The following is a 42,784-nucleotide window of genomic DNA, read 5'->3' on the forward strand; positions in this document are numbered from 1 at the left end:
CCCGCCGCCCCGCCCCCCCCCCCCCCCCCCCCGGCCCCAGCGCCGCGAACGCCCCCGCCCAGCGGCCCACCGCACGGGGCATGCTGCCCCGGCCCGCTCCGCGGCGCCCCCAGCCCCGGGCACCGCACGGCGCACGCGCCTCGGCCGCAGGCCCCCCGACACCGCCAACCGCCCCCCGGACGAGGGCTGTCCCAACCTCGCGGCATCGCCTGGCTGCGCCCAGCACCGCCAACCACCCGCCACCAGGCGCACGTGTCTCGGCCGCGGGCCGGCACGAGCCTGTGGGCGCAAGCAGTCCGCGCTAGCAACGCGCTGGCCGCTCCCGGCGGGCGCTGCCCCTGCCGCAAGCCAGGCGCGGCCCCACAGCGCCGCCTCTTCGCGCCCCAACACCGGGCACCGCCCGCCGCACGCGCCCCGGCCCCAGGCAAACCGCACCACCAACCACCCGCCGCACCACGCGACAGCTGCAGACCGACACGGCCCCACCGCGCCACCCCACCACCGGGCACCGCCCGCCGCGCGGCGGGGTCAGGCGGGGTGGAGGGTGAGGTCGGGTGGGGGGAGTTCGTCGATGTCGAGGAGGCTGTAGCCGTAGGCGTTGGCGCGGGCCTCGTAGCGCTCGCAGAGGCGGCGGAAGCGGCGCCGGTTCACCGGGTCGGTCGCCTGGGCCAGCCGCAGCCAGCGCGATCGGTAGGCGTTGCTGCGGTCCCGCACCGAGTCGGCGGGGATGTCGCCCGGCAGGTCGAGGAAGTCACGCACGCCGTCCAGGGTCTCCCGCGGGCTGGTCACCAGCCGCTCGTAGCTGAGCACGTGCAGCCGCGTCACGTGGCGGGCGTCGGCACGCAGCGTGTCGTGCGCGCGGAACCAGTTCTCGAACAGCGTGGAAAGTCGGGTACGCGGCGCCCACTTCTTGGTGGAAAGTGTGACGATCACGGGGTGGCGCATGATGACCAGGAAACGGGCCTCGGGGAACAGCCGTTGCAGGAACCGCGTCATGACGAGGTTGGCCGGGGACTTCTCCACCAGGAACGGGCGTTCCAGGTCCCAGTATTTCCCCCATTCCGCGAACAGCCGGTCGCCGTTGCCCGGTTCGGCCAGCGGGGAATTCTCGGTCATGTGCGCCGCGGGCGAGAGGGCGAACCGGCCCGGTCCGGAACGTGTACGCCGCGCGGCCGTCGGATAGACCGTCTGGAGATATTGGCCCTCGTCCTCCATCACCCCGGTGTCGTGAAAGCCGCTCACCTGGGGATGGGCGGCCAGCGCCCGGGTCAATGGGGTCGTGCCGCTGCGGTGTAGACCGCCGACAAACACGATCCGCTGGTCGGCTCTGGGCATCGGCCTGGCCACTGAAGCTGTCACGGAACAGTTCCTTCCCGCGCATTACCGAATCATCCGCCGAACCTGTGGCCGTAATCATATGAGTTATTGGCGGGTTGGCGCGGCCCCCGCGTCGTCGTCCGCCGCGTCGGCCGCCGGGGCGACGAGCTTGCCGCCCTCCGCGGCGACGCGCTCCAGATGCCGGCGGGCGGCGACGCGGGCCGCGTCCGCGTCCCGGTCGGCGACGGCTGCCACGATGGCGCCGTGTTCGTCGAGGGTCCGCGGGAGGCTGGCGAGGTAGGCGAGCGAGTCCCGGTAGGACGCGCGCAGACAGGCGTTGACCGGGTCGACGAACCAGGAGAAGAAGGGGTTGCCGCTGGCCCGGGTGACGACCTCGTGGAACTCGATGTCCGCCTCCAGGCAGGTGGCGAAGTCGCCCGCGGCCCGCTCGGCGCGCGCCACCGAGGCGCGCAGGTCCCGCAGGTCGACCTCGGTGCGGCGCTCGGCCGCCAGCGCCGCCACCTCGACCTCGATGATCAGCCGGGTCTCCATGAGCTGCGGGAAGGTGGCCGCGTGCATGCCGAGCATCAGCGTGTAGTGCCGGGCGACGGCCGAGCCGTCCGGCTGGGCGACCACCATGCCCCGGCCGGGACGGATGTCCACCAGGCCGCGCTGGTCCAGGATCCGCCCGGCCTCCCTGATGACCGTCCGGCTCACCCCGTAGCGCTCGACCAGCTGCGGTTCGGTCGGCAGCCGGTCGCCGGGACGCCGGCCCTGGGTGAGCAGGTCGTGCTGGATCTGCTCGGCCACCAGCTCCGAGAGCCGCGGTGGCCGGGCGGGCACCCCGCCTCGCGCCCGGGTGCCACCGCGCCGGAAACCCTCGGGGTCTTGCGATGCGTCCATGGGCGTCCTATCGTCCGATCATCATACGAAGAAGCACCATCGTACGGAAGGGCCCGCTGAGTCGCATGGCCGCTGTCAGCCAGATCTCCTCGTCCCCCGCCGACGTCCTGCCCAGGGACACCGACGCGCTTCTGGTCGGGCGCCTCCTCGACCCCGAGGCGGGCGGCCCGAGCCTGGTCCTCGTGCGCGGCGACGCGCTGGTCGACGTCACCGACCTCGGCCCCACCATGGCGGACCTGCTGGAGCGCCCGGACGCGGTGACGCTGCTCCGGGACGCCGCGGAACGCCGCAGCTGGCCGCTGGCCGAGGTGCTGGAGGCCACCGCCGCGCACCGCGTCGAGCAGCCCAGGCTGCTGGCCCCGGTGGACCTCCAGGTGATCAAGGCCGCCGGCGTCACGTTCGCCAACAGCATGCTGGAGCGGGTCATCGAGGAGCGCGCCGGCGGAGTCGCCGAGGACGCGGAGGAGATCAGGCGCCGGGTCACGTCCCGCGTCGGGGAGCGCCTGGAGTCGGTGCGGGCCGGCAGCCCGGAGGCCATCGAGCTGCTGCTGTGGCTGCGCGAGCAGGGCATGTGGTCGCAGTACCTGGAGGTCGGGCTCGGCCCGGACGCCGAGATCTTCACCAAGGGTCCGGTGCTCTCCGCGGTCGGCTACGGCGCGCCGGTCGGCGTGGCCGCCGTCTCCGAGTGGAACAACCCCGAGCCCGAGCTGGTGCTCGCCGTCACCTCCGACGCGCGGATCGTCGGCGCCACCCTCGGCAACGACGTCAACCTCCGCGACGTCGAGGGCCGCAGCGCGCTGCTGCTGCCGCAGGCGAAGGACAACAACGCCGCCACCGCGCTCGGCCCGTTCCTCCGGCTGTTCGACGAGGGCTTCGGCATCGACGACGTGCGCGACGCCCGGATCACGCTGACGGTGCTCGGCCGGGACGGTTTCGAGCTGCGCGACGCGTCGGACATGGGCCAGATCAGCCGCCCGTTGGAGTCCCTGGTGGCTCAGGCGGTGAACCGGCGCCACCCCTATCCCGACGGCGTGGTGCTGTTCACCGGCACGCTCTTCGCGCCGACCGCCGACCGCGGCGAGCCGGGCAGCGGCTTCACCCACCACGAGGGCGATCTGGTGGAGATCGCCACCCCGCGGCTGGGGGCGCTGCGCAACGTCGTCACCACCAGCGAGCAGGCCCCCGAGTGGGACACCGGCATACGCGCGCTGTACGCCAGTCTCATGCGACGCGGGCTGCTCCGGGCGGCCACATGACCGGCGCCCGCCCCGCTCGGCCCGCCCGACCCGAAGGCGAACGTCCCACCGGCCGGCGCCTGGTGGTGACCGACATGACCTTCCCCGACGACGCGGCGGAGCGGCGGGCGGCCGCCGCCGCGGGCGCCCACTACCGGCTGTGTCGCTGCACCGACGAGGCCGAGACGGCCCGCGCGGTGCGCGGGGCCGACGTCGTGCTGGTCAACTTCGCGCCGGTCACGGAGGCCGTGCTGGCCGCGATGGCCCCAGGCGCCACCGTCGTGCGCTACGGCATCGGGGTGGACAACGTCGACCTCGACGCCGCCGCGCGGCGCGGCGTCCGGGTGGCCAACGTGCCCGACTACGGTTCGGACACCGTCGCCGACCACGCCGCCGCGCTCTTGCTGTCCCTGCTGCGCCGGCTGCCCGAGTACCACGGGGTCATCGCCGGCGGCGGCTGGGGAGCGCCGTCCGACCTGGCCCCGGTGCGCGCGCTGTCCGCGACCACCGTCGGGCTGGTCGGCACCGGCCGCATCGGGCGCGCGCTCGCCGCCCGGCTGATCCCGTTCGGCGTCACCGTGCTGGGCCACGATCCGTACGCGGACCCGGCCGAGCTGGCCGCGGCCGGCATCCGGGTCCGCCCGCTGGACGAGGTGCTGCGGCGCTCCCACGCGATATCGCTGCACGCGCCCGCCACACCGGAGACCCATCACCTGATCGACCGGGACGCCCTGGCCCGGCTGCCGTGGGGCGCCGTGCTGGTGAACACGGCGCGCGGCTCCCTGGTGGAGACCGCGGCGGTGGTCGAGGCGCTGCGCGAGGGACGGCTCGCCGGCGCGGGTCTCGACGTGGTGGAGGAGGAGCCGCTGCCCGCCGACAGCGAGCTGCGCACCCTGCCGAACGTCCAGCTCACCCCGCACGCGGCGTTCTACTCGGAGCAGTCGGTCCGGCGCCTCCAGGAACTGGCCGCCGACGAGGCGCGCCGGGCGCTGCTCGGCGAGCCGCTGCGCTCCCCGGTCGCGCTGCCGGAGCCGGGCCCGGGGGACCGACCACCGGCCGGGACCCGGACCCGGCCACCGACCCGGCCACCGGCCTAGCCACCACCGACCGGCCACCGATCCGCCCATCGACCCGGTCACCCTGCGACGTGGCGACGTGGACGACGACGCACGGAAGCGGAGCATCGACCGCATGGCACATCCCCTCCCCCTCAGCTGCCGCACCTTCGTCGGCGGCGACTGGCACGACACCGCCGGCGAACCGGTCCCGCGGCACAACCCCGCGACCGGAGAGCTGGTCGCCCTCGCCCCCCGGAACACCGCCGAGGACGTGGACCGCGCCGTGCGCGCCGCCGTCGACGCGTTCCCCGCCTGGAGCCGGGCGCTGCCCGCCGAACGCTCCCGGCTGCTGCACCGGCTGGCCGACGCCTGCGCCGAGCGGGTGCCCGACCTGGCCGCCGCGATCACCCGGGAACAGGGCAAGCCCCTGGACGAGGCCACGGGCGAGGTGCGGAAGTTCGTCACCGCGCTGCACTACTACGCCGAGGAGGCGGTGCGGGTCTTCGGCCGCACCGTGCCCAACGACGCGCACGGCTTCACCAGCATCGTCGAGCAGGAGCCCGTCGGCCCGGTGGCCGGCATCGTCCCGTGGAACTACCCGATCGAGCTGATCGGCTGGAAGCTGGCCGGCGCCACCGCGGCCGGCTGCACCATCGTCATCAAGCCCTCCGAATACACCCCCGGCTGCGCCCAGGTGCTCTCCGAATGCGTGGCCGCCGTGCTGCCGCCCGGCGTGGTGAACCTCGTCTACGGCGACGGCGAGACCGGCCGGGCGCTGGCCGCCCACCCGGCGGTCGCCAAGGTCGCGTTCACCGGCTCGATGCGCACCGGGCAGGCGCTGCTGCGCACCGTCACCGGCGTCACCGGGCTGTCCCTGGAGCTCGGCGGCAGCTGCCCGATGGTCGTCACGGACCGGGCCGACCTCGACGCGGCGGTGGCCGGCGCGACCCGGCGCTCGTTCCGCAACGCCGGCCAGATCTGCATCGCCATCAACCGGATCTACGCCCAGCGCGGGGTGTACCGGGAGTTCGTCGAGCGGCTCGGCGCCGCGGCCGACGCGCTGCGGGTCGCCGACGGCATGGCGGTGCCGGACGCCGACGTCGGCGCGCTCACCATGGACGAGACCCACCGGCGCACCCTCGACCACATCGCGGACGCCCGGGACCGCGGCGCGTCCGTGGTGGCCGGCGGCGGCCCGGTCGCCGACCTGGCGCCCGGCCTCTTCCTGCGCCCCACGGTGGTCGCCGACGCACCGGACGAGGCCCTGGTGATGCACGAGGAGACCTTCGGCCCGCTGGTCGGCGTCGCCCCCTTCACCGACCTCGACGAGGCCGTGACCCGCGCCAACGGCGCGCCCGGCGGCCTCGCCGCCTACGCGTACACGGACGACACCCGGGAGACCTTCACGCTGGCCCGCGGCCTCGACTTCGGCAACGTCGCCGTCAACAACGTCGACGCCGGAATCATGAACGCCCCCTACGGCGGGCGCCGGGAGAGCGGCTTCGGCTCCGAGCACGGCCACGAGGGCCTGACCTCGTTCCTCCAGCTGAAGCACATCAGGCTCCGGCACGGAGCGACCTGACCCGGGCGGGCGGCCGGGGCGGGACCAGCGGGGGGCACGAGCACGACGCGACGACGGAGACGCGGAAGGAGACGAGCCATGCTGATCGGCATCGACCTGGGGACCTCGGCCTGCAAGGTCATCGCGGTGGACGCCGCGGGCGACGTGGTGGCCCGCGAGTTGCGCGGGTACCCGATGACCAACCTGCGGCAGGGCTGGGCGGAACAGGATCCCGACGACTGGTGGGCCGCCACCGACGAGGCGGTCCGCGCGCTCACGGCCGGCCTGCCCCGCGGCGGCCGGGAGGTCACCGGCATCGGGCTGTGCGGCCAGATGCACGGCCTGACCGCCCTGGACGCCGCCGGCAACCCGCTGCGCCGGGCGATCCTGTGGAACGACCAGCGGTCCGCCCCGCAGTGCGACTGGATCACCGAACGGGCGGGCGGCCTCGACGGCCTGCTGCGGATGACGCAGAACCGGATGCTGCCCGGTTTCACCGGCGGCAAGATCGTCTGGCTGCGGGAGAACGAGCCCGAGGTGTACCAGCGGACCGCGCGGATCCTGAACCCGAAGGACTACCTGCGGCTGCTGATGACCGGCGAGTACCTGACCGACGTCTCGGACGCCTCGGGCACCGGCCTGTTCCACGTCGCGGCCCGCGAGTGGTCGGTGGAGCTGCTGGCGCTGCTCGGCATCGACCGGACGCTGCTGCCCGACGTGGTGGAGTCCGGCGAGCCCACCGGCGCGCTGCGCCCCGAACTCGCCGAGCGCTGGCGGCTGCCGGCCGACGTCCAGGTCTACGGGGGCGGCGGCGACGCTGTGCTGCAGACCACGGCGATGGGGCTGGTCGACCCCGGGCCCGTCGGCTTCACCATCGGCACCGCCGGCATCGTCGCCGGCGGCACCTCCCAATGCCCGGACAACCCCGACGGGCGGGTCCAGGTGTCCTGCGGCAACGCCCCGGGCCGCTGGCACATCATGGGCGTCTCGCTCGCCGCCGGCGGCGCGCTCCAGTGGTTCCGGGACGCCCTCGGCCCGGCCGACCCGGACGAGCCGATCCGCTACCAGCGGCTCATCGAACTCGCGAGGGACGTCGAACCCGGCGCCCAGGGGCTGCGCTTCCTGCCGTACCTGCTGGGCGAGCGCTCCCCGCACCTGGCGCCGGACGCCACCGCCGCCTGGCTCGGGCTCACCCCGCTGCACCATCTGGGGCATCTGACGAGAAGCGTGATGGAGGGCGTGCTGCTGAACCTGCGGGAGATCCTGGAGGTCTGCCGGCAGGCCGGCGTGCCCTGCGACCGGGTGGTCGCCTCGGGCGGCGCCGCCAACGAGCCGCTCTGGCTGCAGATGCTCGCCGACGTGCTCGGCCGGGAGACCGTCACCGTCACCGGCGCGGCGGAGGGCGGCGCGTACGGCGCGGCGCTGGTCGCCGGCGTCGGCTCCGGGCAGTGGCGGGACCTGGAGGAGTCGCTGGCCGCCGTGCGGGTGGAGCACACCTTCACCCCGGACGCCGGCGCGGCCGACGCGTACGACACGATCTTCTCCGAGCACCGCGCCCTCTACCCGAGGCTGCGGCAGGCCGACCTGACCGCCCCCACGCCCACACCCCCCACCGAGACCAACCAGGAGTGAGTCATGCCGCCCACCCAGCCGTCCACGGAGCCGAGCACGGAGCAGGACCGGGCCAAATGGGCCGCCGGCACCGCCGCGATCGACGCCTACGTCCGCGACGGCATGCGGCTCGGCCTGGGCTCGGGCACCACCTCGCACTGGTTCGTGCGGGCGCTCGGCGAGGCCGTGGCCGGTGGCCTGGACGTGGTCGGCGTGCCGACCTCGACCGGCACCCGGGACCTCGCCCTCGAGGTGGGCGTGCCGCTGACCACGCTGGCCGACGTGGAGCGGCTCGACCTGACCGTGGACGGGGCCGACGAGATCGACCGCGAGGGCGCCATGATCAAGGGCGGCGGCGCCTGCCTGCTGTGGGAACGGATCGTCGCCGACGCCTCCGACCGGATGGTGGCCGTGGTCGACGACGGCAAGGTGGTGGACGTGCTGGGCGCGTTCCCGCTGCCCGTCGAGGTGGTGCCCTACGCCTGGGAGTCCACGCGCCGCTCGATCGCCCGGCTGCTGCGGCGGCTCGGCTACGACGAGCCCGAACTGGTGCTGCGCGAGCGGGACGGCGAGCCGGTGCGCACCGACAGCGGCAACGTGCTGATCGACGCCCGGCTGGGCGCCATCCACGACCCGTTGGCGTTGGACGGACAGCTCAACTGGATCCCCGGCGTGGTCGAGAACGGCCTGTTCACCGGGATCGCCGACGAGATGGTGATCGGCCGCGCCGACGGCGGGCACGAGATCCGCGACGTCTCCGCCGCCCCCACCGCCCGCCCGGCCACCACCCGGCGCGGCGGCGCCTGAGCCCGCCCGGCGGGGCGCGTCGCACGCTCCGTTAGGCTGCCCCGATGTCCAGATCGAGGCCCGCCATGAGGTCCGGAGCACCGGGGCCCAGCCTGCGGGAGCTCGCGGTCCAGGCGCTCTCGTCCGTGGAGCGCGGCTACGACCTGCTCGCGCCCAAGTTCGACCACACGCCGTTCCGCACCCCGGACCGGGTGCTCGACGCCACGGCCGAGGCGCTGCGCGACCTCGGCCCGTTCGACGCGGGGCTCGACCTGTGCACCGGCACCGGGGCCGGCGTCGAGGTGCTCCGGCGGGTCTGCGCCCGGCGGGTGGTCGGCGTCGACGTCAGCGCGGGCATGCTCGCGGTGGCGCGCGGCGCGCTCCCCGCCGGGCCGGACGCGGCGCCCGGGGCCGACCGGGCGCCCGAGGTGCGGTGGGTGCGGGCCGACGCCCGGGCGCTGCCGTTCGCCGCGGCCTTCGACCTGGTCGTCAGCTTCGGCGCGTTCGGCCACTTCCTGCCGGCCGAGCGGCCCGCGCTGTTCGCCCAGGCCCATGCCGCGCTGCGGCCGGGCGGCCGCTTCGCCTTCCCCGTCGCCGCGCCGCCGCCGGTCGGCTCCCGGCTGTACTGGGCGCTGTGGGGCTTCGACGCCGCGATGCGGGTGCGCAACGCGGTGTGGCGCCCCCCGTTCGTCATGTACTACCGCACCTTCCCGCTCTCCGGAGTCCGCGCGGACCTGATCCGGGCCGGCTTCTCGGTCCGGACGCTGCCGCTCGCCGAGTTCGGCCGACGGCCCGACGGGGCGCCGCGGGCCCGCCTGGTGGTGGCGCGCCGGGACTGAGCGGGGACCTCGTTTTCGACGCCTCCCTCCTTCGGATGAACCGACCGCGTCCGGCCTTGGGCCGGCACCGAACGCGCCGATGGATTCACCGGAGCGCGCGTGTGCCCCACGTCCTGAGGTCCCGGAGGGAGATCGGTGGTAGCCGGTACGTCTCACCCGTTCGAACTTCCCGACGCGGACCGTCCGCCTCCCCCCGCGTCCGGGGACGCGGCGGGCCCGGCCGTGTACCCCGGCGTGCCGGCCGCGCCGCCGCGCACGCTGCTCGACGTGCTGCGCGCCACCGTCTCCGGCGTCCCCGACGCCCTCGCCCTGGACGACGGCCGGGTCGTCCTCAGCTACCGGGAGCTCGACCGCGAGGTGACGCGGCTGGCCGGTGCGCTGCGCGCCGCGGGCGTCGGTGTCGGCGACCGGGTCGGGGTGCGCCTGCCGTCGGGGACCGCGGGACTGTACCTGGGGATCCTCGCCGTGCTGGCCGTGGGCGCCGCCTACGTGCCGGCGGACGCCGACGATCCGGACGAGCGCGCCGCGTTGGTGTTCGACGACGCGGGCGTCTGCGCGGTGCTCGGCACCGGCGCGGACCCGGAGGACCGGCGGATCCGGCCGGTCGCCGGGGTGCCGCCGGCCGGGCGCCCGGGCGCGCCGGGGCCGGACGACGACGCCTGGGTCATCTTCACCTCGGGATCCACCGGGCGCCCCAAGGGGGTCGCCGTCACCCACCGCGCCGCGGCGGCCTTCGTGGACGCGGAGGCCCGGCTGTTCGTCCCCGACGCCCCGATCGGCCCGGGGGACCGGGTGCTGGCCGGCCTCTCGGTGGCGTTCGACGCGTCCTGCGAGGAGATGTGGCTGGCCTGGCGGCACGGCGCCTGCCTGGTGCCGGCGCCGCGGGCCCTGGTGCGGGGCGGCGCGGAGCTCGGCCCGTGGCTGCGCGACCAGCGGATCACGGTGGTCTCGACGGTGCCGACGCTGGCCGCCTGCTGGTCGCCCGACCTGCTGGCCGGGGTCCGGCTGCTGGTCGTCGGCGGCGAGGCGTGCCCGCCCGAGGTGGTGCGGCGCTTCGCCCGCGACGGCCGGGAGGTGTGGAACACCTACGGGCCCACCGAGACGACGGTGGTGGCCTGCGCGTCGCGGCTGCGGGCCGGCGAGCCGGTGCGGATCGGGCTGCCGCTGGCCGGCTGGCGGCTGGCCGTGGTGGACGGCGACGGCTGCCCGGTGCGGTTCGGCGAGGTCGGCGAGCTGGTGGTCGGCGGGGTGGGCCTCGGCCGCTACCTCGACCCGACCAGGGACGCGGAACGGTACGCGGCGCTGCCCGCCGTCGGCTGGGCGCGCGCCTACCGGACCGGCGACCTGGTGCGCGCGGATCCGGAGGGTCTGACGTTCCTGGGGCGCGGCGACGACCAGGTGAAGATCGGCGGCCGGCGGGTGGAGCTCGGCGAGATCGAGGCCGCGCTGCTGGCGCTGCCCGGGGTCGCCGCGGCCGTGGCGGCGGTGCGCCGGACGCCGGCCGGCGGCGAGGTGCTGGCCGGCTACCTGGTGCCGGTGGACGGCGATCCGGCGCGCTTCGACCGGGGCGCCGCGCTGCGGCGGCTGCGGGACCGGCTGCCCGCCGCGCTGGTGCCCCGGCTCGTGGTGCTCCCCGACCTCCCCGCCGCCCCGTCGGGCAAGGTCGATCGCCGCGCCCTGCCCTGGCCGCCGCGCGGGCACCCCGCGGGCCCGCGGCTCCCCGGTGCGGAGCGGCCCGACCAGGACCGCGGCGACGAGACGGTCCGCTGGCTGCGCGGCCTCTGGGCGGACCTGTTGGGCTATGGGGGCACCTCCCAGGCCGGCAGGGCCTGGGGGAGGGTGGGCCCCGGCGACGACTTCTTCGACCTGGGCGGCACCAGCATCGCCGCCGCCCGCCTGGTGTCCGCGGTGCGCGCGCGCCATCCGGAGGCGTCGGTCGCGGACCTCTACCGCCACCCCACGCCGGCGGCGCTGGCCGAGCGGCTGCGGGCGATGGCCACCGCCGGCACCGCCCGCCCGGCGGCCGGCGGCGGCCGGCCGCGGTGGACCGGCTGGGTGCAGACCGCCGCCCAGCCGCTGCTGCACGGCGTCGCGGGGCTGCGCTGGCTGCTCGCGCTCGCCCTGGCCGGGCACGCCCTGGCCGCGTTCGGGGTCGGGTTCCCCGACGGGAGCCGGCCCTGGTTGCCGACCCCGTCCCTGTGGGTGCTGCTGCCCGCCGCGCTGGCGCTCTTCACGTTGCCGGGTCGGGTGCTGCTGGCCGCCGGCGGCGCCCGGCTGCTGCGCGGCCCGCTGACCCCCGGCGAGCACCGGCACGGCGGCGTCGCGCATCTGCGGCTGTGGGCGGCCGAGCGCCTGGTCGCCGCGCTCGACGTCGCGGCCGTCACCGGGACGCCGCTGGCCGCCTGGTACGCCCGGCTGCTGGGCTGCCGGGTCGGCCGCGGCGTCGACCTGCGGGCGTTGCCGCCGGTCACCGGCCTCGCCGCGTTCGGCGACGGCTGCGCCGTGGAGCCGGAGGCGGACCTGGCCGGATGGTGGCTCGACGGCGACACGCTGCACCTCGGCCCGGTGCACGTTGGCGCGGGCTCCCGGATCGGGGCGCGCGGCGTGCTGCTGCCCGGCGCGGACGTCGGGGACGGCGCGGAGCTGCTGCCCGGCGCCTGCGTGGCCGGCGCGGTGCCGGCGGGCGAGTGCTGGGGCGGCTCCCCCGCCGCCCGGCAGCCCGCGCCGGCGCGCTGGCCGGGCACGCCGGCGCCCAGGTCCCGCCGCTGGGACCTGGTCTACCTGTGCACCCCGGCCGCCGGCGCGCTGCTGCCCTGGGTCACCGTGCTGCCGGCCGCGCTGCTGCTGCTCGCGGTGCCGTTCGAGGGCGGCTCCCCCACCCTGTCCGCGATGGCGACGCGCATCGTCGCGCTGGTGCTGCTCGGCACGGCCGGGCACGCGCTGCTCGTCGCCGGCCTGGTCCGGCTGGTCGGGCGGGCGCTGCGGCCCGGCACGCATCCCGCGCACAGCCTGCCCGGCTGGTCCGCGTGGGTGGTCCAGGACCTGCTGCACACCAGCCACCGGACGCTCTTCCCGCTGTACGCGAGCATCTTCACGCCGGTGTGGCTGCGCTGGCTCGGCGCCCGGGTGGGCCGCGCGGCCGAGGTCTCCACGGTGCTGGCGCTGCCGGGACTGTTGGAGGTCGCCGACTCCGCCTTCCTCGCCGACCATGTGCTGGCCGCGCCGTACGAACTACGCGGCGGCTGGCTGCGGATCGGCCCGTCCCGGGTCGGCGTCACGGCGTTCGTGGGCAACTCGGGGATCGTCGGCCCCGACCGCGCGGTGGGCGACCGGGCGCTGATCGGCGTGCTCACCGACGCCCCGCCGGTGGTGCCCGAGGGCTCCTCCTGGCTGGGCAATCCGCCGGTGCGGCTGCGCCGGGTGGCGGAACGGCACGACCAGGCCCGCACCTTCCGTCCGTCCCGGCGGCTGCGGGCCGCCCGCGGCGCGGTGGAGCTGTGCCGCGCCGTGCCGGTGCTGCTCAGCGGGCTGCTGCGGTGGGGCGTGGTGTTCGCGCTGGCCGTGCTGTGGCACACCTTCGGCGGCTGGATCGCCCTGCTGCTGTGCGGTCCGGTGCTGTGCCTGGCCGGCCTGGTCGCCGCCGGGCTCGCCACCGCCGCGAAATGGCTGCTGGTGGGCCGGTTCACGACGGGACGGCATCCGCTGTGGTGCGCGTTCGTGTGGCGCAACGAGCTCTACGACACGTTCGTCGAGGTGCTGGCCGCGCCGTGGCTGCTCGGGACGGCGACCGGCACGCCGGTGCTCACCTGGTGGCTGCGCAGCCTCGGCGCCCGGGTCGGTCCCGGCGTGTGGTGCGAGACGTACTGGCTGCCGGAGCCGGACCTGATCAGCGTGGCCGAGGGCTCCTGCGTGAACCGCGGCTGCGTGTTGCAGACGCATCTCTTCCACGACCGGGTGATGCGCCTGGGCCCGGTGAGCCTCGGTCCTGGCGCGGTGCTCGGCCCGCACAGCATCGCCCTGCCGGGCAGCCGGATCGGGGCGGGCAGCAGCGTCGGGGCCGGCTCACTGGTGATGGCCGCCGAGACGGTCCCGGACCACGGCCGGTGGCAGGGCGCCCCGTTGCGCCGGATGCCGCCGCCCGCGGGCCGCGGCCGGGGGCCGGCCGGGTCGCGAACGACCCGTGACCCGGCCCCCGAGGCGCCGGACGTGACCGGTCAGGGCCGCTGGGCCGGCACGCTCTGAGCGGTCAGCTGCGGGTCGGTGACGGCCACCTCGGCGGTGATCTCGTCGATCCGCCGCATCAGCTCCGGGTCCAGCCGCACGCCCGCGGCCTTGACGTTCTCCTCGACCTGTTCGGGACGGGAGGCGCCGATGATGGCCGCGGACACGTTGGGGTTCTGCAGCACCCAGGCGATCGCCAGCTGCGCCAGGCTCAGCCCGGCCTCGTCGGCCAGCGGACGGAGCTTCTGCACCGCGTCCAGCACCTCGTCCCGCATGAAGCGGCTGATCATGTTCGCGCCGCCCTTCTCGTCCGTGGCGCGCGAGCCGGCCGGCGGCTGCTCCCCCGGCCGGTACTTGCCCGTGAGCACGCCCTGGGCGATCGGGGACCAGACGATCTGGCCGAGGCCCAGCTCCTCGCAGGTAGGGACGACCTCGCCCTCGATGATCCGCCACAGGATGGAGTACTGCGGCTGGCTGGACACCAGCGGGACGCGCAGCTCGCGGGCCAGCGAGTGCGCGCGCCGGATCTGGTCGGCGGTCCACTCGGAGACGCCGATGTAGTGCGCCTTGCCGGAGTGCACGATGTCGGCGAACGCCTCCATCGTCTCCTCCAGCGGGGTGAACCGGTCGAAGCGGTGCGCCTGGTAGAGGTCCACGTAGTCGGTCTGCAGCCGGCGCAGCGAGCCGTCGATGGACTCCATGACGTGCTTGCGGGACAGCCCGCGGTCGTTGCGTCCCTCCCCGGTCGGCCAGAAGACCTTGGTGAAGATCTCCAGGCCCTCCCGGCGCTGCCCCTTGAGGGCGCGGCCGAGAACGGACTCGGCGCGGGTTCCGGCGTAGACGTCGGCGGTGTCGAAGGTGGTGATCCCCTGGTCGAGTGCCGCGCGCACGCACGCGAGCGCCGCTTCCTCCTCGACCTGGGATCCGTGGGTGAGCCAGTTGCCGTAGGCGATCTCGCTGATCAGCAGGCCGCTGCGGCCCAGGTGACGGTGCTCCATAGAGATCAGAGCCTAGCTCCTCCGCTTCCGCCGGCCGCTTCCGGTGACCGCTTCCGGCGGATTCCCAGCGGTCCTCGACCGGCGGCTGGCACGCTCCGGGAGCCGGTCGACGATCCCCAGGAGGGCCCGTGAGCACGCATCCGACGACAGCCCTTCCGCCCCGCCTGACCGAGGTCGCGGAGAACGTCTTCGCGCACGTCCAGCCGCCGGGTGGCTGGTGCCTGAGCAACGCCGGGATCGTCGTGGACGACGGGGCCCGCGGGAACGGCGGGAACGGCGGGGACACCGTCCTGGTGGACACCGCGGCCACCGAGGGGCGGGCCCGGCGGCTGCGCGAGGCGGTGCTCCGGGTGGCCGGCGGGCCACCGCGGACGGTGGTCAACACCCACTTCCACGGCGACCACACCTTCGGCAACTTCGTCTTCCCCGAGGCGGTGGTCGTCGGGCACGAGAACACCAGGACCCTGGTGGCCGCCACCGGGCTGCACCTGACGACGCTGTGGCCCGAGGTGGAGTGGGGCGAGCTGTGCCTGCGCCCGCCCACCGTCACCTACGCCGACCGGCTGACGCTGCACGCCGGCTCGCTCCGCGTCGAGCTGCTGCACGTCGGCCCGGCGCACGGCACGGACGACACGGTGGTGTGGTTGCCGGAGCGCTCCGTGCTGTTCACCGGCGACCTGACCATGGCCGGAGTGACGCCGTTCGTGCCGATGGGCTCGGTGTCCGGATCGCTGGCCGCGGTGGCCCGGCTGCGGAAGCTGGGCGCGCGGACGGTGGTGCCGGGCCACGGCCCGGTGGCGGGCCCGGAACTGCTCGACGCCACCGAGGCGTACCTGCGCTGGCTGCGGGAGTTGGCGGCCCAGGGCCTGGCGGCCGGCCTGACCCCGCTGGAGCTGGCGGCCGAGGCGGACCTCGGCGAGTACGCCGAACTGCTGGACGCGGAGCGGCTGGTGCCCAACCTGCACCGCGCCTACGCCGAGGAGCGGGGCCTGGCCGCCGGCGAACCGCTGGACATGCGGCTGATGTTCGGGGAGATGGTCACCCACCACGGCGGCCTGCCGGCCTGTCACGCCTGAGCCCGTTGTCCGCCGCTCGGCCACCAGTCTCCTTCGACCGGACTTCGAGCGCCCCGGCCCAACCTGGGGGACATCCCTTGGTCCGGCGAGAGGACAAGAACAATGACGCGATCCGAGCAGCGCGTGGCGATCGTCACCGGCGCCACCAGCGGAATGGGCCTGACCATCACCGAGCGGCTCGCCGAGGGCGGCGCCCGGGTGTACGTGTGCGCCCGGGACGAGACGGTGCTCGCCGAGACGGTGAAGTCCCTGCAGGAGCGGGGCCTCGACGTGGACGGCACGCCGTGCGACGTCACCTCGCCCGAGCGGGTGCGGGACTTCGTGCGGGCGGCCGTGGACCGCTACGGGCCGATCGACATCCTGGTGAACAACGCCGGCCGGCCCGGCGGCGGCACCACGGCGGAGATCCCGGACGAGCTCTGGTACGACGTCATCAACACGAACCTCAACAGCGTGTTCCTGATGACCAAGGCCGTGCTGACCGACGGTCGGATGAGCGAGCTGCCCTGGGGCCGGATCATCAACATCGCGTCCACCGGCGGCAAGCAGGGCGTGATCCACGCGGTGCCGTACTCGGCGTCCAAGCACGGGGTGGTGGGCCTGAGCAAGGCGCTCGGCCTGGAGCTGGCGACGACGGGCATCACCGTGAACGCCGTCTGCCCCGGGTTCGTGGAGACGCCGATGGCGGAGCGGGTCCGCGAGCACTACGCCGACATCTGGGGCGTCTCGACGCAGGAGGCGTTCGACCGGATCACCACCCGGGTGCCGATCAAGCGGTACGTGGAGTCGGACGAGGTGGCCGCCATGGTCGAGTACCTGATCAGCGACCGCGCCGCCGCGGTCACCGCCCAGGCCCTGAACGTCTGCGGCGGGCTGGGCAACTACTGAGCGAAGCCCTGCCGGCCCGGCCCGGCGGAGTGGCCACACGCCGTCGTGGCGGGGAGCGGTTCGGGTCGGGACCGCAGGTTGACGCTCCGACGGTAGGCGGCGAGTGTCCTGCCCATCCGGACACGCGGCACGGCGCGCCGGCCGCGCACCGGCTCGCCCCACTCCCGGAACCGGTCGGCCACCGCCCGGTGCCCGGACTGCGGATCATCGTCGTAGCTGTCGGCCAGCGGATACGGGGTGTAGCCGGCCGCCGTCCAGCGCGGCAGCCGGCCACGGCGGCGCCGTGGCCGGCTGAGCGGCCGGCCCGGGCATCGGCTGCCGGGCGCGGGTGCCGCATGCACGGCGGGTGGCAGTCGAAGAGCTGGAGCACGTAGCCGCGGCCCTCGGTCTCGCCGAGCCGCAGGCGGGCACGCCGAGTGCGTCGGCGTCCGAGAGCGGGAGCGTCCCGGCGGCGGGTTCACGCTCGACCCTGATGCCGGTCACCGGTTCGGCATGCGCAAGCTCCTGACGCCCGGGGGGTTCTCGACTCCGTTCACGTCACCACTGTGCCCACCTGGCTCTTCTCGGCCTCGAAACTTGCCGCAACCCAGCAGTTGCGTTACTGTATAGCAATCGATTAGTTGCTATACCAGGAGAGTCGAATGCCCGTACCGGATCGCATCGAGCGCGTGCTCGAACTTCATCACCCGCCCGAGAAGGTCTGGGCGGCACTGACCACGCCCGAAGGTCTCGGTGGTTGGTTCGGCTCCAGCGCCGAGATCGACGATCTGCGCCCCGGCGGCCAGGCCCGGGTGCGGTGGGACGACGGCGAGGAACACACCCTGTGGATCCAGGCCGTCGATCCGCCCCGTCGGTTCTCCTACCGATGGGCGATCGAAGGGCTGCCACCGTCCGACCCGCGCCGCACCCACGTGGAGTTCACGTTGGAGGCGGCCCCCGCGGGTACCCGGCTCACGGTCGTGGAGACCGGCTTCGCCCAGCTGCCCGACGAGCTGACTGACGCCTACGAGGGCAATGTCACGGGCTGGCGCACGGAGCTGGCCGAGCTGGCCGAGTATCTCGATGCCGCCGCCTGACCACCCCGATGCCGAGTCGATCGCCCAGGACGTCTTCACCGCGCTGGCCGACCCCACCCGACGCGGCATCCTCGCCGAACTCGCCAGGCACGGACCGGCGACCGCGACCGACCTGGCCGGCCGGCTGCCCATCTCCCGGCAGGCGATCGCCAAACACCTCGGCCTGCTGGCCGACACCGGACTGGTCCGGCCCGAGGCCGGGGAGCGGCGCCGGATCCGCTATCGCCTCCAAGCCGGACCGGTGGCCGTGGCCCAGTCGTTCCTCGCCGCGCTCGCACGCGACTGGGACAGCCACCTGACCGCCCTGGTTGACCATCTCGACCGAACAAAGGGGAACGAATCATGAGCCCGACGTTCCGTGGCGGCCACAACATCGCCATGAAGCTTCCCAAGGCCCAGTTCGACCGCAGCCTCGCCTTCTATCGGGACGTACTGGGCATGGAGGTGACCGACGCGAGCGGTCAGGCCGTCGCCGATGGCGTCGCGCAGAGCGCCTCGGTCCGGTTCGGGCCGGTGACCTTGTGGCTCGACCGTGTCGACAACTACTCCCGCGCCGAGCTGTGGCTGGAGCTGTTCACCGACGACGTCGACCAGGCGACCGCGCACCTCGCCGCACACGGCATCGCCGCCCAGGACGAACTCGAGCCGCTTCCATCCGGAATGAACGCCCACTGGATCTGCAATCCCGTCGGTATCCCGCACATCGTCCGGCGCCCGACGACGCCTACTGAGGAAGGCGGTGGACCTGACGGTCCGTGACGGCCGGTCCGGCGAGCCCCTGGCATTCGCCAGAATATATAGACCGGTCTATTATTAGCCCATGGTGGGAACCAAGGGAGCCAGGACCAGCGCGCGGCTGGTGGACTCGATGCTTGAGCTCGTTCAGCGGCACGGGTACAGCGGGACCGGACTGAACACGGTGGTGGAGCACGCGGGCGCCCCGAAGGGGTCGTTGTACTTCCACTTTCCGCAGGGGAAGGAGGCGCTCGGGGAGCGGGCCGTGGGGCTCGCCGCCGAGCGGTTCGGCGCCCTCGTCGCCGACGCGGCGGCCGAGGGCGCGACGCCGGGCGAGGTGGTGCGGCGGGTGATCGACGCGCTGGCGGGGCTGCTCGACGCCGGCGACTTCGAACTGGGCTGCCCCGTCTCCGTGGTGACGCTGGAGATGGGCGCCAGCAGCGCACGGCTGCGGGACGCCTGCGCGAACGCGTTCGGGTCGTGGATCGAGGCCGTGACCGAACTGCTCGTCGCGGACGGCCGGCCGGGTCAGGACGCCCGTGCTCTGGCGACGGCCACGGTCAGCATGGTGGAGGGCGCGGTGATCCTGTCGCGTGCCCAGCGATCCACCGAGCCGCTGCGCTGCGCCGCCGAGACGCTCACGGTGCTGCTGGACCGGGGCGCGGCATGAGCGCCGGGGATCGGCACGCGCTGGTGCTCGGCGCCAGCGGTTTCGTCGGACGCCACGTGGTGCTCGCGCTCGGCCGGGCCGGCGTCCGGGTGAGCGCGGCCTCCCGGAGCCGCGAGTCGTACGAGCGGCTGGTCGGGTGGCTGGCCGAGCACGGGCACGACGAGGCTCCGGTCGAGCTCCGGGTGGACTTCGCCCGGACGTCGCCGTTCGACGACGCCGGCGACGACGTCACCGAGATCTACAACTGCGCCGGGGCCTACCGGTTCGGGATGTCGGCGGACGAGGCCCGGCGCGCCAACGTCGACAGCGTCCGCGCGGTCGTCGCCCTGGCCGCGCGGCTGCCGCGGCTGCGCCGCCTGGTCCACGTCTCCGGGTACCGCGTCGGCGGGCAGGATCCCGCGCCCTGGGACGAGGAACGGCGGCGCGCGACCTACCAGGCCCTGGGCGCGTACGAGGCGTCCAAGGTCGAGGCGGACGCCGTGTTCCGAACGACGGCCGAGCGGGCGGGCGTGCCCTGGTCCGTCGTCAACCCGGCCAGCGTCGTCGGGGACAGCGTCACCGGCGAGTCCGACCAGTACCTCGGGCTCGCCACCATGCTGCGGGACCTCTGGCGGGGCGAGCTACCGGCGGTGCCGGGGAACGACCGGACGTTCGTCCCCGTGGTCGCGGCCGACCATCTCGCCCGGTTCATGGTCGCGCTGCCCGAGGACGGCGGCGCGGAGGGCGCCGCGTTCTGGCTGCTCGACGACGAGACGCCGGTGCTGCCCGACCTGATCGGGCTCGTCGCCCGGCACTACCGGGTGCGGGCACCCAGGTTGCGCGTCCCGGTGTCACTGATCAGGCGTCTGCCCCGGCGGCTGACCGGGGCGGAGCCTGAGACGTTGACCTTCCTGTCGAGCGACCGCTATCCGACGGCGTCGGCGCGGGAGTTCGCCGCCCGCCACGGGCTGGCCAGGCCGGACACCGCCACCACGATCCGGCGCTGGGCCGACCATCTGGCGGCCCGTCGGTTCGGGGACGCGCCCGCCGGCGAGCGGCGGTTCACCGCGCCCGGCGGGGTGCGGACGTTCGAGCTGGGTGAGCCGGAGGGACCCACGGTGGTGCTACCGGGCCTGCCGGTCAACGCCGACACCTGGGCGCCGGTCGTCGCGGCGCTGGGCCGCGCACGGGCCGTGGACCTGCCGGGTCTGGGGATGAGCGCCGGGAGCCCGGACGACTGGCCGGACTGGCTGGCCGCGCTGGTGGCCGAGACCGGTGCCCGGCATCTGGTGGGCCACTCGATCGGCGCGGCGGCCGCCGTCGAGGCCGCGACCGCCCACCCCGGCGCGGTGGAACGCCTCACGCTGGTGGCGCCGTTCTTCCTCCAGGAGCGCCCGGCGCGGATCGTCCGGTGGTCGCCGCTGACGCGCTGGTACCTGCGCCGGGTGACCGCCGCGGTGCTGGCCGAACGGCTCACAGGAGACCCCGCGCACGCCGCGCAGCTCGCGTCGAGCGTGGCCGACCTGCGGCGCGGCGCCGTCGCGGCCACCGCCGCCCGGCTCCTCGCCGCCACGGCGAGACCGCGGTGGCGCGCCGACCTGCGGGCCGCGCTGCGCCGTTACCCGGGACCCGTGCACGTCGTCGTCGGGTCCGACGATCCGCTCGGCGCCGAGGGTCGCGCGCTGCTGGACGCGCTCCCCCGGGCCCGGGTGACCGTGACAGCCGGCGCCGGCCATCATCCGCAGCTGACGCATCCGGACGAGGTCGCGTCCGCTGTCGGCGCGCCCGTCGCTCAGTCCCTGGACTCGAAGAGGCTCCTGACGTAGCCGCGGGCCACCGGTTCGAACTGCAGCGCCTGGTGCGTCGCCATCGAGTTGACGTCCCGCCAGAGCCGGCCGAGCGGGCCGTCGGCGACCTGGCCGCTGGTGCCCGCGGTGCGGAAGATCCGGTTGGTGGCGGTGGTCAGCAGTTCCAGGGCGTACGCGCTGTCCCTGGCGTTGCGCGCGATCAGCGCCGGCGTGATCTCGCCGCCGTCGACCACCTCGGCGACCCGGTCGAGCAGCAGCGCGACGGAGTCGATCTCGGCGGCCGACCTGGCGAGCACCATGTCGTACGTGGCCAGGTTGCCGCCGGGTCCCGGCAGCCCGGGGGTCGCCGAGACGCCCCGGGTGCGCCGCGCGAGGAAGTCGGTGAGCAGGTCGAGCGCGCCGCGCGCCGCGCCGAGCGCGGGCACCACGAACGTCAGGCCGTTGGCCGCGGGAAGCGGCGCCAGTGAACCGCGCCCGGCGAAGACGGTGGCGCGGTCCACGATGCGCTCGGCGGGCACGAAGACGTCGTTCAGCACGACGGAGTGGCTGCCGGTGGCGCGCATGCCGACGGTGTGCCAGGTGTCCTCGATCTCGCACGCCGACCGCTCGAACAGGACCAGGCTCAGCCGGGGCGGCCCCTCGCCGCCGGCCACCCTGGGGCAGACGATGACCCAGTCGGAGAACTCGATGCCGCTCATGTACGGCCACCGTCCTGACACCCGCAGCCCGTCGCCGTCGACGACGGCCTCGCCGAACGGGATCACCGAGCCGGCCACGGCCGCGTCGGGCCCGGCCGCCCACACCTCGTTCAGGCCCGCCTCGGGGAAGAACGGCATCCATCGCGGCGTGCTGGCGAACAGCGAGGCGAGCCAGGCGGTCGCGGGGCAGCGCTCACCGATGGCCGTGACCGCCGGGAGCAGTTCGCGGAACGTGCCGGCCCGGCCGCCGAACCGTTCGGGGACGAACTGCCGCATGAACCCGGCGTCGCGCATCGCCTTGATCGCGTCGTCGCTGGGGCGGCGTTCGCCGTCCGTGTCGACGGCGCGGGCCGCCGCGGACGCGGCTATCTCGCGGGCGGCCGCCAGCAGCGGTGTGTCCCCGCCGCCCCGGCCGGCCCGGCTGGACTCGGTCATGCTGTCACCTCACGGTCCTCAGAGCGTCTCGTAGTGGTCCGGGTCGACGGTGCTGGTGAGCTCCCAGTACTCCCTTGCGGTGAACGGCCAGTTGACGACCGAGCGGCCGCCCTCGTTGTACCAGCCGGACACCGAGGTCCAGCCCCAGGCGCGGTTCGCGTTTCCGTCCTCGACCCGCTCCTGGTAGCGGTCGAGCACCTCCTGGCGCAGGTCGAGCGCGCGGTGGTCGCCGGCCAGCAGCAGCCGGACGGCGTCCAGCACGTATCCGGTGGCGCATTCGGAGAAGTTGACGATGCTGCCGCCCTGCCCGACCAGGTTCGTGTTCGGTCCGTAGAGGGTGAAGAGGTTGGGGAAGCCCGGCACGGTGATGCCGAGGTAGGCGCGCGGCACGCCGTTCCAGTACGTGTGCAGGTCCCTGCCGTCGCGTCCGCGCACCGTCATCGGGGTGAGGAAGCGCGACGCCTCGAAGCCGGTGGCGTAGACGATGACGTCGACGTCGTGGTGCCGGCCGCCGGCGACCAGGCCGGTCGCGTCGATCCGCTCGACGGGGTCGGTCACCAGCCGCACGTCGTCGCGCCGGAGCGTGGCGATCCAGCGGCCGTCGTCGCGCAGCACCCGCTTCGCGCCGACCGGGTACCGCGGGATCAGCGCCGGCAGCAGTTCCGCGCGCAGGTCCTCCGGGGCGTCGGCGAGCTGCGCCTCCATCGCCGCCCGGAGGGTGGCCCGCAGCTGGTCGTTGAGCTGGGACACGGCCTGTTCGGTGGGCGGGTAGTCGTGGTCGACGACCCAGCCCTCCAGGATGCCGCGCAGTCCCGGGGCGAAGAGCCAGAACCGGTACCACTGGGTGTAGTAGGGCAGGTGCGCGAAGAGCCACCTGGCGTCCTCGGACACGGCATGCCGGTAGTGCGGCGTGGGCCGCAGCCAGGGCGGGTTGCGCTGGACGACGACGAGTTCCGCGGCGGTGTCGACGATCTCCGGGATGAGCTGGTAGGCGCTGGCTCCGGTGCCGATCACGGCGACCCGCTTGCCCGCCAGCGACACGGTGTGGTCCCAGGCCGCGGAGTGGAAGGCGGGGCCGGCGAAGTCGTCCCGGCCCGGGATGTCCGGCAGCCGGGGGCGGTTGAGCTGGCCCACGGCGCTCACCACCGCGTGGTGGGTGACGGTCCGCCGGCCGCCGGGTCCGTCCAGCGTCATCTGCCAGCGCAGCTGTTCGTCGTCCCAGCGCAGCTCCGTCACCTCGGTGCCGAAGCGCACCCGGTCGGCGACGCCCGACTCCTTGGCGAAGGTCCGCAGGTAGTCGTGGACCACGTCATGCCGGCAGAAGTGTTCGGGCCAGTCGGCCTTGGGGGCGAAGGAGTAGTTGTAGAGGTGGCTGGCGACGTCGGTGCGGCAGCCCGGGTAGGTGTTCTCGAACCAGGTGCCGCCGACGTCGGCGTTCTTCTCGTAGATCACGTACGGCACGCCGGCCTGGGCGAGCCGGTAGCCCGCGAGCAGGCCGCTGAAGCCGGCGCCGATGATCGCGACGTGGAAGCCGCCGCCCGGGCGCAGTTCGGCCATCGACCATCCTGGCGCCTTCGGATCGTCCTCGGGGAGCGCGATCTCCTGGGCGAGCAGCGGCAGCAGGTCCTCGGTGTCGCCGCCCATGGCCCAGCTGGTGATCGCGCGGAGCAGCTCGCGGTCGGGTGGCGCCGGCGGCCCGGCGGGCTGGTCGCGCAGCCGGGCCAGCGCCCGGAACGCGGTCTCCCTGGCCTCGGCCTGCTGCTCGGCGGTCAGTCCGCCCTGCGGCGCGAACAGCCAGCCGGGCGCGCGCAGGTCCTCGCGCAGCACCGAGGGGTCGCCGGTGAGATGGGCGACGGTCATCAGCAGGGCCGGGATCTCGGCGCCGGCCAGGCGGCGGCGCAACGTCTCGTCGTCGACGGCGGGCGGCCGCGGCGGCCGGCTCGGGGACATCTGGGTCACCTTTCGTGATGGGGGCTCAGGCTCACGGGGCCGGGCTGATCGCGGCGAAGCGCCGGTCGAAGTAGACGGCGGGGGTCCCCGTGTCGGCCAGCGGCTGGCCCACCACCTCGCCGACGAGGATGACGTGGTCGCCGGCGGGGTGCCGGCGGTCCACCCTGCATTCGACGGTGGCCAGCGCGTCGTCGACGACCACCCCGCCCCTGGAGGTCCGGGCGAAGCCGCCCCGGCCGAACTTCTCGGCCGTGCTGTCGGCGAACCGCAGCGCCAGTTCGGCGTGGCGCGGGCGCAGCACGCTGACCGCGAAGTCGCCGGTGCGGGCGAAGACCGGGAAGCACCTGGCCGACCTGGCCAGGCAGACCAGCACCAGCGGCGGGTCCAGGGACACCGAGCAGAAGGAGCTGACGGTCAGGCCGTGCGGGGTGTCGTGCTCGTCGACCGTGGTCACGATGGCGACGCCGGTCGGGAATCGGGCCATGGCGTTCCTGAACGCCTCCGCCATGCGGTGCGCCTGCCGCGCGTCCCCCGCCTCCCGGTCCGGGCGGACGGCCTCCGCCGGCGGGCCGGCGGCCCATTCGGTGAGCAGCACCTCCCCGCTCACCAGCAGGCCCCCGTCGACCAGCACGTCCCCGTCGACCGGCATGGTCCGGCCGACCGGTGCGGCGGCCGGGTGGCCGGCCGGCTCGGCTTGGTGGTTCATGTGCGGCTCCTCGGTGCGGGGGCGGCGGAGGCGGGGACCGGCGCGGCGCGACGCGAGCCGGCCACGGCGCGCACCACGATCGCCGAGTTGAAGCCCCACTTGCCGCGGGCGAGCACCAGGGCCGACGCCACGGGCGCGGTCCTGGCCGCACCGGTGACCACGTCGATCCGGTAGTCCTCGGGCACCTCGGCGGTGCCGGCCGTGGGTGGTATCACGCCGTGCCGGATGGCCAGCAGGGCGCAGACGACGTCGACCGGGCCGCCGCCGGAGTACAGCCGACCGGTCAGCGTCTTGGGCGCGGTGACCGGCACGGCGCGCGGTCCGAACAGCCCGCTGATGGCCTCCGCCTCCGCCCGGTCCAGCTCCGGAACGCCGGCGGCGTCGGCGAACACCACGTCGATCTGGTCGGGTGCCAGGCCGGCGTCGGCGAGCGCCAGTTCGGCGGCCCGGCGCAGCCCCGGTGGTCGCGGGGAGCCGGGCGGGGCGTCGAAGGTGGCGGCGTAGCCGGCGATCTCGCCGTGGATCCGGGGCGCGCCGCGGGCCAGGGCGGTCTCCTCGGTCTCCAGGACCAGCAGGGCGCCGCCCTCGCCGGGCAGGTAACCGTTCGCGCGCGCGTCGAACGGCAGGTAGCCGCGGGCCGGGTCGGTGGCGGTGCTGAGCCGGCCACTGGCGATCTGGGAGACCCAGCCCCAGGGGTCGAGGGCCGAGTCGACGCCGCCGGTGACCATCAGCGCGGTGCCGTCGTGGATGGTGCGGCGGGCGTGGCCGATGGCGTCGAGGCCGCCCGCCTGCTCGGCGACCAGCGCGCTGCTGGGGCCGCGCAGCGCGTTGCGGATGGAGATCTGGCCGGTGTTGACGGCGTAGAACCAGGCGAAGGACTCGTAGACGCTGACCGTGCCCGGGCCCTGGGACCAGAGCTTCTGGAACTCGCGGTGGGTGAACTCGAAGCCGCCCGAGGCGTTCGAGGTGACCACGCCCATCTGGTAGTCGTCGAAGGCGCCCTCGGACAGGGCCGCGTCGGCCAGCGCCCGGTCGGCGGCCACCAGGGCGTACCGGGTGGAGACGTCGGTCTGCGGCAGCAGCCGCCCCGGCAGGAGTTCGGCGGCGTCGAAGTCGCGGATCTGGCCGGCCAGCCGGACCGGGTAGCGGGACACGTCGAAACGGTCCAGCGGGCCGATCCCGGTGTCGCCGGCGCACACCGCCGCCCAGTACCGGTCCAGGTCGGGACCGCCGGGCACCAGCATGCCGATGCCGGTGACGCAGACCGCGGCGCCCCGCGCCGCCGCTCCCCCGGTCATGCCACGGCTCCGCTCGTCGGGCTCGACACGCCGCGGAGCAGCATGGCGCTCTGGAAGCCGCCGAAGCCGCTGCCGACGGTGAGCACGTTCCGCAGCCGCGCCTCCCTGGCGGTCAGCGGCACGTAGTCCAGATCGCATTCCGGGTCGGCCTCCCGCAGGTTCGCCGTGGGCGGGATGACCCCGCTCTCGATCGCGAGCGCGCAGGCGGCGATCTCTATCGATCCGATCGCGCCCAGGGAGTGCCCCACCATGGACTTGATGGAGCTGACCGGCGTGCGGTAGGCGTGCTCGCCCAGGCTGCGCTTGTAGGCGGCCGTCTCGTGGCGGTCGTTCTGCTTGGTGCCGGAGCCGTGGGCGTTGATGTAGTCCACGCCGGTGGGGTCGAGCCTGGCCTCGTCCAGCGCCACCCGGATCGCCTCGGCCATCTCCCGGCCGTCCGTCTTGAGCCCGGTCATGTGGTATGCGTTGCAGCGGGCGGCGTAGCCGGAGATCTCGGCGTAGACGTGGGCGCCGCGCCGGGTCGCGTGCTCGTACTCCTCCAGCACGAACATGGCCGCGCCCTCGGCGAGCACGAAGCCGTTGCGGGTCCGGTCGAACGGCCGCGAGGCGCGGTCCGGCTCGTCGTCGCGCGGGGTGGTCGCCTTGATGGCGTCGAAACAGGCCACGACGATCGGCGTGATCGGCGTGTCGGTGGCCCCGGCCAGCATCACGTCGGCCGAGCCCTCCTGGATGAGCCGGCGGGCGTGCCCGACGGCGTCGATGCCCGAGGTGCAGCCGTTGGACACCAGGCTGACCGGCCCCTCGGCGGCGACCGTCCAGGCCACCTCCGCCGGCATCACGCTGGGCACCAGGTAGTCGAACATGTGCGGCGAGAGACTGCGGTGGTCCACCACCCAGTCCCGGCCGCTGTCGGACAGCACCAGGTACTCCTGTTCCAGGCTGGTGGCGGCGGCGACCGCGCTGCCGAGGCTGACGCCGACCCGGGTCGGGTCGAACTCCTCGAACTCCAGGCCGCTGTCCCGTATGGCGTCGCGCGCGCAGACCACCGCGAACTGCGAGGCGCGGTCCATCCGGCGGATCTGCAGCGGTGTCAGCCCCTCGTGCGCCGGGTCGAAGTCGGCCTCGGCGGCCACCCGCGAGCGGTAGGGGGACGGGTCGAACATGGTGATGCGACGGGTCGCGGTGCGGCCGGAGGTCAACAGCTCCCAGAACGCCTTGAGCCCGTTGCCGCCCGGGGTGCGCACCCCGATCCCCGTGATCACCACGCGTCGGCTCATCGCCTACCGCCCGTGGTCACGGCCATTGCGTCGGACATCGTGTGAACCTTTCGGTCGGGCCTGAGGGGGTCACCGGCGCCTGTGTGGAGGTCGGCGCGCCACGCGGAACGCTCGTCAGCCTGCGAAGCGTCGCTCGAACGTCGCTAGGAGCCCGGTCGGATGTTCCACGAGGGGACCACCGGTGCCCTGTTCCGGGGCCGTCGCGGGGCCAGAAGAGGGCCGGCGCGGGGCCGGCGCGGGGCCGGCGCGGTCGGACCCAAGCGAGGATCAAGCGGTCTTCGATGCGGGAGGACCAGCGTTCCTGGGGAGCCGGCCCACCCAGCGGGCCGCGAGCCGAGGAGCGATGCGGATGGACGCGACGTCAACCACGCTGTCGTCGGCGGCACGAGGGGTGGGCGAGGCTGCCGCCGAGGCCGCCCCCGCCGCCGAGGCCAACCGCCGGCTGGATCCCGACGTGGTCAAGGCCCTGGTCGAGGCCGGGTTCGCGCGGCACTTCGTGCCGACCGACTGCGGCGGCACCGCCGGCACCTTCGTCGAGCTGCACCACGCGGTCGCCGCCGTCGCCGAGGGCTGCGCCTCCACGGCGTGGTGCGCCTCGCTGGCCTCGCATGTGGGGCGGATGGCCGCGCACCTGCCGGCGGAGGGCCACCGCGAGGTCTGGGCCGACGGCCCCGACGCCCTCCTGGTGGCCGCGCTGTCGCCGATAGGCCGGGCCGAACCGGTGGCCGGCGGCTACCGGCTGACCGGCACCTGGCCGTTCGTCAGCGCCATCGACCACGCGGACTGGGCCCTGCTGACGGCGCTGGTCCCGCGCGAATCGGGCCCCGAACCGCGGGTGCTCGCCGTGCCCCGTTCGGCCTGGCGGGTGCGGGAGACCTGGGAGAACGTGGGCATGGCGGCGACCGGCAGCAACACGGTGATCGTCGAGGACGTGCTGGTGCCCGAGGCGCGCACGGTCAGCAGGCACGACCTGTTCGTCGGTCGCGCCGTGGACTCCGACGCGCGCTGCCACACGGTGCCGATGCAGGCGACCACGATGATGTTCGCCACGCCGGCGCTGGGCGCGGCGCGCGGCGCGCTGCGCGCCTGGCTGGGCCACGTCACCCCGAAGATACGGGCGGCGGCCGAGCAGCCGAAGCCGGCGTTGGCCGGCATGCCGACGTTCAACCGGACGTCCCAGGACGTGACGCTGGCGCGCAGCACCGCGGAGCTGGACGCCGTCGACCTGATGCTGGAGCGCGCCTCGGCGACGCTCGACGACGTCTCCCCGATGACCCCGCTGCTGACCATGCGGGGCTGGCGGGACTGCGCGGTGGCCACGGACATGGCGGTCACCGTGGTCAACCGGCTGTTCCGCGGCGTGGGCACGAGCGGGCAGGCCAGGGCGAACCCGGTGCAGCGCTTCTGGCGCGACGTCAACTCGATGGCCGGCCACCAGGCGCTCCAGGTGGAGTCCGCCGCGACCGCCTACGGCCACCAGGTCATCGAGGTCTGACGGGGATGACGGCAGCCACGAGCGCCGGCGCCGCCTCGTCCGCGGAGCCGCCGCACGCCGACCTGACGCCCGGGGACCTGGTGGGCACCTGGCGGCTGGAGTCCTATCTGACGGTCGGGCCCGACGGCGCCACCGCCGAGGGCCCGCTCGGTCCCGCGCCCGCCGGCCTGCTGCTGTACGGCGCGGACCACCGGATGTCCGTGAGCATGATGCGCACCGACGACGCGGAACCGGGCGCCGAGCCGCGGGCCGGCACCCGGTTCATGGGCTACGCGGGCGGCTGGCGGCTGGCGGGACGGCAGGTCGTGCACACGGTGGCCGTCAGCTCGCACAGCTATCTGCTGGGCACCCGGCAGGTGCGGGACTGCGTGCTCGACGACGAAGTGCTGACCCTCACCGGGTCGGCACGCACCGCGGACGGTGTCCGCCGCGGAGTACTGACGTGGAGACGAGCGGACGGAGAACCGCGATGAGCGACGCCCCACCGTACGACTTCGACCCCGAACTGGCGCCGTTCGCGCCGCGGATGCGTCCGCTGGACTACGGGGACCCGGTCACGGCCCGGGCCCGGCTGCGGGAGGTGATGGCCGCACAGCCGCCGTACCAGCCGAGTTCCGAGGTGCTGGTCGAGGAGCGGGCCGTCCCCGGGCCCGGCGGCGACAAGCTGACGGTGCGGTTGTACCGGCCGAGCGAGCGGTCCGAACCGGCGCCGGCGCTGGTGTTCCCGCACTGGGGCGGGTTCGTGACGGGCGATCTGGACACCTCGGTGACGCAGTGCACCCGCATCGCCGACCTGGTCGGCGCGGTGGTGGTGTCGCCGGAGTACCGGCTGGCGCCCGAGCATCCGTACCCGGCCGGTCTCGACGACTGCTACGCGGCCCTGGAGTGGACCGCCGCACACGCCGGGGAACTGGGCGTGGACCCGAACCGGATCGGGGTGGGTGGCCTGAGCGCGGGCGGTGGCCTGGCGGCCGGGCTCGCGCTGCTCTCCCGGGACCGCGGCGGACCGCCGACGTGTTACCTGTACCTGCTCTTCCCCCAGTTGGACGACCGGCTCGACTCGCTGTCAGCCCGGTCCTTCGTGGACACTCCCATGCTGGACCGGGCCAATCTGCTGCTGAGCTGGCGCCACTATCTCGGCGACGGGCGGCCGGACGGTTATGCGGCGCCCGCCCGCGCCGCTGACCTGTCCGGACTTCCGCCGACCTTCGTCGGCGTCTGCGAGTACGACCCGCTCCGGGATGAGGGGATCACCTTCGCCCATCGGTTGATCCAACAGGGGGTGAAGACCGAGGTGACGCACTACGTGGGCGCTTTCCACGCCTCCATCGGGTTGGCCCACGCGGCCGTCTCCCAGCGGATGGTGGCCGACCAGATGGCCGCGCTACGCCGGGGACTCGGTGTGTGAAGGAGACGCTCAGCTCCTTTCGTGAACAATGCGCCTGGCGAGAAGTTGGTGTTGCAGCAACTGGAGTTCGGGCGCGGGCTCCACGCCGAGTTCCACGTCGAGAATCCGCCACAGGTTGCGATAGGCCTGTAATGCCTCAGCACGCCGCCCACACTTGTGCAGCGCCTTGATCAGCTGGGCATGGAAACTCTCGTTGAGCGGATTCTCGGCCACCATGAGGCGCAACCGGGGGATGATCTCCCGGTAGCGTCCCAGGCGTTTGCTGGCCTCCACGTGGAGGTCCGTCGCGGTGTACCGGAGCTCGTCGATGTACGTGAGATGTCCGGCGAGCACGGTACCCGTCCGCATGCCCGCGAGAACCGGTCCCCGCCACAGCTCGAAGGCCTGGTCGAGGGACGTCAGGGCCTGCTCGGGGCTCCCGTCGTCGAGCAGGGATCTCGCCTGCCTGACGTGGTGCCCGAAGAGCGCGACGTCGATGTTCTCGTCGGGGACCTGGATGACGTAGCCGGTGGGCCGGGTCACCAGGACGGCCTCGCCGTCCGGCAGACCCGCGAAGATCTTCCGCGCGTGGTAGATGTACGTCTGCAGCGTGGTGAGCGCGCTACGCGGGACGTTCTCCCCCCACAGTTCCTGGATCATCGTGTCGGCGCTGACGGTCTCGCCGTTCAGCAGGAGCAGCAGTCCGAGCAGCTGGCTCACCTTGGATCTGCTGAGGAAGTAGGGCCGACCGTCTCTGGTCACGATCTCGAACTGGCCGAGAAGATTGAATCTCATGCGATTTCCCTCCGTTGTTAAGCGAATGTCGGCAAAGGCGATCGTCGTGCTCTTGGTCTCGCCCGGGTGAATTGCTCACCGCTGTCGATGAATTCGCTAAGGGTGGCAACGTCCATCCCCCGATGTGGGTGGGCGCAGAGACGGTCGGTGGGCCTTACCACTGTCGTCCCGCGGACTTGCTGACGGGTAAAGCGTGCAGAGTGCTTCGCCGTGCGGGGATGGGCTGGAGATTCCACCGGGACTACTCAAGGTGGTCATAACCGATGACACGTGAACGCAACAGGATGCGATCGTCATTCACCTCCAGAATGTCGTGTACCACACAGCTGGGCCAGACCTCGGGGACGCGGTCGCCGGGCCGTACACGCACGATCAGCGCGTAGACGGTGGACCGGACCGAGCCGTCCGGGAGCTCGTCCAGCACGATCTGGTTGAAGTAGTGCCGCCGCCGCACGGGGTCGTCGCGGAAGCGCTCGTGGAAGCGGTGGAGCTCGGCCTCGATCCGCTCGGGGCCGACGGCCGGTTCGGTTCCCGGCGTGTGCTGGAAGGTGCCGTCCCCGGTGAAGGTGGCGGCGTACTCTCCGAACCTCCCTTCGTCGAGTGCCTGCATCTGCCGGGCGTAGAAGTGCTGCACCCGGAGGTACAGGTCGGTGCTGGTCAGGGGCGTGGCGGTCATGCCGCTCCTCGGGTCGCGAACGGGTGGTTCGCCCGACGGTGGTCGTCGCCACTCGAAGCCGGGTGGGGTTCTCGCCCGATGTTCGAGACCCCTTCCAGCGACCTTCTAGCCGCGGTCCGCACGCTCGGAACACGGCACCGAGCAAGGAGACAACCGCTATGGCAGCTCTCGGCATCGACGATCTGCGTCGCATCCTCGTGGCCTGCGCCGGCGAGGACGACGCCGTCGACCTGAACGGCGACATCCTCGACACCCCCTTCGACGACCTCGGATACGACTCGCTGGCCCTGATGGAGACGGCCGCCCGCATCGAGCGGGAGTACGGGCTGGACCTGCCGGACGAGGAGGTCACCGAGGCGGGTACGCCCCGCGCCCTCCTCGAGCTGGCGAACGGCGTCTCCCGGGCCGCCGGCTGAACGTTCCGGCTGAGAGGTAAGGACACCCACATGCGGCAACCGACCCTGCACAAGGCCGAGCACTCCCTGATCGTCTCGGCGCCCTCCGGAGTGCTCTACGACCTTGTGGCCGACGTCACACGCTGGCCGGCCGTGTTCGGCCCCACCGTCGCGGTGCGGCACCTGGAACGCAGCAAGACGACGGAGCTGTTCGAGATCTGGGCCCTGGTGAACGGCGCGGTCGCGAACTGGACCTCGCGGCGCGTACTGGCCCCCGACCGCCGGTACGTGCGCTTCCAGCAGGTGCACAGCCAGCCCCCGGTGGCCACCATGGGGGGCGCCTGGCTGTTCCGCGAGCTGCCGGGAGGCAAGACGGAGGTGGTGCTGCGGCACCGGTTCAGCGCGGTGCAGGACGACCCCGCGGCCGTCGCGAAGGTCCGGGAGGCGCTGGACCGCAACAGCCCGTCCGAACTGGCGGCGCTGGCCCGGCTCGCGGAGCAGCCGCGTCCGGTCGGGGAGCTGGTCTTCTCCTTCACCGACACGGTGTTGCTGCGCGGCACCGCGGCCGACGCCTACGCCTTCGTGGACCGGGCCGACCTGTGGCAGGAACGGCTGCCGCACGTGCGCCGGGTGCGCCTGGTGGAGGACCCGCCGGGCATCCAGGACCTGGAGATGGACACCGTCACCCCGGACGGGGCCGCGCACACCACCCGGTCCTGGCGGGTCTGCCGGGCGCCCGAGTGGATCGCCTACAAGCAGACCAGGACGCCGCGGCTGCTGACCGGACACGCCGGTGAGTGGACGTTCGCCGAGGGTCCCGAGGGCCCGGTGGCCACCGCGCGGCACACGGTGGCCGTCGATCCGGACGCGATCGCCGAGGTGCTGGGTCCCGACGCCACGCTCGCGGACGCCCGCGCCACGGTGCGCGCGGCCCTCGGCCGCAACAGCCTCGCCACGCTGGCCGGAGCCGGCGCCGTCGCGGCCTGAACCGGTCAGGATCACGGGGCCCCCGGCGCGTGATGCGTCCGCTCCGGGGGCACGGCGCGGTCGCCGGCCGCCTCGTCGCGGAGCCCCGAGAGGTCGGCGACGATGCGCTGGAAGCCGTCGCACCGGGTGAGGTCCTCGGCCGGGCAGGACAGCGCGTGCTCGACCAGCGCCCGGGAGCCGCGCAGCTCGGCCAGCCGTCGGTCCAGCTCGGCGAGCTGGCGCCGCAGCAGGTCCCGTCGCTCGTCAGGACCCGCGGCGTTGAGCAGTTCGCGCAGCTGGTCCAGGCTCAGCCCACCGGCCTTGCCGCGCACGATGGTGGCCACCCTGACCAGATGGTCCCGGGTGTAGCGGCGCCGACCGTTCACCCGGGCCGCCGGAGTGAGCAGCCCCATCGTCTCCCAGTGCCGGAGCACGTGCGGGGCCAGCCCGAAGCGGCCGGCGAGCTCCCCGATGCGCATGGACGCGCCGCCGGTCGCGCCCTCGTCGATGCCTGAGTTCATGTTGACATTAACTTGCAAAGTTGTCTCCGCGTCAACGAGGGCCCGTCCGGGCGGGGATGGAGCGGGGGCAGGCGACCGGACGGTGCGGGACGACGAGTCCCGCGGCCGAACGGCCTGGTGAGCCGCCCGGCCACGGGGATACGCGTCGTCTCTCAGGAGCCCTCGACGTGTGTGGGGGTGTGGGGGGTGGAGGTTTCGGGCACGGCGGTGGCGGTGGCGGTGGCGGTGCGGCTGCCCAGCGGCTCCCCGAAGGGGCCGAGGGCGGTGATCCGGTAGACGTCGGCGTCCGCGGGCGGGGTGACGGCCGCCGCCGTCTCGAAGCCCGTCCGCGGGGTGACGGCCAGGGTTCTCAGGTCCTCCTCGGAGGGGCCCGCCTCGACCCGCCAGAGCGCCACGTCGGTGGCGCCGTTCCAGCTCATGTACACGGTCCGGCCGCCGTCCTCGGCGGGCTCGCCGAGGACCGCGTCGGGCGGGGCGTCCGGCGTGGCGTGCCAGTCCGCCCGCTCGGTCCGGTAGGTCATCTCCCCCTCTTCGAGGGTGGCGGTGAAGACGGGCTGGTCGCCGTCGAACTCCACCACCTGGCCGGTGTTGCCGAAGGACACCAGCTGGTGGCCGCCCGGCAGCTGCCGGTTGGACCCGAGGGTCTGGGAGTAGACCGTGGTCTCCGGCTGAAGGTCAGCGACGAGTTCGGCCGTCATGGCGTCCTCGTCGAGCTCGTAGACGGCGCCGCGCGAGTACTCCTCGGGGAGTCGGTTGGTGCCGTTGTCGAACATCGACAGCCGCCCGTCCGGCAGGCGTCGGACGTCGTGCTGACCGCGCGGCGCGTCGGCGGGATCGGCGAAGGCGAAGTCGCTCTCGCTGCCGCCGAATCGCCAGACGATCTCCCCGGTGTCGTGGTCGACCTTGTACACGGTGTCGGTGTTCCGCGCGCTCACCAGCAGGTCGCCGTCGGTGTCGTAGTCCAGCGAGTTGACGTGATAGAGCGGGTAGGCCCCGCTCTTCGTCGCCGGGTTCGCCAGGGACCTGCTGGTCTCCGTGGGCGGTACCCGGTCCAGGATGCTCCACTCGAAGGTGACCTCGCCGGTCCTGACGTCGAGCTCCTGGACGACGGTGTCGACCACGGTGGCGTCCGCCGGCCCGCCGTACGGGCTCAGGTCGTGGCTCACCGAGTGGTGGCTCATCAGCAGCACCCGGCTGCCGTCGGGGCTGAACGCGATGTCATGAACGTCCGTGGGGTAGCCGTCCACCTGGAACGAGGCGACCTCGCGGTACGAGGTGTCCAGGATCAGCCATTCGCCGCGCCCGGACTCGCCCGAGGCGTCCCGCACCCCGCTGTACATCGCCAGGGCCGGCTGCCCCAGGAAGGTCACGGGCTCCAGGTTGACGTGGAACCGGCCGTCCTCGGGCTCGGCCAGCCAGACGAGCTCGCCCTCGTTGTCGTAGATGGCGGCCCGGAAGTCCTTGCCGTCCGAGTGTCCGGGGGTGGTGAGCAGCAGTCCGGGCGCCTCCCGCCCCGTCGTGGTCGTCGTCAGTTCGGAGGCGTCGAGGTCCGGCCGGGAGTGGAAGTCCCCGACCGGCGCCGCCGCCCGCTGTCCGGCGGCCGGCGGCTCCGCCGCGCCGACCGGCCCGGCGGGAGAGGCGAGCAGGGCCACGGTGACCGCCGCTGTCGCGCAGCCACGCAGGAGCCCTCCGCTCTGCCGTCTTTCTTGCATGGAACACTCCCTGGAGGCGAGACACACCTGCGGCCATAGATTCCCTGATCGACAACGCGATATCTCGGAAGTGGCGTTAAAATCTTGGCAATCGCACGTTGTGATGAAGGTGTGAGAGAAAACCGGAGGGTACGCTTCTTCACATTCTCCCGGAGGACGTCGGACGAGCTTACTGACGACCTATCAAATTACGCGGTTTTTCGGACCGCGAGTCCGGAGCCGAGCGTCCCCGCCGAACGGCGAAACGGGCCCGGGTGGGGCGCGCGTTCCCTCGGATCGGGACCCGCTCGCGCCCCCCGCTTTCGCTTCTCCTGGACTCGGGAAGACACCGGGGGAAGCCTCCGGCGGCGTCATTGACACCCGCTCACCGGGAGTTTTACCTTCGCTCTGTCCTGGACATGTCGTCCGGTACGGGGCCGGTGGAAGGAAACACATGAGCGGATCCGCGGATGACGCCGGAAGCGCGGTGGCACGCATCTACAACTCCGCGGGGGCGGCGTCGGCGATTGGCGCCGCCTGGGAACTCGGCGTGCTGGACGAGTTGAAGGACGTCGGGGCCCTGGACGTGCGCCGGTTCGCCGCCGAGCGGAAGCTCGACGAGATGTCGACGGCGGGCTTACTGAGCGCCCTGTCCGCCGTCGAGGTGGTGCGACGTGACGACGACAGGGCGCTCCCCGGGGCCCACTTCGACGATGTGTACCGGACCCGTTCCCTGCTCCGCTGGCTGACCGGAGGACGCGTTCGCGGACCGCTTCCGACGCCCGCGGACCGGGCGGCCGACGACCAGGGCCGCGCGGCGCACCGGCCGGAGACCAGCGAGTTCTGCTACGACCCGTGGTTCTGGGAGGCCGTGGACGGGTTCGACTTCGACGTCCGGCTCGTCGCCGATCTGGGCTGCGGGAGCGGCGACCGGATCCTGCAGATCCTTCGCCGCCACCCCGGGGCCCGGGCCATGGGCATCGACACCCTCCGCCCGGCGCTCACCGTGGCCGCCACCCGGGTGCGGGAGGCCGGCCTGGCACACCGTGCCGCCTTTCTGGAGGCGGACGTGCGGACCGTGGAGGACATTTCCGAGTTCGCCGAGGTCGACCTGCTCACCTGCTTTCTGATGGGTCACGAATTCTGGCCGCGGGACAGATGCGTCGACACGCTTCAGCGACTGCGCGACCAGTTTCCGGGAACGCGCAGATTCCTGATCGGCGACGCGACGCGGGCCGCCGACTCCACCGACCAGGAACTGCCCCTGTTCTCCCTCGACTTCGAGCTGGATCAGGACTCGTCGGCCGCCTTCCTGCCCACCGTGACCGACTGGGAGTCGGTCTTCGAACCGGGAGGTTGGCGGCTGCTCAGGAAATACTGGATCAACATCACGTTCGGCGAGGTCATCTTCGAACTCGAACCCCTGTGACGATTGCGGGCGGCGGGCGTCAGACCTCCGCCCCCACATCCCACCCCAACACGGCGTCCAGCCGTCGGCGGAAGAGCCGCAGCACGAGTTCGTGCTCGATGTCGTCCAACTCCTGGTTACTGCTGACGACCACCAGCTTGTCGTCCTCGACGGCACGCCGCGGATCGTGCAGGGTGAGCCGCCAGAAATCCTCCTCCCGGCCCTCGGTCCGCTCCCGGCGGATATCCGTGTTCGTCGCCAGCAGCAGCAGCGACAGCCGGCCGTTGGTCGAGGCGAAGAACCGCACCGTCTTCTGCGAACGGGTGGCGTCGCTGCTCTCGGTGATGATGACCACCGGCCGGCTCTCCTCCCGGAGCAGCGCCTCACACATCTGGATGAACGCGTCGTCCTCGGTGCCGCCGATGACCGAGCGGAAGCGCACCTCGCGGTGCGCCCCGCCGGCGCAGAACAGCAGGAATCCGGCTGGGTCACCGGCCGAGGGCGCGGCGTCCCCGGCCGCGGCCCCTCGTTCGGGTGTCAGCGGCTCCAACCAGACGTGGTAGACCGCCGCACCCGCCCTGCGCGCCTCGGCCCCCAGGGCGGCCGGCACGCCGTCCGGCCAACTGGCCGCCGGCTCGGTCGCCTTGAACCGAGTGAGCGGATCGGCCAGCGAGATGCCGATCCGGGACAGCACCCGCCCGATGCTCACCGGCGAGAGCCGCACGTCGAAGACGCTGTCGATGATCTCTCCGACACGCTTCCTGCTCCACAGCCTCCCGCCGTCGTACGTCCCGCGGCGGCCGGCGTCCACGATCAACGCGCGCAGCTCGGCGAGCTGGCGCTCGTTCAGGTTGGCCGCCGGTCCCGGAGTGCGCTTGGTCCGCAGCGCCTCGGGGCCCGACCGCCGGTACGCCTGCCACCAGCCGAAGACCGTCGATCGTCCGAATCCGGACTTCTTCACCACCTGGTTGGGAGACTCTCCCGACTCGATCAGGCGGCATATCGATAACCTCTCCTCATAGGTCGCCCTGCGCCCGCCTTTTGCCATGGCCATTATCACTCCCCGTATTTCCCCCACGTTTCCCCATGGATCGAAAACTGCTGGTCGAGGTGGTCGATGACGGTGGTCATTTAACTCGAGGGTGTCAGCAGACGGACATGAGGAGACGACTCCGCAAGCGAGGGCAAACGGAGTTCCACACGACGAGGAAACTTAATGTGCTCAGCACAATAACCAGGTGTTTCCGGACCGTCAACAGCGCCCTGCATCCTTCACCTTTCTCACCTCATGTGCATGCGATGTCACCGAAGGGTGACAGGAGTCCTTCGCGGAGACGAGGCCGAAACGTTCGCCTGGTCGGGGGCGCGACCCGTGGAATCCCCGAAACTCGGGGACGGGTGGAGGAGGTCACTCCGGAACCAGGTGGTCAGCGAACGAACCGACGACGCCAACGACCACCGCCGGTCGGCCGACCGGCGGGTCGTGGAACGAGAACGCGATCGCTGTCAGCGATTCCGCGAAGGCTTCGCGCCGTGCCGTCGCATGAGGGGCGCTGCCAGATATTCAGCCCATAAAGAATATGGTCCTAGATCACCGCTGAGGACCTCGTGGGTGAACTCTGGATCGGCACTCTCGGACCGCATATCCATCCCCCTGTGTCCACGGGGTTAACCGGACGCTTCGCCTCGCAAAGGATAGCCGGGGCGACTCTGGGCTGTCCAGAGCGCCTCTGGCTGCCCGAGTTTCCGGACGGGGCGGCGCTGGGATTTCTCGCGTGTCCAGGGCCGACGCGTCGCCGGGAAGCCTCCGGTATGAGCGTCCGGCGCCGGAACGACTTTTCCCTTTCGTGGATTTCTGGACCCGCGCCTCAGTCCAGCTGGGAACGCAGCCAGTCCTCGACACCGCGCACGTGGCTGGCCGCGGCCGCCCTGGCCGCCTCGGGGTCACGATCCTCCCGGGCCTGGTGGATCCGGGCGTGCTCGTGGCGGGTGCGGTCGAAGGCGCCCTCCTGCCGGTAGCCACGCCACACCCGGGCGCGGAAGGAGCGCGAGGACAGCCCTTCGAGGACCGCGACGAGGGTGGCGTTGCCCGTGGCCGCCGCGATCGCCCGGTGGAAGGCGAGGTCGTGCGCCAGGATGTCGCCCGGTTCCTCGGTCGCGTACATCGCGTCGAGGTGCACCCGCACCTCGTCCAGTTGCTCGGGAGTGATCCGCGCGGCGGCGATCGCCGCGGCGGCGGACTCCAGGAGGCGGCGGATCTCCAGCAGTTCGACGAGCTGCGGCCCACGGGACAGGTCGGCCACCACGCCGAGGGTCTCCAGCAGCTCGCCCGCCTCGAGTCGGGTCACGTAGATGCCCGAGCCGTGCCGGGCCTCCAGCACGCCCAGCACGGTCAGGGCGCGGATCGCCTCGCGCATGGAGCTGCGGGATATGCCGAGCCGGGCGGCGAACTCGCGCTCGGTGGGCAGCCGCTCCCCCGGCCGCAACCGGCCCTCGGCGATGAGGGACTTGATCTGCTCGATGGCGCGGGATCCGCTGACCGCCGCCGCGGACACCCCGTACGACGAGTTGCTGGCCCGCCATGTCGCCGACCACCAGGCTGGCGCCACCGCCGGCATCACCGAATGGCTCCTCCAGTCCCACACCGACGAGACCGACCTGCTCCCCGCGCTGCCACCCGCCCTCCCCGACGGCACCGTCACCGGCCTGCGCGCCCGCGGCGGCTTCGAGATCGACATCGCCTGGGCCGGCGGCGGCCTCGGCGAGGCCACGATCCGGTCACTCAACGGGGCGCCGGCGCGGGTGCGCACCCCCGGCCGCGTGGACGTCACCACCACCGACGGCGCCCCCGTGACGGTGGAACGCCCCGAGGACACCCTGGTCGCCTTCCCGACCGAGGCGGGCGCCGCCTACCGGATCGTTCCCGCCTGACGGCCCCGGGCCGGGACGGGACCGTCATCCCGTCCCGGCCCGGTCCGACCCCTTCGGGCTCGCGGCCGCTCCGAACTCCCCGACTCCGACGTTCGACGGGCCGGCGCACGACTGATTTCCGGGGTGGCGAGAAACGGCGCCTCGCTAAGCGGAACCGCTCACTCATTGGCCGTAAGTCGCTGCGCGGGGTGGCGTCGACCCGTAGGATGGGAGCGCTCCCAATGATCGAGATCGGGCTGGGAATTCGCACGCGCACTGCCACGTCGGGAGCATTCCTCTACTCCGATCGGAGATGAACCATGCCTGGACTTCTTGCCGCGGCTGGAGCCGTCACCGCCCTCGTCGCGTCGGCGCTGGGCGCTACCCCGCAGAGTGAGCCGACCCCCGTCGAGGCGCCCACCGAGCTGCGGGTCAACATCGAGGGCGTGAACGGTTCCGGCTGCCCCGCCGGCACGACCGCGGTCTCGGTGGCCCCGGACAGAACCTCGTTCACCGTCACCTACAGTGACTATCTGGCGCAGGTCGGACTCGGTGCCGACCCCGCCGACTTCAGAAAGAACTGCCAGCTCAACCTCTCCGTCGACGTCCCCGACGGCTTCACCTACGCCATCTTCGGCCTGGACTACCGCGGTTACGCCCACCTCGCGGACGGTGCCTCCGGCCTGCAGCAGGCCACGCACTACTTCCAGGGCTCGACGAACGACGTGGTGGTGTCGCGGGAGTTCGAGGGCCCGTACGACGATGACTGGCAGGTCTCCGACGACGACCTGGGCGCGCTGGTCTGGGCGCCCTGCGGCGAGCAGCGGAACGTCAACATCAACACCGAGCTCCGGGTCGACTCGGGGAGCTCCGGTGGCAGCGCTGTGAGCTTCCTCGCCATGGAGTCGACGAACGTGCCGGCCGCCACCTTCCACCTGACCTGGAAGCGGTGCTGACGACACGTCCGTTCTGACACGCGCCCCCGGGACGAACCCCGGGGGCGCGTCGCGTTTCGGAGGGTCGGCGGACCGACAAGTACCGGCCAGTAATCGCCGACTCCGGCACACCGGCGGACCCGACGCCGCCGCACGGGCGTGCGCGGGCTATTGACATGCACTCAGCAAGCGCTTACCGTCCTCGGATAGTAAGCGCTTTCTCACTTGTGCACGATCAGGTACGAGCTCGCGTACGAGTGCCGTGCGCGCACGCCGAGAAGCGTGCCCACCCGTCAGCGGGCCAGCGCCGCTGACTCCTTAACGAGGCGAGCCGCCTTTTCATCCCAGCTCGGGAAAGGAACGGGTAATTCCCATGCGGTTAATCGGACGAGCCCCCACAATTCTCTCCGGTCGGTCGGGAAGGAAGACCACCTCCGTCGCGGTCGCCGCCGCGACGACGCTGGCCGTCGGCGCGGCGCTGCTGGCCGCGGCCCCCGCCGCGCAGTCCAGCCAGACGCCGGCCCTCCCGCGAGCCGTGCTCGAGGAGACGCCGATCGGGTTCGCGAGCGTCAACGCCGAGGGACAGAACGGCACCACCGGCGGCACCGGAGGCGACACGGTGACCGCCTCCGACACGGACTCGTTCGTCGAGTACGTGGAGAGCGACGAGCCGCTCATCATCCAGGTGGACGGCAGCATCTCGCTGGACGGGATGCAGGACGTCGCGTCCGACAAGACCATCATCGGCGTCGGTGACTCCGCCCGGATCACCGACGGCGGCCTGGACGTCGACGGCACCAACAACGTGATCATCCGCAACCTCACCTTCACGGGCGCGGACGACGACGCCATCAACATCACCGACGGCGCCACCCACGTCTGGGTCGACCACTGCGACCTGTCCAACGCCTACGACGGCGCCCTGGACATCAAGCGCGGCTCCGACTTCGTCACGGTCTCCTGGAACCACTTCCACGACCAGCAGAAGAACTCGCTGATCGGCCACGACGACGGCAACGGCGGCCAGGACGAGGGCAACCTCCGGGCCACGTACCACCACAACTTCTTCGACGGCACCGCGGAGCGCAACCCGCGGGTCCGGTTCGCCGACCCGGTGCACGTGTTCAACAACTACTACCTGGGCATCAGCGGCGGCGACTCCTACGGCGTGGCCACCGCCATGGACGCCGGCGTGCTGGTCGAGGGCAACTACTTCGAGTCCGTCGAGTCGCCCACCAAGATCCAGATCTTCGAGTCCGACCCGGGCCGTCTGGTCGAGCGGAACAACGTCTACGTCGACTCGGGCGAGCCGGAGTCCGACGGCACGGTCGTGGAGCCCAACACCTACTACGACTACACCGTCGAGGACCCCGAGTCCGTGCCCGACAGCGTCACCGCGGGCGCCGGCGTCGGCGTCATCGGCTGACCGGGGTCGACGATGAGACGACTCACGGCGGCGCTGCTCGGCGCCGGGCTGACCCTGACCCTGGCCCCGGCGCTCCACCAGGCCACCGCCGTGCCGGCGCCGGCAGCCGCCGGCAGCCCCATCGGCTTCGCCGGCGTGGACGCCCTCGGACAGGACGGCACCACCGGCGGCGCCGGCGGGCCCGAGGTGACCGTCTCGACGGCCACCGGGCTCATCGAGGCCATCGCCTCCGAGGGACCGCTGGTGGTGCGGGTGGACGGCATGATCACGGTGCCGGCCGGGATGTACGACGTCAGCTCCGACAAGACGATCGTCGGCGTCGGCGCGGACTCGGGCATCAGCGGCGGCGGGCTGAACGTCGGCCTGCCGGTGGACGACGCGGTCACCGACCCGCCGTCCGACGCGGTGCACAACGTCATCATCCAGAATCTGAACTTCCGCGACGCCAGTGACGACTCCATCAACGTGCAGATGTTCTCGCACCACGTCTGGATCGATCACAACGACCTCGCGGAGGGCTACGACGGCCTGATCGACATCAAGCGCGGTTCCGACTACGTCACGGTGTCGTGGAACCACACGCACGACCACACGAAGAACATGCTGCTGGGCCACGACGACGACAACGCGGCCCAGGACACCGGGCACCTGCGGGTGACCTACCACCACAACTGGTACGACCGGACGCCCCAGCGCAACCCGCGGGCGCGCTTCGGCTCCCCGGTGCACATCTTCAACAACTACTACCTGGACAACAGCGACACCGGCCCGGCCTGCCAGGCCGACTCGGCGTGCTGGATCGAGGGCAACTTCTTCGAGGACGTGGAGGAGCCCATGACCAACGAGTACTCGGGTCCCGAGGGCTCCATCCTCGAGACGGACAACCACTTCGAAGGGGAGACCGGAGAGCCGGTGACCGGGGGCCAGGTCCCGGACCCCGCCGGCGCCGCCCGCGTCGGTGTAGCTGGCCTGGACGATGTGGAACACGTACGCGCCTGGCCCGTGTTCGGCGTCCCGCCCCGGCGAGATCACGCCCTCGCAGTCGGCGTTCGGC

Annotated in this window: 39 protein-coding genes; 24 read left to right on the forward strand and 15 right to left on the reverse strand. The window is 73.1% G+C overall.

From position 1 onward, the window contains the following. Nucleotides 1-528: 528 nt before the first annotated feature. Nucleotides 529-1,359, reverse strand: coding sequence for a sulfotransferase (locus ABGB06_RS37980; protein WP_347599754.1), 831 nt, complete (start codon nt 1,357-1,359; stop codon nt 529-531). A gap of 63 nt (nt 1,360-1,422) precedes the next feature. After that, entirely contained in the window at nt 1,423-2,220 is a 798-nt protein-coding gene (locus ABGB06_RS37985) for a FadR/GntR family transcriptional regulator (protein WP_347599757.1), read from the reverse strand. Between the two features lie 65 nt (nt 2,221-2,285). On the opposite strand from ABGB06_RS37985, the gene ABGB06_RS37990 reads away from it, so the two are divergent. The 7 genes from ABGB06_RS37990 (at nt 2,286) to ABGB06_RS38020 (ending at nt 13,552) form a co-directional block, all read left to right on the forward strand. Continuing rightward, on the forward strand, nt 2,286-3,476 hold the full coding sequence (locus ABGB06_RS37990; RefSeq protein ID WP_347599760.1) for a fumarylacetoacetate hydrolase family protein: 1,191 nt from the start codon (nt 2,286-2,288) through the stop codon (nt 3,474-3,476). Between the two features lie 74 nt (nt 3,477-3,550). Continuing rightward, complete coding sequence (locus ABGB06_RS37995) at nt 3,551-4,552, forward strand: C-terminal binding protein (protein ID WP_347599763.1); 1,002 nt, start codon at nt 3,551-3,553, stop codon at nt 4,550-4,552. Nucleotides 4,553-4,646: 94 nt separating this feature from the next. Beyond that, nucleotides 4,647-6,095: an aldehyde dehydrogenase family protein gene (locus ABGB06_RS38000; protein WP_347599766.1), complete on the forward strand. Its 1,449-nt coding sequence runs from the start codon at nt 4,647-4,649 to the stop codon at nt 6,093-6,095. Nucleotides 6,096-6,173: 78 nt separating this feature from the next. Further along, nucleotides 6,174-7,706 (forward strand): xylulokinase, encoded by a 1,533-nt coding sequence (xylB, locus tag ABGB06_RS38005; RefSeq protein WP_347599769.1) that lies wholly within the window; start codon nt 6,174-6,176, stop codon nt 7,704-7,706. A 3-nt stretch (nt 7,707-7,709) separates the two neighbouring features. Beyond that, the gene (gene rpiA, locus ABGB06_RS38010) at nt 7,710-8,492 is read left to right on the forward strand and encodes a ribose-5-phosphate isomerase RpiA (RefSeq protein ID WP_347599771.1); all 783 of its coding nucleotides are present in this window, start codon (nt 7,710-7,712) and stop codon (nt 8,490-8,492) included. A gap of 44 nt (nt 8,493-8,536) precedes the next feature. Beyond that, on the forward strand, nt 8,537-9,310 hold the full coding sequence (locus ABGB06_RS38015; protein ID WP_347599774.1) for a class I SAM-dependent methyltransferase: 774 nt from the start codon (nt 8,537-8,539) through the stop codon (nt 9,308-9,310). Nucleotides 9,311-9,445: 135 nt separating this feature from the next. Beyond that, complete coding sequence (locus ABGB06_RS38020) at nt 9,446-13,552, forward strand: Pls/PosA family non-ribosomal peptide synthetase (RefSeq protein ID WP_347599777.1); 4,107 nt, start codon at nt 9,446-9,448, stop codon at nt 13,550-13,552. Here ABGB06_RS38020 and ABGB06_RS38025 read toward each other — a convergent pair. Beyond that, the gene (locus ABGB06_RS38025) at nt 13,525-14,529 is read right to left on the reverse strand and encodes an aldo/keto reductase family protein (RefSeq protein ID WP_347599780.1); all 1,005 of its coding nucleotides are present in this window, start codon (nt 14,527-14,529) and stop codon (nt 13,525-13,527) included. The genes ABGB06_RS38020 and ABGB06_RS38025 overlap by 28 nt on opposite strands. 128 nt (nt 14,530-14,657) lie before the next feature. Between ABGB06_RS38025 and ABGB06_RS38030 the strand changes: the two genes are divergently transcribed. Further along, entirely contained in the window at nt 14,658-15,605 is a 948-nt protein-coding gene (locus tag ABGB06_RS38030) for an MBL fold metallo-hydrolase (protein WP_347599783.1), read from the forward strand. A 102-nt stretch (nt 15,606-15,707) separates the two neighbouring features. Then, nucleotides 15,708-16,493 (forward strand): SDR family NAD(P)-dependent oxidoreductase, encoded by a 786-nt coding sequence (locus ABGB06_RS38035; RefSeq protein ID WP_347599786.1) that lies wholly within the window; start codon nt 15,708-15,710, stop codon nt 16,491-16,493. On the opposite strand, the gene ABGB06_RS38040 is transcribed toward ABGB06_RS38035, so the two are convergent. Continuing rightward, nucleotides 16,487-16,834, reverse strand: a complete 348-nt coding sequence (locus ABGB06_RS38040) for a hypothetical protein (protein WP_347599789.1) — start codon at nt 16,832-16,834, stop codon at nt 16,487-16,489. The genes ABGB06_RS38035 and ABGB06_RS38040 overlap by 7 nt on opposite strands. Nucleotides 16,835-17,134: 300 nt before the next feature. Between ABGB06_RS38040 and ABGB06_RS38045 the strand changes: the two genes are divergently transcribed. The 5 genes from ABGB06_RS38045 to ABGB06_RS38065 all read left to right on the forward strand — a co-directional run bounded on the left by ABGB06_RS38045 (nt 17,135) and on the right by ABGB06_RS38065 (nt 20,779). Continuing rightward, nucleotides 17,135-17,569, forward strand: a complete 435-nt coding sequence (locus ABGB06_RS38045) for an SRPBCC domain-containing protein (protein ID WP_347599792.1) — start codon at nt 17,135-17,137, stop codon at nt 17,567-17,569. Continuing rightward, nucleotides 17,556-17,915, forward strand: a complete 360-nt coding sequence (locus tag ABGB06_RS38050; protein WP_347599795.1) for a metalloregulator ArsR/SmtB family transcription factor — start codon at nt 17,556-17,558, stop codon at nt 17,913-17,915. Before ABGB06_RS38045 ends, ABGB06_RS38050 begins: the two co-directional genes overlap by 14 nt. Further along, a complete protein-coding gene (locus ABGB06_RS38055) occupies nt 17,912-18,328 on the forward strand; it encodes a VOC family protein (RefSeq protein WP_347599798.1) in 417 nt (138 codons plus the stop codon). Before ABGB06_RS38050 ends, ABGB06_RS38055 begins: the two co-directional genes overlap by 4 nt. Nucleotides 18,329-18,389: 61 nt before the next feature. Further along, nucleotides 18,390-18,974, forward strand: a complete 585-nt coding sequence (locus tag ABGB06_RS38060) for a TetR/AcrR family transcriptional regulator (RefSeq protein ID WP_347599801.1) — start codon at nt 18,390-18,392, stop codon at nt 18,972-18,974. After that, nucleotides 18,971-20,779 (forward strand): alpha/beta fold hydrolase, encoded by a 1,809-nt coding sequence (locus ABGB06_RS38065; protein WP_347599804.1) that lies wholly within the window; start codon nt 18,971-18,973, stop codon nt 20,777-20,779. The genes ABGB06_RS38060 and ABGB06_RS38065 overlap by 4 nt, the downstream gene beginning before the upstream one ends. Here ABGB06_RS38065 and ABGB06_RS38070 read toward each other — a convergent pair. Genes ABGB06_RS38070 through ABGB06_RS38090 form a run of 5 tightly spaced genes read right to left on the reverse strand, consistent with a single transcriptional unit; the run spans nt 20,746 to nt 27,125 of the window. Beyond that, a complete protein-coding gene (locus ABGB06_RS38070; RefSeq protein WP_347599807.1) occupies nt 20,746-21,894 on the reverse strand; it encodes an acyl-CoA dehydrogenase family protein in 1,149 nt (382 codons plus the stop codon). The two genes, ABGB06_RS38065 and ABGB06_RS38070, sit on opposite strands and share 34 nt — an antisense overlap. A gap of 18 nt (nt 21,895-21,912) precedes the next feature. Next, complete coding sequence (locus ABGB06_RS38075) at nt 21,913-23,844, reverse strand: NAD(P)/FAD-dependent oxidoreductase (protein WP_347599810.1); 1,932 nt, start codon at nt 23,842-23,844, stop codon at nt 21,913-21,915. A gap of 31 nt (nt 23,845-23,875) precedes the next feature. After that, complete coding sequence (locus tag ABGB06_RS38080; protein ID WP_347599813.1) at nt 23,876-24,550, reverse strand: flavin reductase family protein; 675 nt, start codon at nt 24,548-24,550, stop codon at nt 23,876-23,878. Beyond that, a complete protein-coding gene (locus ABGB06_RS38085; RefSeq protein ID WP_347599816.1) occupies nt 24,547-25,848 on the reverse strand; it encodes a ketosynthase chain-length factor in 1,302 nt (433 codons plus the stop codon). Before ABGB06_RS38085 ends, ABGB06_RS38080 begins: the two co-directional genes overlap by 4 nt. After that, entirely contained in the window at nt 25,845-27,125 is a 1,281-nt protein-coding gene (locus ABGB06_RS38090; protein ID WP_347599819.1) for a beta-ketoacyl-[acyl-carrier-protein] synthase family protein, read from the reverse strand. The genes ABGB06_RS38085 and ABGB06_RS38090 overlap by 4 nt, the downstream gene beginning before the upstream one ends. A 349-nt stretch (nt 27,126-27,474) precedes the next feature. Here ABGB06_RS38090 and ABGB06_RS38095 point away from each other — a divergent pair, with 349 nt between their 5' ends. The 3 genes from ABGB06_RS38095 to ABGB06_RS38105 are packed head-to-tail and all read left to right on the forward strand — an operon-like array spanning nt 27,475 to nt 30,028. Next, entirely contained in the window at nt 27,475-28,620 is a 1,146-nt protein-coding gene (locus ABGB06_RS38095) for an acyl-CoA dehydrogenase family protein (RefSeq protein WP_347599822.1), read from the forward strand. Nucleotides 28,621-28,625: 5 nt separating this feature from the next. Then, nucleotides 28,626-29,093 (forward strand): lipocalin-like domain-containing protein, encoded by a 468-nt coding sequence (locus ABGB06_RS38100; RefSeq protein WP_347599824.1) that lies wholly within the window; start codon nt 28,626-28,628, stop codon nt 29,091-29,093. After that, on the forward strand, nt 29,090-30,028 hold the full coding sequence (locus tag ABGB06_RS38105) for an alpha/beta hydrolase (protein ID WP_347599827.1): 939 nt from the start codon (nt 29,090-29,092) through the stop codon (nt 30,026-30,028). The genes ABGB06_RS38100 and ABGB06_RS38105 overlap by 4 nt, the downstream gene beginning before the upstream one ends. A gap of 9 nt (nt 30,029-30,037) precedes the next feature. On the opposite strand, the gene ABGB06_RS38110 is transcribed toward ABGB06_RS38105, so the two are convergent. Both ABGB06_RS38110 and ABGB06_RS38115 read right to left on the reverse strand, forming a co-directional pair. Then, the gene (locus tag ABGB06_RS38110; protein ID WP_347599830.1) at nt 30,038-30,802 is read right to left on the reverse strand and encodes an AfsR/SARP family transcriptional regulator; all 765 of its coding nucleotides are present in this window, start codon (nt 30,800-30,802) and stop codon (nt 30,038-30,040) included. Nucleotides 30,803-31,043: 241 nt separating this feature from the next. Then, nucleotides 31,044-31,478, reverse strand: a complete 435-nt coding sequence (locus ABGB06_RS38115; RefSeq protein WP_347599833.1) for a nuclear transport factor 2 family protein — start codon at nt 31,476-31,478, stop codon at nt 31,044-31,046. Nucleotides 31,479-31,636: 158 nt separating this feature from the next. On the opposite strand from ABGB06_RS38115, the gene ABGB06_RS38120 reads away from it, so the two are divergent. Further along, nucleotides 31,637-31,894 (forward strand): acyl carrier protein, encoded by a 258-nt coding sequence (locus ABGB06_RS38120; RefSeq protein ID WP_347599836.1) that lies wholly within the window; start codon nt 31,637-31,639, stop codon nt 31,892-31,894. Between the two features lie 30 nt (nt 31,895-31,924). Further along, nucleotides 31,925-32,860, forward strand: a complete 936-nt coding sequence (locus tag ABGB06_RS38125; RefSeq protein ID WP_347599839.1) for an aromatase/cyclase — start codon at nt 31,925-31,927, stop codon at nt 32,858-32,860. A gap of 11 nt (nt 32,861-32,871) precedes the next feature. Here ABGB06_RS38125 and ABGB06_RS38130 read toward each other — a convergent pair whose 3' ends face one another. Continuing rightward, a complete protein-coding gene (locus ABGB06_RS38130) occupies nt 32,872-33,360 on the reverse strand; it encodes a MerR family transcriptional regulator (RefSeq protein ID WP_347599842.1) in 489 nt (162 codons plus the stop codon). 152 nt (nt 33,361-33,512) lie between these two features. Then, complete coding sequence (locus tag ABGB06_RS38135; RefSeq protein WP_347599845.1) at nt 33,513-35,072, reverse strand: arylsulfotransferase family protein; 1,560 nt, start codon at nt 35,070-35,072, stop codon at nt 33,513-33,515. Nucleotides 35,073-35,505: 433 nt separating this feature from the next. Between ABGB06_RS38135 and ABGB06_RS38140 the strand changes: the two genes are divergently transcribed. After that, entirely contained in the window at nt 35,506-36,480 is a 975-nt protein-coding gene (locus ABGB06_RS38140) for a class I SAM-dependent methyltransferase (protein ID WP_347599848.1), read from the forward strand. Nucleotides 36,481-36,499: 19 nt separating this feature from the next. Here the strand turns inward: ABGB06_RS38140 and ABGB06_RS38145 are convergent, their stop codons facing one another. After that, nucleotides 36,500-37,513 carry a helix-turn-helix domain-containing protein gene (locus ABGB06_RS38145; protein WP_347599851.1) on the reverse strand — a complete coding sequence of 338 codons (1,014 nt, stop codon included), beginning with the start codon at nt 37,511-37,513 and terminating at the stop codon, nt 36,500-36,502. Nucleotides 37,514-38,327: 814 nt separating this feature from the next. Continuing rightward, entirely contained in the window at nt 38,328-39,014 is a 687-nt protein-coding gene (locus ABGB06_RS38150; RefSeq protein ID WP_347599854.1) for an FCD domain-containing protein, read from the reverse strand. Here ABGB06_RS38150 and ABGB06_RS38155 point away from each other — a divergent pair. From ABGB06_RS38155 to ABGB06_RS38170, 4 genes are all read left to right on the forward strand, one after another. After that, on the forward strand, nt 38,980-39,390 hold the full coding sequence (locus tag ABGB06_RS38155; RefSeq protein ID WP_347599857.1) for a glycoside hydrolase family 95-like protein: 411 nt from the start codon (nt 38,980-38,982) through the stop codon (nt 39,388-39,390). The two genes, ABGB06_RS38150 and ABGB06_RS38155, sit on opposite strands and share 35 nt — an antisense overlap. Nucleotides 39,391-39,689: 299 nt before the next feature. Then, nucleotides 39,690-40,325, forward strand: coding sequence for a DUF4360 domain-containing protein (locus ABGB06_RS38160; protein WP_347599860.1), 636 nt, complete (start codon nt 39,690-39,692; stop codon nt 40,323-40,325). A gap of 352 nt (nt 40,326-40,677) precedes the next feature. Continuing rightward, entirely contained in the window at nt 40,678-41,730 is a 1,053-nt protein-coding gene (locus ABGB06_RS38165; RefSeq protein WP_347599863.1) for a pectate lyase, read from the forward strand. Nucleotides 41,731-41,742: 12 nt separating this feature from the next. Further along, on the forward strand, nt 41,743-42,784 hold a 1,042-nt coding region (locus ABGB06_RS38170; RefSeq protein WP_347599865.1), incomplete at its 3' end, for a hypothetical protein.

It is taken from the genome of Streptomyces sp. B6B3, assembly GCF_039871525.1.
Classification (GTDB): domain Bacteria; phylum Actinomycetota; class Actinomycetes; order Streptomycetales; family Streptomycetaceae; genus Streptomyces.

Coding starts and splice junctions, on each gene's coding strand:
- ABGB06_RS37985 (WP_347599757.1), bottom strand. CDS start 2,220: ATGGACGCATCGCAAGACCCCGAGGGTTTCCGGCGCGGTGGCACCCGG.
- ABGB06_RS37990 (WP_347599760.1), top strand. CDS start 2,286: ATGGCCGCTGTCAGCCAGATCTCCTCGTCCCCCGCCGACGTCCTGCCC.
- ABGB06_RS37995 (WP_347599763.1), top strand. CDS start 3,551: ATGACCTTCCCCGACGACGCGGCGGAGCGGCGGGCGGCCGCCGCCGCG.
- ABGB06_RS38000 (WP_347599766.1), top strand. CDS start 4,647: ATGGCACATCCCCTCCCCCTCAGCTGCCGCACCTTCGTCGGCGGCGAC.
- xylB (WP_347599769.1), top strand. CDS start 6,174: ATGCTGATCGGCATCGACCTGGGGACCTCGGCCTGCAAGGTCATCGCG.
- rpiA (WP_347599771.1), top strand. CDS start 7,710: ATGCCGCCCACCCAGCCGTCCACGGAGCCGAGCACGGAGCAGGACCGG.
- ABGB06_RS38015 (WP_347599774.1), top strand. CDS start 8,537: ATGTCCAGATCGAGGCCCGCCATGAGGTCCGGAGCACCGGGGCCCAGC.
- ABGB06_RS38025 (WP_347599780.1), bottom strand. CDS start 14,529: ATGGAGCACCGTCACCTGGGCCGCAGCGGCCTGCTGATCAGCGAGATC.
- ABGB06_RS38035 (WP_347599786.1), top strand. CDS start 15,708: ATGACGCGATCCGAGCAGCGCGTGGCGATCGTCACCGGCGCCACCAGC.
- ABGB06_RS38045 (WP_347599792.1), top strand. CDS start 17,135: ATGCCCGTACCGGATCGCATCGAGCGCGTGCTCGAACTTCATCACCCG.
- ABGB06_RS38050 (WP_347599795.1), top strand. CDS start 17,556: ATGCCGCCGCCTGACCACCCCGATGCCGAGTCGATCGCCCAGGACGTC.
- ABGB06_RS38055 (WP_347599798.1), top strand. CDS start 17,912: ATGAGCCCGACGTTCCGTGGCGGCCACAACATCGCCATGAAGCTTCCC.
- ABGB06_RS38060 (WP_347599801.1), top strand. CDS start 18,390: ATGGTGGGAACCAAGGGAGCCAGGACCAGCGCGCGGCTGGTGGACTCG.
- ABGB06_RS38065 (WP_347599804.1), top strand. CDS start 18,971: ATGAGCGCCGGGGATCGGCACGCGCTGGTGCTCGGCGCCAGCGGTTTC.
- ABGB06_RS38070 (WP_347599807.1), bottom strand. CDS start 21,894: ATGACCGAGTCCAGCCGGGCCGGCCGGGGCGGCGGGGACACACCGCTG.
- ABGB06_RS38075 (WP_347599810.1), bottom strand. CDS start 23,844: ATGTCCCCGAGCCGGCCGCCGCGGCCGCCCGCCGTCGACGACGAGACG.
- ABGB06_RS38080 (WP_347599813.1), bottom strand. CDS start 24,550: ATGAACCACCAAGCCGAGCCGGCCGGCCACCCGGCCGCCGCACCGGTC.
- ABGB06_RS38085 (WP_347599816.1), bottom strand. CDS start 25,848: ATGACCGGGGGAGCGGCGGCGCGGGGCGCCGCGGTCTGCGTCACCGGC.
- ABGB06_RS38090 (WP_347599819.1), bottom strand. CDS start 27,125: ATGAGCCGACGCGTGGTGATCACGGGGATCGGGGTGCGCACCCCGGGC.
- ABGB06_RS38095 (WP_347599822.1), top strand. CDS start 27,475: ATGGACGCGACGTCAACCACGCTGTCGTCGGCGGCACGAGGGGTGGGC.
- ABGB06_RS38100 (WP_347599824.1), top strand. CDS start 28,626: ATGACGGCAGCCACGAGCGCCGGCGCCGCCTCGTCCGCGGAGCCGCCG.
- ABGB06_RS38105 (WP_347599827.1), top strand. CDS start 29,090: ATGAGCGACGCCCCACCGTACGACTTCGACCCCGAACTGGCGCCGTTC.
- ABGB06_RS38110 (WP_347599830.1), bottom strand. CDS start 30,802: ATGAGATTCAATCTTCTCGGCCAGTTCGAGATCGTGACCAGAGACGGT.
- ABGB06_RS38115 (WP_347599833.1), bottom strand. CDS start 31,478: ATGACCGCCACGCCCCTGACCAGCACCGACCTGTACCTCCGGGTGCAG.
- ABGB06_RS38120 (WP_347599836.1), top strand. CDS start 31,637: ATGGCAGCTCTCGGCATCGACGATCTGCGTCGCATCCTCGTGGCCTGC.
- ABGB06_RS38125 (WP_347599839.1), top strand. CDS start 31,925: ATGCGGCAACCGACCCTGCACAAGGCCGAGCACTCCCTGATCGTCTCG.
- ABGB06_RS38130 (WP_347599842.1), bottom strand. CDS start 33,360: ATGAACTCAGGCATCGACGAGGGCGCGACCGGCGGCGCGTCCATGCGC.
- ABGB06_RS38135 (WP_347599845.1), bottom strand. CDS start 35,072: ATGCAAGAAAGACGGCAGAGCGGAGGGCTCCTGCGTGGCTGCGCGACA.
- ABGB06_RS38140 (WP_347599848.1), top strand. CDS start 35,506: ATGAGCGGATCCGCGGATGACGCCGGAAGCGCGGTGGCACGCATCTAC.
- ABGB06_RS38145 (WP_347599851.1), bottom strand. CDS start 37,513: ATGGCCATGGCAAAAGGCGGGCGCAGGGCGACCTATGAGGAGAGGTTA.
- ABGB06_RS38155 (WP_347599857.1), top strand. CDS start 38,980: ATGGCGCGGGATCCGCTGACCGCCGCCGCGGACACCCCGTACGACGAG.
- ABGB06_RS38160 (WP_347599860.1), top strand. CDS start 39,690: ATGCCTGGACTTCTTGCCGCGGCTGGAGCCGTCACCGCCCTCGTCGCG.
- ABGB06_RS38165 (WP_347599863.1), top strand. CDS start 40,678: ATGCGGTTAATCGGACGAGCCCCCACAATTCTCTCCGGTCGGTCGGGA.